Origin of the sequence: Pseudomonas asplenii, from assembly GCF_001293465.1 — a bacterium.
GTDB lineage: Bacteria > Pseudomonadota > Gammaproteobacteria > Pseudomonadales > Pseudomonadaceae > Aquipseudomonas > Aquipseudomonas fuscovaginae_B.
In genome coordinates this window covers 392632-450302 of record NZ_JSYZ01000003.1, presented here as the reverse complement: position 1 = coordinate 450302, position 57671 = coordinate 392632, and the positions used below count along the sequence as shown (strand labels likewise).

Below are 57671 nucleotides of genomic sequence, written 5' to 3'. Positions count from 1 at the left end.
GAGCGGCAGATCAGCGACGATCCGCTGATTCGCCAGCGTGCCCGTATCCGCCCGATCGCCAGCCCCGAAGGTGCCTGCTGCGTCGAGCGACTGATGGAGCCCTATCCATCGATGCTGGAACGCCAGCTGGCCCGGATGCACGAGAGCAGCGGCAAGTAATCGCCACCCACAAAAAAGCCCGCAACGAGTGCGGGCTTTTTGTTATCCGGCGTGGCCTCAGAAACGGAACACTTCCATATCCGTGCGGATCGGCGTGGCCATCGGGATCTTCGGCTTCTGCGGTTCGGCCTGCTTGGTCGGGGCCGGTGCGGCTGGCGGCTTGCTCCTCACTTCGGCAACCGGCGGCTGGTTGGCCAGTGGCTTGAGGGCCACGCTCAACTGCTCGGCCAGACGCTGCAGCAACTCCCCCTGGGCCTGGACCTGTGCCGCCGAGGAACCGGCATGCTGCTGCTCCAGGTGCACGATACGGTTGTCCCGCACCTGGCCACGCCGATCCAGCAGGCGCCATTGGGCATCGAGGATCGCCGGCTGCTTGGTGCCGGAGTCCAGGCGGGTGATCGACAGCAGCACCTGCACATCCGGTGTCGCGCCAGCCGTCGCCGGCGACAGCACGACCCGCTGGCTGTCCAGCCGCCAGGCCAGTTGCCGGACCAGCAACTGGTTGATGTCCGAAGACAGGCTACCCGCCCAGCGGCCGTCGGTTGCCGCCGTCAGGCTGCCGTCGGGCTGACGTTGCAGCAGGGTTTCGCGTTGCAGGTAGTCGGCCAGGGTGACAGGGCCCAGTACCACGAACATGCCCGCGCTTTGTTGAGGTTGGCCCGGCGTGCCACTGTCCAGCTGATATAAGGAAACCGGCTTGTTAACGCTGCAGCCGGCCAAACCGAGCACGCCGGTGAGCAGCAACATTAAAGGAAGGCGCAGAACAGTCATCATCCCATCCAGGTGGCCACCGTGAGGCACGCCACAGTCTGATCCAGAAAATTCGTCCGGGCGCTCCGCCATGCGGCCGCCCAAGAGGCGCATATCATCCGTGAATATGCGCCGTTACTCCAGTGTTGCGGCGTCTATCCTGCGCTAAAAAAACAGGACAGACGCACTGGACCGGACTAATTGCCAGTCTCTACCAACAACGCATCGACGCGCTGGAAGCCACGCGGCAACTTGTTGCCCCGACGACCGCGCTCGCCCTTGTAATGCTCCAGGTCATCAGCCTTGAGCGACAAGGTGCGTTTGCCGGCCTGCAGCACCAGCGTCGCGCCTTCCGGCAGCACCGCCAGGTCACTGACGTACTCCTCGCGGCTGGCCACCCGCTCACCGGGAACGCCGATGATCTTGTTGCCCTTGCCCTTGCCCAGTTGCGGCAGGTCGCTGATCTTGAAGATCAGCAGGCGGCCTTCGGTGGTCACCGCCGCCAGCCAGTTCTGCTCGCGATCGGTCACCGGCCGCGGAGCCATCACCTTCGAACCGTTGGGCAGGCTCAACAGCGTCTTGCCCGCCTTGTTCTTGGCCTGCAGGTCCTCACCCTTGACCACGAAACCGTAGCCCGCGTCAGACGCAATGACATACAGCGCTTCGTCCTCCGGCAGCAGCACGCACTCGAAGCTCGCGCCCGGCGGTGGCGTCAGACGACCGGTCAGCGGTTCGCCCTGACCACGCGCCGATGGCAGCGTGTGAGCCGCCACCGAGTAGCTGCGGCCGGTGGAGTCGATGAACACCGCAAACTGGTTGGAACGTCCGGCCGCCGCAGTCTTGAAGCCATCGCCAGCCTTATAGGACAAGCCGGTGGCGTCAATATCATGACCTTTTGCACAGCGAACCCAACCTTTTTCCGACAGAACGACCGTTACCGGCTCAGTGGGCATCAGTTCGTTTTCCGACAAAGCCTTGGCTTCGGCACGCGCAACGATCGGCGAACGGCGGTCATCGCCGTAGGTCTGCGCATCGGCAAGCAGCTCGCTGCGCACCAGTTTCTTCAGCTTGGCTTCGCTGGCCAGCAGCGCCAGCAGCTTGGCCTGCTCCTTGAGCAGTTCGTCCTGCTCGCCGCGCAACTTCATCTCTTCCAGGCGCGCCAGCTGACGCAGACGGGTGTCGAGAATGTAGTCGGCCTGGATATCGTCGAGGGTGAACCGCTCGATCAGCTTGGCGCGGGGATGCTCCTCGGTACGGATGATGTGGATCACTTCATCCAGGTTGAGGTAGGCGATCAACAAGCCGTCCAACAGGTGCAGGCGCTTCTCGACCTTGTCCAGACGGAACTTCAGGCGACGACGAACGGTGTTGATCCGGAACTCCAGCCACTCCACCAGCAGCGAACGCAGGTTCTTCAACTGCGGCTTGCCGTCCAGGCCGATGATATTGACGTTGACCCGGTAGCTGGACTCCAGGTCGGTGGTGGCGAACAGATGCTGCATCAGCTCTTCGGGATCGACCCGATTGGAGCGCGGGATGATCACGATACGGCACGGATGCTCGTGATCGGACTCATCACGCAGGTCGGCGACCATCGGCAGCTTCTTGGCCTGCATCTGCGCGGCGATCTGCTCCAGCACCTTGGCCCCGGAGACCTGGTGCGGCAAGGCATGCACCACGATGTCGCCATCCTCGACGCGGTAGACCGCCCGCATGCGCACCGAGCCACGTCCGGTTTCGTAGATTTTCAGCAGATCGGCCTGGGGCGTGATGATTTCCGCTTCGGTCGGATAGTCAGGCCCGGGGACGAACTTGCACAGATCCTCCACCGTGGCCTTGGGCTCATCGAGCAGGTGCACGCAGGCATTGGCGACTTCCCGCAGGTTGTGCGGCGGTACGTCGGTGGCCATGCCCACGGCGATACCGGTGGTGCCATTGAGCAGGATGTTCGGCAAACGTGCCGGCAATACAGCAGGCTCTTCCAGGGTGCCATCGAAGTTCGGCACCCAGTCCGCGGTGCCCTGGCCCAATTCGCTGAGCAGCACTTCGGAGTAGCGCGACAGCCGCGACTCGGTGTAGCGCATGGCGGCGAAGGACTTCGGATCATCCGGCGCCCCCCAGTTGCCCTGGCCGTCCACCAGCGTGTAACGGTAGCTGAACGGCTGCGCCATCAGCACCATCGCTTCATAGCAGGCCGAGTCGCCGTGGGGGTGGAACTTGCCGAGCACGTCACCGACGGTCCTGGCGGACTTCTTGTGCTTGGCATCGGCGTCCAGCCCCAGCTCACTCATGGCGTAGACGATCCGCCGTTGCACCGGCTTGAGGCCGTCGCCGATATGCGGCAGTGCACGGTCCATGATCACGTACATGGAGTAGTTGAGGTAGGCCTGTTCGGTGAAGTCAGCCAATGACCGGCGTTCCACGCCATCCAGGCTGAGATCAAGGGATTCGCTCATGCGGGCCTCATCAGTTCGTAGTCTGGCGCAGCAGCAAGGTGCCACCACGCTGGGTGAATTCAAGTTGTTTCAAAGCGCTCATGGCCGGCTCCAGCCGCCTGCCGGCGCGGCAAAGCGCCAGACGATCGGCCGGGCCTCGCCATCGGCGCGGGCCCCGTCGTTGTTGTCCAGGCCGATCCAGGCCCCGTCGGCGTCGACCACCAGGGCTTCGGCCAGACCGTAGTTCTGTGGATAACGCCGTGGCTCGGTCAGCGCCTCGGCGGCAAACGACCAGCAACGCTCGACCTCGCCAGTTTGCGCATCACGGCGACAGATCCGATAGGCGTTGCGCTCCAGGGTAAACAGCTTGCCCTTGAACAGCGACAGGTCGGCGAAGTCGCGGGTCACCGCCCTGGCGTTCGGGAACTGCGCTGGCTGCATCTGGTTGCCATCTTCGCTCATCAGCACGCAGGAGCCCTTGCAGTCCCATTGTGTCGATTGCCGCTCGAGCAGCAACAGGCCACGCCGCTCGCGTTCGGCCGCCAGCCACAGGCGATCGCCCCGCGGGCTGACAGCCAGGCCTTCGAACAGGGCATTGAAGTGCAGCAACATCCCATTGTCCCGTGCCTCGCTGACGAGCTTCGGGGCAATCGCCAGCCACTGCGGTGCCCCACTCGGCGGCACCTTCAGCACCGCCGCATGAGCCTCGCTGACGATATAGCGGTTACCCGCGTCGTCGCAGCTCAGCCCTTCGAAATCCAGCTCGCCACCGCGAATGAACGACGCCGCCCAGGTCTTCAGCCGCAGCCCCCAGGGCAGACCGCTGTCGGGTACCGACGGTACCTCCAGGTGCGTGCCCTCGGCCTTCCAGACCCGGCTCGAGGTGTCCAGCCGATACAGCAGGTCATCGTCGCGATCCGAAATCGTCCACAATTCCCTGCCACACAGCGCCAACCCGGAGAGGTTGCCACCACGCATGCCCTCGACCGGATGCTCGGACAACAGCTTGAGCTCCGGTACCGAGTCGGCGAGCGCCGGCCATGCGACCAGCAGCAACAGCGCCGCGAGGGCTCTGCGCATCAGACCAGCACCTCCGCCAGGTCGCCCTTGGACTCCAGCCAGGTCTTGCGATCGCCGGCGCGTTTTTTCGCCAGCAGCATGTCCATGATTTCCGCGGTCGCGGCGAAATCGTCCAGGGTCAGTTGCACCAGGCGCCGGGTGTTGGGGTCCATGGTGGTTTCGCGCAGTTGCGGCGGGTTCATTTCACCCAGCCCCTTGAATCGGGTGACCTGCGGCTTGCCACGTTTCTTCTCGGCCACCAGGCGGTCGAGAATGCCGTCGCGCTCGGCTTCATCCAGCGCGTAGAAGATCTCCTTGCCGAGGTCGATCCGGTACAGCGGCGGCATCGCCACGTAGACGTGACCGGCATCCACCAGCGGGCGGAAATGCTGGACGAACAGCGCGCACAGCAGCGTGGCGATGTGCAGGCCGTCGGAGTCGGCGTCGGCAAGGATGCAGATCTTGCCGTAGCGCAGTTGGCTCATGTCCTCGGCGCCCGGATCGACGCCGATGGCCACGGCGATGTTGTGCACTTCCTGGCTGGCGAGCACTTCACCGCCGTCGACTTCCCAAGTGTTGAGGATCTTCCCGCGCAGCGGCAGGATCGCCTGGAACTCCTTGTCCCGCGCCTGCTTGGCCGAACCGCCGGCGGAATCACCCTCGACCAGGAACAGTTCGGAACGCAGCGGGTCCTGCCCGACGCAATCGGCCAGCTTGCCCGGCAGCGCCGGTCCCTGGGTGATGCGCTTGCGCTCGACCTTCTTGCTCGCCTTCAGGCGGCGCCCGGCGTTGCTGATAGCCAGTTCGGCCAGTTGCATGCCCAGCTCGGGGTTGGCGTTGAGCCACAGGCTGAAGGCATCCTTGACCACTCCGGAAACGAACGCGGCGGCCTCGCGGGACGACAGGCGTTCCTTGGTCTGCCCGGAGAACTGCGGTTCCTGCATCTTCATCGAAAGCACGAAGGCAATCCGCTCCCAGACGTCTTCCGGCGCCAGCTTGACGCCACGCGGCAGCAGGCTGCGGAACTCGCAGAACTCGCGCATGGCATCGAGCAGGCCCTGGCGCAGGCCGTTGACATGGGTACCGCCCTGGGCGGTCGGAATCAGGTTGACGTAGCTTTCCTGGAGGCTGTCGCCGCCTTCGGGCAACCACAGCAGGGCCCAGTCGACCGCCTCCTTGTTACCGGCCAGGCTGCCGCAGAACGGCTCGTCCGGCAGGCGTTCGAAACCGCTGACCGAATCCACCAGGTAGGAGCGCAGGCCGTCCTCGTAATGCCATTCGACCTTCTCGCCGGTGCCCTTGTCCTCGAAGCTGACCAGCAGCCCCGGGCACAGCACCGCCTTGGCCTTGAGCACATGCTTGAGGCGGCTGACGGAGAACTTCGGCGAGTCGAAGTACTTGGGGTCCGGCGAGAAATACACGCTGGTGCCGGTATTGCGCTTGCCGACACTGCCGACCACTTCCAGCTCGCTGGCCTTGAAGCCATCGGCGAAGGTCATCTGGTATTCGTTGCCGTCGCGCTTGACCTTGACCCGGACCTGGGTCGACAGCGCGTTGACCACGGAGATCCCCACGCCGTGCAGGCCGCCGGAGAACTGGTAGTTCTTGTTGGAGAACTTGCCGCCGGCATGCAGCTTGGTGAGGATCAGTTCGACACCGGATACGCCCTCTTCCGGGTGGATGTCCACCGGCATGCCGCGACCGTCGTCGCAGACCTCCAGGGAGTGGTCGGCATGCAGGATGACCTGCACCGACTTGGCATGCCCGGCCAGGGCCTCGTCGACACTGTTGTCGATGACTTCCTGGGCGAGGTGGTTCGGCCGACTGGTGTCGGTGTACATGCCCGGACGTTTACGCACCGGGTCGAGGCCCGAGAGGACTTCGATGGCGTCTGCGTTATAGGAGCTAGCGCTGGGAGTGGCCATGGGGTCTCTTCATCAGTCGTCTATGAATAGGGGTCATTCTCAAAGTGCAGAGAAATCGATCGCTTGGTACTTATCGGCAGCGATGCCGGCAAAACTGAGCAACGCCGGCAATTGTCGGGCAAAGCCCTGGAAACCGTGGTCGCCGCCGGCCTGGATACGCAAGGCGCACGCCCGGTAATACTGTTGCGCGGCGCGATAATCAAGGGTTTCGTCGGCCGTTTGCAACCATACCTGAAACCGTTGCGGGTCCTGCGGCGCTGGCACTTCCAGGGCGGCCAGGGCCGTCACGTGGTCAAGGGTCAGCTCCCAGGTTTCACCGCTGTAGAGGTTCTGCTGCGGGCCGAGAAAGCCGTCGAACAGCCGGTGCGGGCTGACCGCCGGGTTGACCAGCAGGGCCTTCAGGCCATGGCGCTCGGCCAGGTGAGTCGCATAGTAGCCGCCGAGCGAGCTGCCGACCAGCAGCGGACGTCCGAGTTCGGCGATCGCCGCCTCGAGCTGGGCCATCGCCTGGCGTGGATGATGGTGCAGGGCCGGGACCCGCAATTGTGCGCCAAGCCCCAGAATCGCCATCACGTCTGTCAGTTGGGTGGCCTTCTTCGACTCGGGCGAACTGTTGAAGCCGTGGATATACAGGATCGAACCGGACATGTCATCGCTCGCTGGCGGGCAAAGACGCGCAGTTTAGCCTGAGTCCGGGGCCATGACTCGCCCTGAGATACTTCCTACCTATATTGGGGAAGTTCAGTAACCCGTACCGCCGTGATCGACGGTGAACTCGAAGTCCTGAACACGCGATACCCCGGTCTCCAGTTGGCCATCCGGATGCAGGCGCAGCCAACGGTAGCCGGGAGCCTTGTCGTCGAGCTTGAAATCTTCGCTGCCCGGCGCGAACTGGATACAGGTCGAGGGCGAGGCCAGCAGGCGCAGGCCCTGGTGCTCGCGGTCGAACTCCTGGTGGATATGCCCCCAGAGCAGGGCCCGCGCCTGGGGAAAGCGCTCCAGCACGGCGAACAGCGCCTGCGGATTGCGCAAGCCGATCGGCTCCATCCAGGCGCACTGGATCGATACCGGATGGTGGTGGAAACAGATCAGGTGATGACGCTCCGGCGCCTCACCGAGCGCGCGCTCCAGCAACTGCAACTGTTCATCCTGCAGAAACCCCGGCACCGAGCCCGGCACGGCGGAATCCAGCAGTGTCACGCGCCAGTTGCCGATATCCACCACCGGTTCCAGCAGGTCGCTGCCGGCGGCGGCCGCGGTCATTTCGCGCAGTTCGTCGTGGTTGCCGGGAAACCAGCGGGCCGGAGCCGGAATACGTCCGCTCATCCGGCGAAAGCACTGGTAGGACTCCAGCGTGCCGTCCTGGGACAGGTCGCCGCTGGCCAGCAGCAGGTCGATCCGCGGCTGTTCGGCCAGGACGCAATCGATCACCCGCTGCAGGCTGTCGCGGGTATTCATGCCCAGCAGCGTACCGTCCGCCTCGGCAAACAGATGGCTGTCGGACAGCTGGACCAACAGCACCGAGTCCGTGGTGGTCGATTGAGTGGCTACGCTCGACAAGGCGCTCTCTCCCGCAATTGCTGGCTGGACAGGTTTCAACCGATTCGTTCAAAACCGCATTGCGCGCAATTATGGTCAGGGAACCTGCAAAGAGGAAATGGCTGAAAACGGGCACAGTTCACATTTAGCCGGATACAACCCGATTAACGTACCGCTTCGAATTCATGACCACAGGCCAGGCAGTGGCTCAACCACTCGCCGAGGAAGATGTTGAGCTGGGCCTTCTCATCCGGCTGGTGCATGGCCGCGTTCGGATAGGGGTAGATACTGCGAAAGCGTCGTGCATGCTCGGCGCTGATGACCTCGGCCATGCGCGCATCGTGGTAGACCTGTACCTGCAACTGCGGCACCGGCAACCATGGCAGGCTGTGTTCCTGACGCACCAGCAGGGTGGTGGTGTAGGGACAGTCCTGCAGCACCTCCAGGGCCAGCACGCCAAGCATCTGGTCGCCCTGGGTCACGGCAATCCGGCGGGCGCGTTGCTGGTCGCGCATCTCGGGCAGCAGGCGCATGAGGCGGGCATAGTTCGCCTCGCAGGCTGCCTGCAGCCCGATCAGATCGACCCGATAACGCTCGCGCAGCAGACTTACGACCATAAGCCCCTCACTTCGGCACGATTCAACGCCAGCCACTGCAAGGCAATGATCGACGCCGCATTGATGATCCGCCCATCGCGCACGGCCTGCAGGGCATCATCGAAGGCCCAGACCGTCGCCCGGATGTCCTCGCTCTCCTCCACCAGCCCATACAGGCCGCCGGCCCCCTCGGTCTGGCAACGCCCCAGGTACAGATGAACGAACTCATTGCTGCCGCCAGGCGACGGGAAGTAGCGGGTGATCGGCCACAGCGCCTGCAGCGCCAGATCAGCTTCCTCCTGCGCCTCGCGATGGGCAACCTCTTCCGGCTGCTCGTCCTTGTCAATCAGGCCGGCCACCAGCTCGACCATCCACGGGTTGTCGGTCTTGTCCATGGCGCCGACCCGGAACTGCTCCAGCAATACCACTTCATCGCGCCGGGCATCGTAGGGCAGCACACACACCGCATCATGGCGCACGAACACCTCGCGATTGATCTCCTTGCCCATGCCACCGGCGAACAGCTCATGGCGCAGGTGCAGGCGATCAAGCCGGTAGAAGCCCTTGAAGCAGTTCTCCCGGCGAATGATCTCGACTTTCGTCGGACTGGACTTGCTGATGTCGGTCATGCTGATCCTCTTTGCTGTAGCGGCGAGGCTCCCCCTCGACTTCGCGCCATCCTAACGCGCCGACACCTGCTGATGCAGCCACTTTCCCATTGTCGGGATAGACGGCTGCCACCGAAACCTACTCTAATTAGCGTAGTGGCGAACCGAGTCCGCCGCTGACAGTCAAAGCACGCTCTCCCTGACCTATCTTTCGCCGACGAAGGACGTACATGTCGTTTCTAAAAATCGCCTCGCTGACCTGCATCGCCCTGACCCTCGGTGCGTGCCAGAGTCTGTTCCAACCCGCCACGCAGAAGCCGCTGGAGTTCAAGCGCGACGCCTGGGAACAGGTCAAGCCGGGCTGCAACGATCCGGACTGCCCGCTGGTGAACATCGACACGGTGCACTTTCCGAGCGAACCGCAACTGGACAGCCTGATCGAGCGCCGCCTGCTGCAGATGACCCAAGCCACGCCGTTGCCGACGTCGCTCAAGGCCTACCAGGATCAGTTCCTCGCCACCTCCGCCAGCAGCCAGGGCAGCTATCTGCAAGCCAAGGTACTCGAACAGCATGACGGCCTGGTGATCATCGAGCTGATCAGCTACCTGGACAACGGTACCCCCCAGGGCACGCCGAGTCGCAGCTTCATCAACTGGTCACGCGAGGAACACAAGGCCCTGACCCTGCAGGACATACTGCTGCCGGGCCAGGAAGAAGCCTTCTGGAAGTTGGTCAAGGTCGCCCACAACAGCTGGCAGATCAACAATCGCGTAGACCAGGACTTCGTTCGTACCTGGCCCTTCCAGACCACCCCGAACGTTGCCCTGACCAGCGACGGGGTACTGCTCAAGTACAACGTGACGACCATCGCGCCCTACGCCATGGGCCTGATCGACCTGAAGGTCGACTACTCGCGCCTCAACGGCATCCTCAAGCCCGAGCGGTTTCCCGCCCGGCAGTGAAGACCTTGCCCAACAGCAGTTGCAGCAGCCCTGCCAGCAGCAGCGACGGCAGGGTCGCACCGAGTTCCGGATGGAAACTGGCCAGCAGGTGGTAGGTGCCGATACCCCCCAGCCAGGCCAGCAGCGCCGACCAGCGCAAGGCTGGCGACACCACGACGCAACCACGCCGGCGCAGGATGAAGTGGTCGACCAGCACCACGCCGAACAGCGGCGCGAACACCGAGCCGATCAGCAGGAGGAAGTTCTGGTACTGCGCCAGGGGTGCCAGGCAGGCGATCAAGGTGCAGAGCACGCCGATGGCAAGGGCCAGTTGCTCGACCTTCAATGGCAGCAGGGTCCCGCTGGAGACCGCCGCCGAATGGATGTCGGCGAAAGCGTTTTCCGATTCGTCGAGCAGGATCAGCAGCAGCGGGATCCCCATCCCGGCACCCGCCAGGGCCAGCAGCAGGGCATTGACCTCGCCGCTCGGCGCAAAGGCCAGGGTGTAGGCCACGCCCAGGCTCATCAGCCACAGGTTGCCGATGAAGAAACCCAGCGCGGTGCCGCCGAACACACCTTGCGCACGCTTGCCGAACCGGGAGTAGTCGGCGATCAGCGGCAGCCAGGACAGCGGCATGGCAATCGCGATGTCGAAACCCACGGCGAACGCCATCGAACCATCGCCGGCCTGGGCCCACAGCGCCACCAGGTCGGCCTTGGCGAACAGGTTCCAGGTCAGCCACAGGCACGCCGCCAGCAACAGCCAGATACCCCACTTGCGCAGGATCTTGCGCACGAACGTCAGCGGACCGCTGACCGCCAGCAAGGTGGCCAGCGCGCCGAACAGCAGGGTCCAGAGCAACGGATTGGCAAGCAGGCTGCCTTCGCCGAAGGCCCGGCCACCGAGCAGGCTGGCGGCATCACGCATGACGATGATTTCGAACGCGCCCCACCCCACCAGTTGCAGCAGGTTGAGGATCGCCGGCAGGCTCGCGCCATACTGGCCGAGGCTGAGTTTCAAAGCAGCCATGGAAGCCAGTCCGGTATCGCTGCCGATCACACCGACGGCCGCCAGCAGCAGTACGCCGACCGCCGTACCAACCAGGATCGCCAGCAACGAGCTGGCCAGCCCCAACCCCGGCGCCAGCAGGGCACCGGTCTGCAGCACCATCAGGCCGATGCCGAGGGAGAACCACAGGGAAAACAGGTCGCGCGCGCCGAACACGCGCTTGTCGAGCGGGACGGCGAGATCGGGGGAATAGGTGCTGACAGGTGTGTTCACGGCTGATCTCGAAAATAGGTGTATGGATTGCAAGGGCGATGGCGCGCTTGAGGGGCTATTCGCGGGCAAGCCACGCTCCTACAGTGCAGCGTCGTACGTGGGACCTGCATACGACATGGCACTGTAGGAGCGTGGCTTGCCCGCGAAGGCGCCCTCACGGACGCCCCGATAGCTGCCCGGTCAGACCTTCCGGTACAACTGGCTGCCCTCGCGCTTGAAGCGCTCGGCCTGCTCGGCCATACCCTGCACCGCATCCGCATCGACCGCCTCGATCCGCTGGTTGGCCGCATAGTCGCGGACTTCCTGGGTGATCTTCATCGAGCAGAACTTCGGCCCGCACATGGAACAGAAATGCGCGACCTTGGCCGAATCCTTGGGCAGCGTCTCGTCGTGGAACGCACGGGCGGTGTCCGGGTCCAGACCGAGGTTGAACTGATCTTCCCAGCGGAATTCGAAGCGCGCCTTGCTCAGCGCATTGTCGCGGATCTGCGCCCCCGGATGCCCCTTGGCGAGGTCGGCGGCGTGGGCGGCGATCTTGTAGGTGATGATCCCGGTCTTCACGTCATCCTTGTTCGGCAGGCCCAGGTGCTCCTTGGGCGTGACGTAGCAGAGCATGGCGCAGCCGAACCAGCCGATCATCGCCGCACCGATGCCGGAGGTGATGTGGTCGTAGCCCGGTGCGATGTCGGTGGTCAGCGGGCCGAGGGTGTAGAACGGTGCCTCGTCGCAGCACTCCAGCTGCTTGTCCATGTTCTCCTTGATCAACTGCATCGGCACGTGGCCAGGGCCTTCGATCATGCACTGCACATCATGCTTCCAGGCGATCTTGGTCAGCTCGCCGAGGGTTTCCAGCTCGCCGAACTGCGCTTCGTCGTTGGCATCGGCAATCGAGCCCGGACGCAGGCCATCGCCCAGCGAGAAGCTGACGTCGTAGGCCTTCATGATTTCGCAGATTTCCTCGAAATGGGTGTAGAGGAAGTTTTCCTTGTGGTGCGCCAGGCACCACTTGGCCATGATCGAACCGCCACGGGAGACGATCCCGGTGACCCGCTTGGCGGTCAGCGGCACATAGCGCAGCAACACGCCGGCGTGAATGGTGAAATAGTCGACGCCCTGCTCGGCCTGTTCGATCAGGGTGTCGCGGAACAGCTCCCAGGTCAGGTCTTCGGCCACGCCGTTGACCTTCTCCAGGGCCTGGTAGATCGGCACGGTGCCGATCGGCACCGGCGAGTTGCGGATGATCCACTCGCGGGTTTCATGGATGTGCTTGCCGGTGGACAGGTCCATGACCGTGTCCGAGCCCCAGCGGATCCCCCAGGTCAGCTTGGCCACTTCTTCCTCGATGGAAGAGCCCAGGGCGCTGTTGCCGATGTTGCCGTTGATCTTCACCAGGAAGTTGCGGCCGATGATCATCGGCTCCAGCTCCACGTGGTTGATGTTCGCCGGGATGATCGCCCGGCCGCGGGCGATTTCCTCGCGGACGAACTCGGGCGTGATCTCTTTCGGGATGCTCGCGCCAAAGCTGTGGCCGGCGTGCTGCTGGTCGAGCAGGCCGGCGGCGCGGGCTTCCTGCAGCTTGAGGTTCTCGCGGATGGCGACGTATTCCATCTCGGCGGTAATGATGCCCTGGCGGGCGTAGTGCATCTGGGTGACGTTGGCCCCGGCCTTGGCCCGGCGCGGGTTGTTGACGTGGGCGAAGCGCAGCTTGGTCAGTTCCGGATCGGCCAGGCGCTGCTGGCCGAAATTAGAGCTCAGCCCCGCCAGGCGCTCGGTGTCGCCACGGCTGTCGATCCACGGCGAGCGGACATCGGCCAGGCCCTTGCGCACGTCGATGGTCACGTTCGGGTCGGTGTACGGGCCGGAAGTATCGTAGACCAGCACCGGCGCATTGATCTCGCCGCCGAAATCGGTCGGGGTCACATCGAGGCTGATTTCGCGCATCGGCACGCGGATATCCGGGCGCGAACCCTGGACGTAGATTTTTTGCGAGCGGGGAAAGGGTTGAACCGACTGCTCGTCGACCTTGGCCGAATCGCTGAGGTTCGCGGCGTCTTTTAATCTTGTACTCATCACGGGCTCTCCAGACTGCATCCAGGTGGATTGTCGGGACGAACCTGAAATGCACGGACGCACCATGACTGGCGCTGTGCCTTGCCCGGACCTGCGCTGTTCGATTGTCGAACAACATCCCGGGCGCGGCACAAGAGGACTCGCCGGGAGACGAGCAATCTTGTTCCCTACGCAGGCGCTAACCTGATCAGGTTCAACGGGATCCGGAATTATCCGATCTCAGCCTCACAGCAAGGCACCCCGACAAGAACGCGGCGAGTGTAGACCAAGACCGCGACATAACGCCACCACCCTCGTATCCGTCTGGATAAATGGCCGATATGCAGGATTGTTGCGAGCCCCGACGACAACTACACTCGCCTACGGCTTGACGCTACGCCCGGCGCACATTAGCCTCGGCCCCGAATTACAACCGTAATATTTACTCCAAGGATCGCCTCATGCTGCGCAAACTATCACTGGCCCTGGCCGTGTCTTGTGCGACCAACGGACTGGTCTGGGCAGCTGAAGCGCCCTTGTCGACCAAGACCGACCTGGTCAGCGTCTACCAGGAAGCCCTGGACAACAACGCCGACCTGGCCGCCGCCCGCGCCGATTACGACGCGCGCAAGGAAGTCGTGCCCCAGGCCCGGGCCGGATTGCTGCCGAACCTGTCGGCCGGCGCCAGCAGCAATAACGTGCACACCTCGATCGACCGGCCCTCGGTGACCACCAACCGCAGCGCCAATGTCTACCAGGCCACCCTGAGCCAGCCGATCTTCCGCGCCGACCGCTGGTTCCAGCTCCAGGCGGCCAAGGACGTCAACGAACAGGCCGCGCTGCAACTCTCGGCCACCGAACAGAACCTGATCCTGCAGAGCGCCGAACGCTATTTCGCGGTGCTGCGCGCCCAGGACACCCTGGCCTCGACCAAGGCCGAGGAAGCGGCGTTCAAGCGCCAGCTGGACCAGTCCAACGAACGCTTCGACGTCGGCCTGTCGGACAAGACCGACGTCCTGCAGTCCCAGGCCAGCTACGACACCTCGCGAGCCAACCGCATCGTCGCCCAGCGCCAGGTCGAGGATGCGTTCGAAGCCCTGATCACCCTGACCAACCGTCAGTACAACTCGATCCAGGGGATTGTCCATACCCTGCCGGTGCTGGCCCCGACTCCGAACGACGCCAAGGCCTGGGTCGATACCGCGGCCAAACAGAACCTGAACCTGCTGGCGAGCAACTACGCGGTCAGCGCAGCGGAGGAAACCCTCAAGCAGCGCAAGGCCGGCCACGCCCCGACCCTCGATGCCGTCGCCCAGTATCAGGCCGGCGACAACGACGGTTTCGGCCTGACCAACCCCAATACCCTGGGCCAGAACTATGGCGGGCCGGTGAAGCAGACCACCGTCGGCCTGCAACTGAACATCCCGCTGTACAGCGGCGGCCTGACCAGTTCCCAGGTGCGCGAGTCCTATTCGCGCCTGAGCCAGACCGAACAGCAGCGTGAAGCCCTGCGCCGCCAGGTGGTGGAGAACACCCGCAACCTGCATCGTGCGGTCAACACCGACGTGGAGCAGGTACAGGCCCGCAAGCAGTCGATCATCTCCAACCAGAGTGCACTGGAAGCGACCGAGATCGGCTACCAGGTGGGTACGCGCAATATCGTCGACGTGCTCGATGCCCAGCGCCAGCTGTACACCTCGGTGCGCGACTACAACAACACCCGCTACGACTACATTCTCGACAACCTGCGCCTGAAGCAGGCGGCGGGCACCTTGAGCCCGGACGACCTGAGTGCCCTGTCGCGCTACCTGAAGGCCGACTACAACCCGGACAAGGACTTCCTGCCGCCGGACCTGGCGAAAGCCGCATCGGCCAACCTCAAGGCGCCATCGCAACGCTGACGCAGCCGGATTTATCCGCGAAGCCTTGGGCGGCCTTAAAAGGATTACTCGCGGATGGATCCTGCTCCCGCAAGCAGGCGCGCAAGCCCATCCAGCAGGCGCTGCAACGCGCCCTGGTTGGCCTGCATCACCTTCAGCCCCGCCTCGCCCATCCGGCGGGCGTCCTGTGGCAGCTCGAACAGACTCCGCACGGCCACTGCCAACCCCTCGGCATCATCGACTTCCTGCAGCGCACCCGCCTCGCGCATCAACGCGGCGATCTCGAGGAAGTTGAACAGGTGCGGCCCGCTCAGGACCGGCTTGCACAGGGCCGCCGGCTCCAGCAGGTTGTGGCCGCCATTGGGCACCAGGCTGCCGCCGACGAAGGCACTGTCGGCCAGGGCATAGAGAAACAGCAGTTCGCCCATGGTGTCACCGAGCAGCACCGAATCCTGCGCCCCCACCGGTTCCGCGGTTGAACGCCGGACCGTCGTGAAACCCTGCTGGCGACAGAGTTCAAAGACGCTGTGGAAACGCTCGGGGTGGCGCGGCACCAGAATCAGCAAGGCATCCGGGTAACTGCCCAGCAATTGCCGATGTGCCGCCAGGATCACCTCGTCCTCGCCTTCGTGAGTGCTCGCGGCAATCCACACCGGACGCTGTTGCGCCTGCCACTGCTCGCGCAACTCGGCGGCCCGCACCAGCAGTTGCGGATCGACGCTCAGGTCGAATTTGATCGAACCGGTGACCTCGACGGACTCGGCCCGCGCCCCCAACTGCCGGAAACGCTCGGCCTCGGCTTTGGTCTGCACCGCGATCAGACTCATTTCCTCGAGCATCGGCCGGGTCAACCGGGCAAAGCGGGCATAGCCCCTGGCCGAGCGCGCCGACAGCCGCGCATTGGCCAGGGCCACCGGAATCCCGCGCCGGGCGCATTGGTGGATGTGATTGGGCCACAGCTCGGTTTCCATGATCACCGCCAGCCGGGGGCGTACCATGTCGAGGAAACGCGCCGCCGCCCAGGGCAAGTCGTAGGGCAGGTAGCAATGCTGGATACGCGGCTCATTGGCGAACAGCGCCTGGATTCGCTCCGAGCCGGTAGGCGTCATGCAGGTCACGGTGATCGGCAAATCCGGGTAGCGTGCCAGCAGCGCCCGGATCATCGGTGCGGCGGCAATGCTCTCGCCCACCGAGACCGCATGCACCCAGATCCCGCCCGGGCGCATCGGCGGCAGCCCCCGGGCGAAACGTTCGCAGATCCGTCGGGCATAGGCCGGCGCCTTGCGCGCCCGCAGCCACAGACGCACGGCCACCAGCGGCAGCCCCAGATGAAACAGCAAGGTGTAGAGAGTTCTATTCATGGCCACGGAGTTTACTGTGTTTTCAGCCGATCGCCTGCAAGTGTTCGGCAAAACGCTCGGCCAACCAGCGTCCTGCCGGCCCCAGGGGCTCGTCGCGACGCCAGACCAGTTCGACGACCAGCGCCGGCGGCGTCCACTCGCTGGCCAGCTCGACCATCTGCCCCTGGTACGTCGGATACTGCACCACGTGACGCGGCAGCCAGGCCCAGCCCAGGCCGCGGATCAACCATTCAGCCATCACGTAGAAACTGTCGGCCCGCCAGACCTGTGGGCTGGCCGCCTCGCTGCCGGGGTAGACACTCGACTGCGTCGACATCAGCAACTGCCGGTGCTGGGCCAGTTGCTGACAATTGACCCGTGCCAACTCCGCCATCGGGTGGCCGACGCCGCATACCGTGACCATCTCGATACTGCCCAGCACCCGTCGCTCCAGGGCTTCGGGAATCTGGTCGTGGTAGAACAGCAGGCCCAGGTCGGCACGTCGCTCCACCAGCTTGCGCGCCACATCGCCCTGGGCCGCGCTGGTCAATTGCACCTCGAGATTGGGAAAGCGGTTGGCCAGGGCTTCCAGGCTGTCGACCACCGACTGGTAGGGCATCGCCTCATCCTGTGCCAGACGCAGACAGGCTTCCTGACCCCGCATCAGCGACAGGGCCCGCCCATTGAGGCGCTCGCACTGACGCAGCACTTCGCGCGCTTCCTCCAGCAGCGACTCCCCCGCCGCCGTCAGCCGCGGCTGGCGGCCGCTGCTGCGCTCGAACAGCAGCACACCGAGGTCATCCTCAAGCAGGGCAATCGCCGAACTGACAGCCGATTGGGCCTTGCGCTGATGACGGGCCACTGCAGAAAAAGAACGCCGCTCGGCGACCTCGACGAACAGCCGCATCTGCTCCAGATTCCATTGCATGGGTGGACCAACCTATCTTCTATACAGATAGGTAATGACTTTACCCCATCTGGGCGACCGCTAAAATGCCGACCTCATCAGCAGGCCCAAAAGATAGGGGAGATCACTTCATGAATGCCTACTACTACCTCGCCATCGCCATTTGCGCCGAAGTCATCGCCACTGTCTCCATGAAAGCGGTCAAGGGCCTGAGCACACCACTGCCCCTGGCCCTGATCATCGTCGGCTATGCCACCGCCTTCTGGATGCTCACCCTGGTGGTGCGCACGGTGCCGGTAGGTGTGGCCTACGCGGTCTGGGCCGGCATGGGCATCGTGATGGTCAGCGTCGCCGCGCTGTTCCTCTACGGCCAGAAGCTGGATGTGCCGGCCATGCTCGGCATGGCGCTGATCGTGCTCGGCGTGGTGGTGATCCAGCTGTTCTCGAAAACCGCCGGGCATTGATGGCAGGCCGTCGACGCCTCTTGCGAACCTGTATACTGCGGCCTTAGTCAGAACAACCGAGGTCGCTGCATGCCATCCGCTATATCCACCGATGTCCTGATTGTCGGCGCCGGCGTCGCCGGCCTCTGGCTGAATGCGCGCCTGCGCCGCCAGGGCTTTTCGACGGTGCTGGTGGAAAGCGCCAGCCTGGGCGGTGGCCAGAGCGTGAAGTCCCAGGGCATCATCCATGGCGGCGCCAAGTACGCGCTGCATGGCGCACTGACCGGCGCTTCGGAAGCCATCGCCGACATGCCGCGCCGCTGGCGCGAGGCCCTGGCCGGCAGCGGTGAACTCGACCTCACCGGCGTACGCCTGCTGTCGGACGCCCATTACCTCTGGTCCCCCGGCACCCTGGCCGGCAACCTCACCAGCTTCTTCGCCAGCAAGGCCGTGCGCGGCCGGGTCGACCAGGTCAAGGGCGACCAGTTGCCACCGGCCCTGCAGAACCCGCGCTTCAAGGGCAAGGTCTATCGCCTGGCCGAACTGGTGGTCGACGTCCCCAGCCTGATTGCACGCCTGGCCGAACTGGCGGGCGATGGCCTGCTCGCCGGGCAGAAAATCGAACCGCTGCGCGAAGACGGGCAACTGGTCGGCCTGCGCGTCGATGACCGCGAAATCCGCGCCCAGCGCATCGTGCTCAGTGCCGGGGCCGGCAACGCCGAGCTGCTGGGCGCGCTGGGCCTGAGCCAGCCGGCGATGCAGAAACGCCCGCTGCACATGGTGCTGGTCAAGGGCCCGAGTCTCAAGCCGCTGTACGCCCATTGCCTGGGCGGCGGTCCCAAGCCAAGGATCACCGTGACCAGCCATCCGGCGGCCGATGGCCAATGGGTCTGGTACCTCGGCGGCGATATCGCCGAAGCCGACGGTGTGGCGCGCGACAGCGCCGAACAGATCGCCGCCGCGCGCAAGGAGCTCGACAACCTGTTGCCCTGGATCGACCAGAGCCAGAGCCGCTGGGCCACCCTGCGGGTCGACCGCGCCGAACCCCAGCAATCGGGCCTGACCCGCCCGGACAATGCCTTTCTCGCCGAAGACGGGCGCCTGCTGGTCGGTTGGCCGACGAAGCTGGCGCTGGCCCCGGACTTCGCCGACCGGGTCATCGCCAGCCTGCAGCGCGACGCTATCCAGCCGAGCCATCCGCCGGCACTGCCGCAGCTGCCACGCCCGCCCCTCACGCAAACCGCCTGGGAGCAACTGCTGCCATGAGCCAGCCAACCCTGCACGACCTGCACCGGCCCCTGGGCAGCACCGGCCTGAGCGTCTCGCCACTGGGCCTGGGCACCGTGAAACTGGGCCGCGACCAGGGCGTCAAATACCCTAGCGGCTTCCAGATCCCCGACGACCAGGACGCTCGCCAACTGCTCAAGCTGACCCGCGACCTGGGCATCAACCTGATCGACACCGCCCCGGCCTACGGCCGTAGCGAGGAACGCCTCGGCCCGCTGCTGCGTGGGCAGCGCCATGAATGGGTGATCGTCAGCAAGGTCGGCGAGGAATTCGAGGCTGGCCAGTCGCGCCACGACTTCAGCGCCGGGCATACCCGTCTTTCCGTGGAGCGCAGCCTGCAACGCCTGGAAACCGACTTCATCGACCTGGTGCTGGTCCACTCCGACGGCAACGACCTGGCAATCCTCGAACAGAGCGATGTCTACCAGACCCTGGCCGGCCTCAAGCGCGAAGGCAAGATCCGCGCCTTCGGCTTTTCCGGAAAAACCGTCGAGGGTGGCCTGAAATCTCTTGAGCAGGGCGATTGCGCGATGGTCACCTACAATCTGAACGAACAGGCCGAAAGAGCGGTCATTGACTATGCAGCTGCCCACGGCAAGGCGATTCTGGTAAAAAAGGCCCTGGCCAGCGGTCATGCCTGCCTGAGCCCAGGTGTCGATCCGGTACGCGCCAGCTTCGAGTTGCTGTTCGGGCATCCCGGTGTCGCCAGCGCTATCGTCGGTACCATCAATCCGCTGCACCTGGCCCATAATGTGGCAACCGTAGCCCGGGTCATTCGCCAGAACTGATGCCGCCCACGCGGCCGACCCCGACGCAAGAAGGAGCCGACATGCCGCGAACACTGATCAGAAAGAACCCCAGCAACTTCAAGACCCTGCCCCTGTTCGTCGAAGCGACTCCCGAAGGCCTGAGCTACCAGAGCGTCGGGATGCCGCTGAACTTTGCGCAGATCCTGCACAGGCGCAAGCCGGTGAACGTCGCCGATGCCGGACGTTTTGCCGTGGAACTGGCCAACCTCGGGGTTTCGGTGCGGCTCACCCTGCACTGGCAGAACCGCGACTACTGGGTACTGGTCCGCCAGCGCCGGCAGGACCGCGGCGACGTGGTACTCAAACTGATTTCCGGCTATGTCCCGGCCCAGGAACTGAACCTGCCGCTGCACACCGCCATCCAGGAGATCGCCGAGGAATGCCTGCTGGAAACACCGGAAGGCTGGCTCAGCGGGCGGTTCAATGACACCTGGCTGCCGACGCCCTATTCCGCCGCGCTGCACTACCGCGAGGCGCTGCCGTTTCGCCTGACGCCGCTGTCCGGCTCGGCCTTGCCGGTACGCTGTGGCGCCCAACAGCTGCTGGAGCGGCCGCGGGCCTATGTGCACCTGCCGACCGCATCGCTGCAGTTGATCTACGACCTGCGCCTGGACGTACCTCGGGAGGCCAAGCCCCTGAGCCTGTTCCATGTCGACGAGCGGTTGGAAAACGATGAACTGGTGGCGCGCCTGAACCGCTCCCGGCCCGACCTGTACCTGATGCCATTGAAGGACGGCCAGCCCTGTGCCGAGCTGTATACCCTGAAGAAGGATCAGTTGATTGCCGCCAGCACGCGCGGCCTGTATCTGGCGGAAAGCTTTGCCCGCCAGGATGGCTGGCTGGTGCGCGATGAGCGGGTGCGCTGGAAGGATTGGGTCCGCCAGCAGGGGCTGACGGAACCGGAAAAGGACTCGAGGTTCAGGCGCCTGACCGGCAAGGCCCGGCAGCTTCTGCGCAAGATGGTACCGGCCAAGGCCGGGCGCTGACAGCGGCGCAACCGCGCGGGTCGGGTAACGGACGGTGAATCCGTTATGCCGCTGTTCGCGGATAAACCCGGCTCCTGCAGGAGCCGGTCACCCTCAGTTGCTGCGGATCTTCTCGACGATCGCCGTGGTCGAGCTGTTTTCCACCAGCCCCAACACCTTCACCGTACCGCCGTAGGCCTTGACGATGTCGGCACCGACCACCTGATCGATACCGTAGTCCCCACCCTTGACCAGAACATCGGGCTTGATCTGGGCCAGCAGGTTTTCCGGAGTGCCTTCCGGGAAGCTGATCACCCAATCCACCGCACCCAGGCCGGCCAGGACCGCCATGCGCCGATCGACGCTGTTGATCGGCCGCCCCGGGCCTTTCAGACGACTGACCGAGGCATCGTCGTTGATCGCAACGATCAGCCGATCGCCCTGGGCCCGCGCCTGCTCCAGATAGGTCACATGGCCGGCGTGGAGGATGTCGAAACAACCGTTGGTGAACACGATCTTCTCGTTGTGCGCCCGCGCGTCATCCACTGCCAGCAGCAACTGTTCGAGCCCCAGCACACCGCGCTCGGAACCTTCCTCGCGCTGGATGGCACGACGCAGCTCCGGCGCACTGATGGCCGCCGTACCCAACTTGCCGACCACGATACCTGCCGCCAGGTTGGCCAGGGCCACGGCATGGGGCAGGTCCTCGCCAGCGGCGATCGCCGCTGCCAGGGTGGAAATCACCGTATCGCCGGCACCGGTCACATCGAACACCTCACGTGCCCGGGCCGGCAGGTGCAGGGCCGGATGATCGGGGCGCAACAGGGTCATCCCGTGCTCGCCACGGGTGACCAGCAGGGCTCCCAGATCGAGGTCCTGCATGAGCTGCGCGCCCTTGGAAACCAGGTCGTGCTCATCGGCACAACCGCCGACGATGGTTTCGAATTCGCTGAGATTCGGCGTGATCAGGCTGGCTCCGCGATAGATCGAGAAGTCCTTGCCCTTGGGATCGGCCAGCACGGGAATACCCCGCGACCGCGCAGCCTGGATCAGCGCCTGATGGTTTTTCAGCGCGCCCTTGCCGTAGTCGGACAGCACCAATACCTTGATGCCTTCGAGCAGGCCATCCACTTCTGCACCCAACGCCAGGGCATCGGTGGCGAACGGTTCTTCGAAATCGATCCGCAACAGCTGCTGATGACGACTCATGACCCGCAGCTTGACGATGGTCGGCTGGTGCGCAATACGCTGGAAAAGCGCGCGCACGCCCGCGCCCTTGAGGCTGTTGCTCAGGCTGTCGGCGGCCTCGTCGTCACCGGTGACACCCACCAGGGACGCCGGCGCACCCAGCGCGGCAATGTTCAGGGCAACGTTGGCAGCACCGCCCGGACGATCCTCGATCTGCTCGACCTTGACCACCGGTACCGGCGCCTCAGGGGAAATCCGTGAGGTACCACCATGCCAGTAACGGTCGAGCATGACATCGCCGACCACCAAGACAGGGGCTTGATCGAATCGCGGCATGGACAACTTCATGGAGCAACCCACATACAAAATGAACAGGGGCGCGATATTAACACAGGGTGGCCCCAGGCTAGCCTATGGCTTCAAGTGAGTGGCTTCGCCATTGGAAATTGCACCTTTATTGATCAGAAAATCCAGCAGGCGCCGGGTCGAGGCTTCCAGCGTCAGCGAGGTCGTGTCGATTTCGCAATCGGCATCGAGGGGCACCTCGTAAGGGCTGTCGAGCCCGGTGAAGTCCTTGATCCGCCCGGCCAGGGCCGCCTTGTAGAGCCCCTTGGGGTCGCGCCGGGAACAGACGTCGAAGGGTGTGCTGACATAGACGCAGGAGAACGCCTGCGGCGCGAACAGCGAGCGGGCCTGATCACGCTCGGCACGAAACGGTGAAATCGCCGAGACGATCACGATCAACCCGGCATCGACCATCAGCCGTGCCACCTCGGACACCCGCCGGATGTTTTCCTTGCGAGCCTTCGCAGACATGCCAAGGTCGCTGCACAGGCCGTTGCGCACGTTGTCGCCATCGAGCAGGAAGGTATGCAGGCCGCGCTGATTGAGTTGCACTTCGAGGGCATTGGCCAGGGTCGACTTGCCCGCTCCCGACAAGCCGGTCAGCCAGATGCAGCAGGGCCGCTGGTGCTTGATCGCCGCCCGCTGCGCCGTGGAAAGCGCCAGGGTGTAGGGGCGGATCTGCGGTCTTTCCAGGGGGATCGTTGCCAGTCTATTCATAGCCCAGTAACTCATAGTCTCGTTGGTAGACGCGACGAACCAGTCGGCGGGTTCTCACCGAACAGAACTCCTTCACCGGCTCCACGCGTCGTTGGCGTGAGTGATTGAGGTGAGGCAGGGTCGAGGCGATGCCAATCCGCTCGCAGACGGAGCGGAAATCCTGCTCCAGATGCTCCTGGCGACCGATGAAGTCCAGCTCCAGATGACCGAGCGAGCCGACCAGAAAGTCCGTCTGGGGGGCGAAATGCAATTGCTTCCTGACATTCTCGGGATGCAGCCAGCGATAGACGAAATCGTCGAAGTCGCGGTATGAACTCACCAGGTTGTGCGCAGACATATCCCGCCGGCATGGCTCGTTGCCCCTGAGAAAGGCGAAAGCCGAATAGGCCCGCTCCAACGGCTCACGCACGAAAGCGAACTTGAAGCTCCTGGCGTACTGCTCGGGGAACTGATGCTCATACCAGTGCAAAGGCAGATGCCCGGGGTGCCAACCGCCGAACAAGGCACCACACACACTGCTGCCGGCGCACTTGGGAACATGGATGAACAGACAGGCACGCTCGGTGAACGGCTGGGGAAACTGCACATTGCCGGACATGACCTTGTTGATGACCTGCCGGTCGACAACCGGGAGACGCCCCAGCAGAAATTCTCGCTGAGCCTTGGGCATCAGCTTCCATAGGTAGCGCTGCAACATTCCAGTACCTGCGCGGAAGGGATAGCCCCTCCGTTGATATCGATGATTCGTTGCCGAACCATAACAATGTCAGGTAGCAGAAAATATTTAGCGATGGTCAAGCTGGGTAAGTATCCGGATACAAACTCGCGGCGCATTGCGCACCGCAACTGCCCGGAAGCGACACTGCGCTCCCGGGCTATTGACTCACGCGGTCCCGGCGGGGGCCGACTCATCCAGCCCCATGGCATGCAGCCGTGCGTAATAGCCATTTTTTTCCAGCAACTGGGCATGAGTACCACGCTCGACTATACGCCCCTGATCCATCACCAGGATCAGGTCGGCCTTCTCGATGGTCGACAGCCGGTGGGCGATCACCAGGGTGGTACGACCCTTCATGACCTTGTCCAGAGCAGCCTGGATATGCCGCTCGGACTCGGTATCGAGTGCCGAGGTGGCCTCATCGAGAATCAGCAGTGGCGCGTTCTTGAGCAACGCCCGGGCAATCGCCAAACGCTGGCGCTGGCCGCCGGAGAGCAGGACGCCGTTCTCGCCGACCTGGGTATCGAGGCCCTTGGGCAACTGATCGATGAAGTCCTTGGCGTAGGCGTCGCGCACAGCCTGCTCGACGTCTTCGCGAGGGGCACCCGCCAGATCGCCATAGGCGATGTTGTTGGTGACCGTATCGCTGAACAGCGTGACATGCTGGGTCACCTGGGCGATATGCCGGCGCAGGTTCAGCAACCGATAGTCTTCGACCTCGATGCCGTCGAGCAGGATCTCGCCCTGTTCATGGTGATAGAACCGCGGAATCAGGCTGGCCAAGGTCGATTTGCCACTGCCGGAGCGCCCCACCAACGCCACCATCTGGCCCGGTTCGACACTGAACGAAATGTCGTCCAGCACCAGACGGTCGGTGCCCGGATAGGTAAAGCTCAGGTTACGCACATCCAGGCGGCCCTCGACCTTGTCCCGCTCGAGGGTGCCATGGTCCACTTCCGGTGCGACGTCCAGTTGCTCGAATATGCTCTCGGCACCCGCCACGCCTTTCTGGATGGTCGAACTGACCTCCGACAACTGACGAATCGGCTTTGGCAACAGACCCGCCAGGGTGATGTAGGCCACCATGTCGCCCGCCGACGCATCGCCGCGCAAGTAGAGCACCAGGAACATCAGCACCGCCATGGCAATGTAGATTACCAACTGCAGCATCGGCGTATAGATCGCACCGGTGCGAGTCATGCGCAGTTGCTTGTCGGTGTTGCTCTGGCTGGCCTTCAGGAAGCGTTTCTGCTCATAGGTTTCGCCACCGAAGCTGCGCACGACACGGTAGCCCTGGATGGTCTCGGACGCCACATGGGTCACATCGCCCATCGCCACCTGGATCTTCTTGCTCTGCTTGCGAAACTTCTTGCTCGCCGTGCGTACCATCAGCGCGATCAGCGGCAGGATGGCGACCATGACCAGAGTCAGACGCCAGTTCATGAAGAGCAGGGAAACGAACAGGAAAATCACCGTCATGCCTTCACGAACCACGACCTTGATCGCGTCGGTGGCGGCCCCGGTCACCATGGTGACGTTGAAGGTGATACGTGAAATCAGATGGCCGGAGTTGTGCTGGTCGAAGTAGCGGTTCGGCAGGGTCAGCAGGTTGTTGAACAGCTGGACCCGCAGGTCGTGAACCAGTCCGAGAGAGACCTTGGCCAGCAGGTAGTTCCCCAGGTACGAACCCAGCCCCTGCCAGGCGGCGATCAGGATGATCAGCAGCGGCACGGCCTGCAGCAACTGCAGGTCGCGCAGATAGGGCACGTTGGGAAACAGCGCGGCTTCGGGATTGGACAGGCCATCGACAAAATACTTGAGGATGTAACCCAGCATTGGCTGCGTCGAAGCGAAAATCAGGAAACCGACGATGCTGAGCATGAACAGTCCTATGTAGGGACGTACATAGCTCAGCAGACGGAAGTAGACTTTCAAGCTCGACGGGCTTGCGGAGAGACTGGAGTCGGTCATGTCACGCGGCGGTAATTGAAAAAGGAGGCTGACTTTAGCACAGCTTCTCTGTTGTACTGACTGCCACTTGGCTCAAGCCCACCGCCCACCTGGCGGACGACATTAAATAGCCAGTGCGTTAGTATGGCCTTTCATCTTTCGGAATGACTTTTCAGCATGCAATTCAGTGGCTTGAATAACGCCTCCAACCGAGTTTTCGATTTCATCTGTCTCTGGCTGCTGCCCCTGGGCTACCTGCTGCTGTTGAGCGACATGTTCTTTCTCCCGGGCCGTAGCGCGCATCACAAGATCTACTACGCCCTGTTCAGTGCACCCGCCCTGATCGCCCTGCTGCTGCGCCCACGGGAACTCAAGGAACTGGTCCGCGAGCCGCTGTTCATCGCCATCGTGACCTTCGCCCTGTGGACCATCCTCAGCCTGCTGTGGAGCCCACCCGTACCGGATGCCCTGAGCGACACAAAGCCGCCACTGCACACCCTGATGCTCTTCATAGGCTGCAGCCTGCTGGTGCGCTACCGCCCGGACAGTCTGCAACCGCTGATCTTCAGCGCCGCCATCATCGGCCTGTGCGCTACCCTGTACAACCTCTACATATTCTGGCGGACCCATACACCGGACCTGCGCATGGTGGGCGCCGGGGCCTTCGACAACCCACTGCTCAGCTCCCATGTCTTCGGCTTCTTCTGCGTCTACTGGATGAGCCTGAGCATGCTCTGCAAACGCCCGCAGACACTGCTGCTGAGCCTGCCGGCACTGCTGATCATGTTCTGCGCCGTGCTCGCCACCGGTTCGCGAACTCCCCTGGTCGCACTGACCCTGGCAGCCCTGTGGCTGAGCTTCATCTGCTGGAACCGGCGCTCGCTGATGGTGCTGGGAGCGATGCTGGCCAGTGCCATCGTGGTCTTCACCTTCTTCTCCGGGATGCTTTTCGAACGTGGCAACTCGTTCCGCTTCGAACTGTGGCGCATGACCCTGGAGCAGATCGCCTTCCATCCCTGGGTCGGACATGGCTACAACGCCGAACTGAGTATCGATCCCGGGGTCGGTTACAATCTGAGCGAGCCTCACAACTTCGCCCTCGGCGTACTCTTCTATGCCGGGATCATCGGTTTCCTGCCCTGGATTTTCATGCTTGGCTGGGGCCTGCTGAGCAGTTGGCGGCAACGTGTCCAACCACTGTTCATCCTGGCCTCCAGCTGGCTGGTATTCGGCATCGGCGCCGGACTCACCGAAGGTGGCGGCACACTGTCCCGCCCCAAGGAGCACTGGTACCTGCTCTGGGTCCCCCTGGCCCTGATCCTCGCCCTGACCGTCGCGCGGCGCACCCGACGCCTGCTGGACAGGCCAGTACGGTACCTGGATGCAAACTCCTTCGCCGGACTGGCCCGGGATGCCCGGGTCATTGAGGAGGACGGACTGGGTCCCAAGGTGCTGTGCCTGCAGAACGGAGACTACCTGAAGCTCTTCCGCTCCCGCCGTTTCTACAGTTCCGGCGGTTTCAATCCACAGTCGGAACGTTTTGCGATAAACAGCGACCGTCTGCGTGCCATGGGTATCCAGACCCCGGAGATCATCGGTCTTTATCACCTCAAGAATGGCAGCACGGCGGTGCATTACCGGCCATTGCCAGGCCAGACGCTCCGCCAGGTTCTGCAGTCGATGGGCTCGGCGGCGGTGCGCGAAGCACTGGTCGAGCGCTTCGGCAGGTTCCTGGGGCAATTGCATGAGCGCGGTGTCTATTTCCGCTCACTGCACCTGGGCAACGTGCTGCTGCTGGAAGATGGCGAGTTCGGCCTGATCGACCTGGCGGACATGCGGGTCTACCCCTCGCCTCTCCGACAAGCCCTACGCCAGCGCAACCTGCGCCATATGCAGCGCTATCGGGAAGACCGTGGCTGGCTTTTCGAAGAGCAGTTGCCGGCACTGCTCAAGGGCTATGCCTCGACGGCTTCCGACAGGTCGGTCACCTCGCTGCGCAAGGAAGCACAACTGCTGAACCAGACCGCCAAGGCCTGAGAAGTGTCGGTCGCCGACCCGTAAAGGTGCCGCGACCGATTGCAGGAGGTCAGCCCCGGCGCTGCCGGGCGTACTCCAGGAAGCTCTCGATGTCATCGCTGCACAGCTTGTCCGCCAGACCGTGCAGCTCCTCTTCCGGCCAATCCCACCAGGCACTGGCCAGCAGGGCATGACGTTGTTCCTCGGGAAAACGCCAGCGCAGGAAACGAGCCGGATTCCCGCCCACTACCGCGTAAGGCTCGACATCCCGGGTCACCAGGGCACCCGCCGCGACAATCGCCCCGGTTCCTACCGTAATCCCTGACAACAGCGTGCAGTTGGAGCACAACCATACATCGTTGCCAATCGTCACGTCGCCATGCGTCCCACTGTACCCGCTGATATGTGCGGCCTGCGAAACCATGGCGGGGAATGGAAAGGTGGTCACCCAGTCGGCCCGGTGATGACCACCCAGGAATATCTGTACCCCTTCGGCAATCGAGCAGTAGGCGCCGATGTTCAGGGTCGAGCCTTCCTGCCAGTCATGGACCTGTGGCAGACCATAACTTCCCCGGCCAAAACCATAATCGGGATAACGCTGCCTGAAACGCGCGGCGCCACGCTCTATCTTTGGGAGCTTGCGGATGGCCCGCTTAGCCCTTTTTTCGAGAAACCGCTGAATCCAGCCCATGCCTCAAGCTCCGTTCAACTCTTTTCCAGCGGCGAAAAGTACAACCGCGCCAGAGCCTTCCAGGTTTTACCCGTCCAGGCCTTGAACGGAATCTGCGCCAACAGTTCGCGAGCCAGCTTGCGATCACGATTGGAGGTTTTCAGGAACATCGAGTTGAGGAACTTGTAACGCACCTGATCGTACAAGGGGTGATCGCTGAACAGCGCATAGGTGCGCAGGATGCTGTCGATCATGAACCGGTGGTTCTTGTAGGAGTTGGTGGCGTGCTTGCGATAACGGGCCATCAGCACACCCAGGCCATCGATGAAGTAGCCGGCGCGGGTGATCTTCAACTCGATCAGCAGGTCCTCGAGACGGATCTGCGGATCGAACCCGCCAACCTTTTCCAGCGCCTCGCGACGGATGAGCAAGGTGGGAGCCGGCGGATAGGGCTTGCGCTCGAGGAACATGTCATCGAAATCCAGACGCCGGAACGGTACGTCACGGCGCTGGCGCTTCTCTGGAAACAGGTTGCCCTCGGAGTCGATCAGCTCGATATTGCCTGCGCAGATTCCCACCTCAGGCTTGCCGTCCATATGGGCGACCTGCACGGCGATACGCTCGGGCAGCATGATGTCATCGGAACCGAACGGCGCAATCAGGCTGCCATGGGAGCGTGCGATGGCACCGTTGAGCGTATTGGTCAGGCCCTGGTTCTGCTGGACCTGGAAATCGAAACCATGCTCTGCCTGCAGGCGGCGAATACGCTCGACACTGTCATCGGTGGAGCCGTCATCGACCACCAGCAACTCGATGTTCGGGTAGGTCTGGTTGAGCACGCTGAGAATGCTCTGCTCAATGTAGGGACCGTGGTTGTACGAAGCGATGATCACCGTCACCAGAGGCTGGGCGTCTGTCATGGATGTTCCTTACCAGCCTGAGCCAGGCCTGATTCAATCAACTCCAGGTATTGCCGACGGAATACCTCGATATCGTGTTGGTCCTGCAGATAGCGGTAGCTCTGCTCACCCTTGGCGCGCAACGCCTCGTCCGACAGACCAAGGTAGCTGTCCAGGGCCGCCGTCAGGGCCGGCACATTCGCCGGTTCCACCGCCAGGCCACCCGCCCCCTGGATCAGCGGCAGCATGGCCGGTACGCTGGATGCGATGACCGGCAGGTGCCCGCTCATGCCCTCCAGCAGCGCCAGGCCCAGCCCTTCGGCGAGGGAAGGCATGGTCCAGATATCGAACGCTCGGACGTACTGCAAGGCGTTCTCGCGGAAACCGAGCAAGTGGGCACGACCATCCAGGCCGAGGCGCTCGATCTCCTGGCGCAGGCGAGCCTCCTCGCGTCCGGCACCGATAATCACCAGCTGAGCTTCGGCATACTTGTCCTTGAGCGCGGCAAAGGCCTGGAGCAGATAGGTATGCCCCTTGACCGGCACCAGCCGTCCCAGCGCACCGACCAGGCGTGCCGAGGGCGACAGTCCCAGCAGTTCCCGGGCCCGCTCACGGGAATGCTGCAGACCCTCGGCCTGCTGGATATCGATCGCATTGGTGATCGCGTAGGTATTGGCATCGGTGAAACCGCAACGGCAGTCCAGCAGATACTGCTTCACCGCAGGCGAGACGCCTACGAAGCGCCAGCTCCGGTCGATCAGGCCCTGGGTCTGCCGCCGCCGATAGAAACGGTCGTACTCGCCAAAACCGTGGGAAATGCCGATACACAAGGGAATCTTCAGCCAACGATTGAGTTGCAGCAGCATGTTCACCGGCTTGAAGCGGTTGCACACCACGACATCGAATTTCTCCCTGCGGCAGAACTTGTACAGCTGCCACATCGCCCTGAGACGCATGCCCTTGAGGGCGCTGTCGGAGAATTCGAAATACACCGAGCGATCAGCCCGGCTGACAGGCTCGCCCGGCCCGGGACGCCCACGCAGGAATGCCGCCGTGACCTCGAAACGCTCGACAGGCAGGGCCTTGACGATCTGCTCGGCCAGGTCGGCGAAATCGTGCGACTTGACGTTGTAGTCCGGCTGCAGTTGCAGGACCTTGAAACGTTGACTCATAAATCTCCCCGCTGAAACCCTGTCGCATCGATGGTCCACGCCGGTTCCCGGGCCAGCAGCCGGAGTTGCCCGGGGTCGGCTTCAGGTAGCCTGGACCACTCATTACGCTTCCAGCACACAAAGTGAAAATATGGAAAAGAGCGCTCGCCATCGCGATCATTGGTCAGGCGCCCGTTGCGCCAGTACCAGCGGCTCGGAAAGTTACAGGTTCCATCATGCCACTTGATCACGCCGCCCGGCGTGCTGAAACATTCGGTGAATTCACTACGCCGCCGCCAGGGGTTGAACTTGCCCACCAGATCGAACAACGGTTTCGGGAAGTTCTTGCGCCACAGGAAAATGCGACTGAATGCCCCCTCATCCAGTGCATGATGCTCATGGTCGGTAAAGCGTTCGCGCCAGTTCCTGATCTGCATGAACACCTCGCGTTTGCGCGCGGTGTTGCGCATCAGGCACAAATGGCCGGCTACCCGGCGCTCATGAGTGGAGAACAGATCGTAACCGGCCAGGCGCTCGGCGGTGAAATACTCGCGCAGGTTGCCATACACCAGGTCGATATCACCGAATGCCCAGAAGTCATAGCCTTCCAGACGATCGGCATGGATATATCCCAGGGCCGGTTTGATATCACAGAGTTTGTAGGCGGCCTTCGGGGCAAAATCGATCTCCAGTCGGCGGGAGACCAACTGGCAGTAATTGTCGAAACTCATGCTCTCGATAGTGACATTGGGCGGCGTATCCTCCGGCACCCCACAATCGCTGAACAGCAGCCAGTCAATATCCGGGTTGTATCGGCAGCTTTCCAGAAAGAACGGCATCCAGAACGGCCAGCGCCCGAAATAGGGAATGATGAACAGAATACGCGGGTCTGGACGGGTCATTGGCAACTCACTGCAGGCTTCTGGAACTCAAGGGAACACTCTGTCCCAAGGGGCATTACCGACGCTCGAGCAACCAGAGCAATTCATGCCTTCTGACCGCCTTTCGAAAGAACTCGTTCTCGCCGTAGGGGGATTGTACCCTACTAGCCAGAAGCCACTGTATCGAACGTCGCAGTCGCCGCTTGAACGGAGCACGTGGTTGCAGATCATGCATCATGCCCAATGCCATGGCCTTGTCGCGCTGCTGCTCCAGCGACAGCGACAGACTATAGGGTTGCAGCACCAGCGCCGGATCGAAGACCGGCGGCAAGGCGACTCCCGCGCCTGAATCGCCCATGGGCCAGCGATCATTGTCATGCAGGTGGTTGGCATAGCCCAGCAGCGTGGTCGGCTGCCACTCCAATCCCTGCAACGCTTGCATCACCGCCGCCTGGGCGCAGATGTGATCCGGATGCGGATCAAGTGAAAAATGCGGTAACACAATTACCTGCGGCCGGGCCCGGCTCAGCAGCTCGCGCAGGTCGGCCAGCAGGTTGTTCCAACTGGGCACACCATCGCGATCACCGGGGAGGGTGAACGGATTGAGCTGGCGGAACAGGCGGATATCGTCGAGCTCGGCTTCGCGGGACGCCACCGGCTGGTCCGGTGCGGCCTGCATGGCCGGCAGTTGCAGGCAGAAATAGCCGAGCTGCACGCAATGCTCCTGCGGTACACCGGCCCAACGCGGCACCGCGATACTGTCCCAGGCCCGCAGCCGCCCCTTCAGGCGAGCCGCCTCGGCACGGGGCAAGCCCATCGCCTGGTAATGCTCGGCTTCGATTTCGCCCGCGGTCAGGGTCACGATCCAGGTTTCATCAGCCTGGCTGTACAGACCGTAGGCCGCCAACTCGGCATCGTCGGCATGGGGAGCGATCACCATGACCCGCTGCCGCCGCAGGTCCGGCTGGCGGAAAACCCACAGCACCGGCTCACCGAGCAAACGACAGAAACGCCCGCGCAAACGCAACGAGCCCCTGGTCAGCGCCGGGGCAAAGCCACCCAGGTTGAGATAGCGCAAACCATTGACGCCGCGCTCGAATGCCTGGCGATCGGAGGATTGCGCGCTCTCGATTTCGACTGCCGGATCGAGGAAGCGCCCCAGCCAGCGGCTCTTGAGCCTGACCGCCAGGATCAGGGTTTCCTCGCCGTCCAGTGCAAGGGCATCGTCCAGTTTCAACAGCCCACCGTCGAGACGGCCAGCGACCTGCTCACTGCCCTCGGGAAAGGCATATTGATAATCGTCGCCCGGGGAATAGAACAGGTGATCGGCAAACCAGGCTTCATGGGCAACCCAGGCCAGCAGTGCCAGGACCAGCGGCAGCCACCAGGCCACCAGCAGGCCGACCGCGACCAACAGCACCAGGCCGATCAACAGCGTCAGTCGCTTGTTACGGCGATGACGCTTGAGCAACTGCTGTTTACGGCTCATATCCTGAACACCGGCACGGGGTTGCACCAGCGATCCTTGTACTCACGGTCCGCACGCCCGAACGAAAAGCGCAGCGCCTTGCCCAGCGCGCGGGCATCTTCCCAGGCACTCTGGGTGTTGAGGAAGCTCAGCACGCTGCCCGGGCTGAATGCCCGGGTCTCGGGATCGACGCCGCCGTTGATGTACTCGACACTGATCCACTCGGGCGCCTCGACGCGGTAGATCAGTTGCACCGCGATCGGCGCATCGTTGAGAAAGATCACCGAACCGATCAGCAGTTCGCGCAGCAACTCGATGACCTCGGCCATGCGTGCCGCGCCGGTCGCCGCGAAACCCCAGCGCCGCTGGAACAGGTCGCAATAGATCGCCGCCAGTTCGGCACTGGAAAACTCGCCGACCGGGCGCACCACGCCGCCCGCCTCTTCGAGCAGGCGCAGTTCACGACGCTGGTTGTAGCGAAACTTCTTCGACAGGTCCTCCGGCGTGCGGGCCATCGCCAACTGTTCGGTCTGCGCCTGCAGGCCGCTGAACCGGTCGGCATTCAACTCGGACAGATAACGGCCACGGTGCCGCAACGGCGCCAGCGCACCGGCAGCCGCCGGCAGGATCAGTTCGGCGTTGCCGAGATCGAACAGGCCCTTCTTGCCCTGGCGCTTGAGCACGTCCTTGGACAACGCCAGGTCACGACCCCAGGTCGCAATCGCCGCCTTCAGCTCGCCACCCTGCTCGAAAGCCAGGTAACGCACCGGAATCCCGGCCAGATGCGCCAGGCGGTCGACCACCAGCGGGTGCGTCGCGACGCTGCCACCAAAACGCTGCCAGGCGGCACTGTAGGTCGCGGCATCCACCACCGACCAGCCGCGCTCGCGCCAACCCTGGAATAGGTTGAGCATCAGGCCTCCGCCGTCAGGTCGGTGACTTGCGGCAGGTGCCAGAAAGCCTCACGGACCGCCTGGTCCGAGAACCTCTCGTGCAACCGCGCCAGCATCCGTTCGGCACAGGCCTGGCGCTGCTCGTCATCCAGCGCAGCCAGGTGCTGCAGCCCCTGGGCCAGGTGCTCGGCATCGCCGAGGGGGAAAAGAATCCCGACACCTTCGACCACTTCCCTGGCCCCCCCACAGGCAGTGGCCAGCAGGGGCACACCGGCAGCCATGGCTTCCAGCAGGACCATGCCGAACGGCTCGTGATCGGAACTCAGGGCGAAAACGTCAAACCCACGAAAGTAACGGCGAGCCTGCGGGACCTGGCCGAGAAACAGCACACGCTCGGCGACCCCGAGCTCGGCGGCCAACGCCTTCAGTTTCTGCTCCAGGCGTCCGGTACCGAGTATCGCCAGCCGACTGTTGACCGGCAGACGCTCCAGAGCCTGGGCGAACCCGCGAATCAGCGTCGCCTGATCCTTGTCCGGATGCAGCCGGCCGACATTGCCGACGACCCAGGCGTCAGCCGGCAGCCCCAGGGCGGCACGCGCCTCGGCAGCCGGAAGCTGCGAAGCCTGCAATGCCTCGATGTCGATACGGTTGTAAAGCGTACGAATCCGCCCGGTCGGCCACTTCGGCAGGCACTGGCGCATATCGTCGCGTACGGCATCGGAAACGCCGAGCAGGCTCAGGCGCTTGCGAAACAGGTGGGCAAACAGCTTGCGGCTGCCCCGCACATAGTCACCGAACGCATGGTGTACGCCGATAACCGGCAACGCCGTGCCAAGCAGGGCGATGTAGATCGGCTTGAAGCGATGGGCGATGCAGAAGCTGAAGTCGCGCGAGGCGGCGATCTTGCGCAGGTCGCCGATAGCGCCGAGCTTGAGTCCCCGGATGGCCTTGGAGCTGTACTCCATGAACAGCACTTCGTCCGACGCACAGTCCGCGGCCACCTCGGCATCGGCGACACCGGTGAGAAACACCGTGGTCACCCGATAGCCGGTCCCGCTGAACAGGCTGGCGTACTGACGGGCGCAATCGAGGAACGGCCCGTCATATCCGTGGCAGAACTGCAGCACATGGCGCTCAGCCGAGCGAGTCATAAGCATCCGCGCCGTCTTTGACCACCAGGATGTCTTCCATGATCAGGTACTGCAGGTCGGAACCGAAGAACATGTTCAGGGCATCGGTCGGCGAGCAGATCATCGGTTCGCCACGACGGTTCAGCGAGGTGTTCAGCGACACGCCGTTGCCGGTCAGCACTTCCAGGGCCTTCATCATGTCGTAGTAGCGCGGGTTGTACTCGCGCTTGAGCACCTGGGCCCGAGAAGTACCGTCCTCGTGGACCACTTCCGGCACGCGGGTCTTCCACTCCTCGGCCACTTCGAAGGTGAAGGTCATGAACGGCGCCGGGTGATCGATCTTGATCATCTGTGGCGCAACGGTGTCGAGCATCGACGGGCAGAAAGGCCTCCAGCGCTCGCGGAACTTGATCTGGTGGTTGATCCGGTCGGCCACGCCGGCGACGCTCGGGCAACCGATGATCGAGCGGCCGCCCAGGGCACGCGGACCGAATTCCATGCGGCCCTGGAACCAGGCCACCGGGTTGCCGTCGACCATGATTTTGGCGATCTGCTCCGGCATGTTGTCCAGCTTGCGCCACTTCGGCGCATTCGGGTGACGGGCGCAGGCCGCGATCACGTCTTCGTTGCTGTAGGACGGGCCGAGGTAGACGTGCTCCATCTTCTCCACCGGCACACCGCGGGCGTGAGAAACGTAAGCGGCCGCCCCGACGGCGGTACCGGCGTCGCCGGAAGCCGGCTGGACGAACAGTTCCTTGATGTCATCGCGGGCGATGATCCGCTGGTTCAGCTTGACGTTCAGCGCACAGCCGCCAGCGAAGGCCAGCTTGCCGGTTTCCTTGAGAACGTCGCCCAGGTAGTGGTCGATCATCTGCAGCGCCAGCTTCTCGAACAGTGCCTGCATGCTGGCCGCGTAATGGATGTAGGGCTCGTCGGCAATGTCGCCTTCGCGCTTGGGCCCCAGCCACTCGATCAGCTTCGGCGAGAAGTAGAAGCCCTTGCCCTTTTCCTTGTAACGACGCAGGCCGATGACGTTGGCGTACTCGGTGTTGATCACCAGCTCGCCATTCTCGAAAGAGGCCAAGCGCGAGAAGTCGTACTTGCTGGCATCGCCGTAAGGGGCCATGCCCATCACCTTGAATTCGCCATCGAGCATTTCGAAGCCGAGGAATTCGGTGATCGCGCCATACAGGCCGCCCAGGGAGTCCGGATCGAAGAACTCCTTGATCTTGTGGATCCTGCCGTTTTCACCGTAGCCGAAGAAGGTGGTGGCGTACTCGCCCTTGCCGTCGATCCCGAGGATCGCGGTCTTCTCCTTGAAGCCGGAGCAGTGATAGGCGCTGGAAGCGTGGGCCAGGTGGTGCTCGACCGGTTCGATCCTGATCTTCTTCGGATCGAAGCCCAACTGCTCCAGGCACCAGACGATCTTCTTGCGATAGCGCTTGTAGCGACGGTTACCCATCAGGATCGCATCGAGGGCGCGATCCGGGGCGTACCAGTAACGCTTGGCGTAATGCCAGCGCGCCTTGCCGAACAGGCTGATCGGGGCGAATGGAATCGCGACCACGTCTACGTCCGAGGGCTTGATGCCGGCCTGCTCCAGGCAGAATTTCGCCGATTCGTAGGGCATGCGGTTCTTTGCATGTTTGTCGCGTACGAAGCGTTCTTCCTCGGCGGCCGCGATCAGCTTGCCGTCGATGTACAAGGCTGCGGAAGGATCATGGCTAAGGGCGCCGGACAGGCCAAGAATCGTCAATGCCACAGGGGTCTAGCCTCTTTAAGTCTGCATGCAGGCGGCGATGCGCCTGGAGAAAATGTGTCCTCGCAAGGGGCGAGAAACAGCTAAAGGGCGGGATTATAGCGTAAAAGCGGCGACAAGCCTCTAGGGGCAAGCCGTGAGCGGCAGATCGCCGCGGCGCAAGGGGCCGCGGCGATCACCCGGTCAACTGACCGGCTCGATGGTTTTCGGCAGCCGGGCATCGATGATCTGATACAAGGCACTGCTCTCGGGCCAGTTGCGCATGAACCGCGCCCGGTCGCGGGCATAGGCCGGGGCAAAGCGGCTGGCCGAAGAATGCTGGTGCACCGCATCCAGGTCGATCAGGGTCCAGCGCCCCTCGTGCCAGAACAGATTGTGCCCCTTGAAGTCGCCATGGCTGATGCGCTCGCGGATCAGGTCGGCAAACAGCTGCTCCAACGCCTGCAACTCGGCCTCGGGCACCGCACCGCTTTCAACATGGGGTGCAAAGCGCTGGATGATATCCGGCCCCGGCAGATACTCGGTCACCAGATAGGCCTGGCGACGCAACCAGAGAAAGCGTTTTTCCAGTACGGCCAGCGGCCTGGGCGTGGCGATGCCAAGAAACGCCAGGCGATTGCCCTCGCGCCACGAATGCCAGGCGCGGCTGGGGCGCCAGAAACGCTTGAGCCAGTGGGCAAAACCCTTGATGTTGTAGCGCTTGAGCAACAACGTGCGGCCATCGGCTTCGATTCGGCCGACGCTGGCCGCTCCGCCGGTCTTGTACAGGTGCCCCTGGTCGAGCAGATGATCGGCCTGGGCCAGCACCGGCAGCATGGCCGATTCTTCCTCGCGCCGAAGGGCGCGCAAGGCGAACGGCCCGCGCTGCACGCTGAACAGCGTGCACTCACGCCCGACCTTGCCGATGAAGTCCTTCAGGCGCCAGCCGCGGATTCGGTCGACCTGCTTGAGCAGGGCCTCCAACGGCAAGGCGTGCTCGGCATTGCTCAGCAGATAATGCACCAGCAATTCTTCGATGAACGGCTCGAAATGCCTGGGCAACTGGGCGAAAAACACCCCGAGGTTTTCCAGCACCTTCTGCCGCGACAGCGGCTTGCCCGCCTCTTCGGCACAAATCCCGGCACCATCGATCAGGTGCAACTTGCCGCCATGGCGCAACAGGTTGTCCAGGTGCAGGTCTTCCTGCCACAAGCCCTTGGCATGCATCTGCGCGATTGCCGCCAGGGCCTCGCCCAGCACCCGTTGCTGCTCATCAGCCAGGACCGGCAGCCTCTCCACCTGTTTCCAGGCGTCGGCCAGGCTTTCGGCCCCCTCCAGGAACTCGAAAAGCAGCCAGCCGCCCTCGCCTTCCTTCAGACCGTCGGCCAGCAACAGTGGCGTAGTCAGCCCCTGCTCGGCGAGCAGGCGCACACCCTGCAGTTCGCGCTGGAAGTGTCGAGCGGCCTTGCCGCCCACCAGCAACTTGGCCAGCACCGCACGACCGCGCCAGACCCCGGCACCGACATAACGCTGGCCAGGCAGCACCCGCAGCAGACTGAGCAGTTGCAACTGCCCCGGACCGGCAGCATCGGCCAGTTCGATGCTCAAGGGCAGAACCGGCGTACGCCCGGCGGATTTCAGTTCGGACAGGCGCATCAGCGACCCCCCTTCCTGCTGCGCCGTGCCCCCAGGCGCTGAAGCCAGGCATCCACCCGCGAAGCATCCACCGGCTGATCGAGGTAGGCCGCCAGCAGCGTCCGCACATCGGCTTCGCTCCAGACCGGCGCCCGACGCAGCAAGGGTTCCAGATCCTTGACCCGGTCACGCCGGCCGAACAGCAGCGGTCGGGTTTTCTCCAGGTCGATCAACCGCGCCTGGTAACCACCTGCCGTCTCCTGCAGGAAAATATGCTTGGGATAGAAACAACCGTGGATCTGCCGCACCCCGTGCAGTTGCCGGGCCAGCAGCCCACAGCATCGCAGGATCGCCTGGCGCTGCGTCGGCGCCAGTTGCGACCACTGCTCCAGCAGCGAGTCCAGGTCGCTCCAGCCATCCAGCGCCCGGGTCAACAATACGGCCCGGCGCTCGCCCTTCACCGCACGCTCGCCAAAGAACGCCGCCTGCAGGGCCGGGATACCCAAGCGCTGATAACGGCTGATATTGCGGAACTCACGGGCAAAGGTCGGTTCGCCCAGTGGGCTGTGCAGGGTGCGCGTCAGGTAATTGCTCTGGCGCTTGAGGTAATAGCCCTGGCCTTCCAGCTCCAGCCGATACACGCTGCTCCAGCCACCGCCACTGGTGTTGGGCTCATCCACCGCGTCCAGCGCCTTGTTCCACAGCGCATCGAAGTTGCCGAGTCCGTTGCGTTCCAGCAACGCGCGGTCGACAGCCGCCAGGAAGTCGGTCATTCCCGTCCCTCGAAAAATCTCAACACATGCCGAATGCGCTTCTTGTCCGCCGCATTCAGCCGACTACGTTGGCGGTACTGCAGGTAGAACCGCAGCCGCTGGGTGGCCGACAAGTGATACTTGGCGACCTTGTCCAGGCAGGCCAGGTCCTTGGTGATCCGATAGCGCAGCCAGAAGCCGCGCCAGAACTCGCCGTTGGGACAATCGATCAGGAACAGCCGGTGCTGGTCATCGACCAGCAGGTTGCGCCACTTCAGATCGTTATGAGTGAAGCGCTGGTCATGCATGATCCGCGTGTAGCGGGCCAACTGCCGACTGATGCCATCGACCCAGGCGCGATCGCGCAACAGCGGATCGTTGCGATTGGCCAGCGCCGAAAGGTCCTCGGTCCTGGGCAGTTCGCGAGTGATCATGGCCCCCCGATGATAGGCCGCGCCACGGCGCTCCAGGCCCCAGGCGATGACTTCGGCGGTCGGAATGCCCCACTTGGCGAAACGCTTGAGATTCTGCCATTCGGAACGGACCCGGGGCCGGCCGAAATACTGCCGCAACCCCTTGCCCGCGCCGGAGTAACGCTTGACGTAATAGTTCACACCGTCGCGGTTGACCCGGATGACCTCGGACAACGGGTCACGGGTCAGGTGCTCGCCCTCGAGGGCGAATACCGCTTCCAGGCTGCCAAAGTCATCCGCCAGCGCCGCGTATTCAGGCTCCAGTTTCCAACCCGACATCAGAGCGCATCCCCGTAGCGCTGCTTGCGCTTGTAGAGTTTGTCGGCCTTGCGTTCCAACCACGCCAGCAGCGCAGCCTCGTCACGCAGGACCTCACGCAGCGGCCGGCGGAAATAGCCCTGCAGAAAACGCAACTTGTCGCGCCGGGTGAGGCCGATATCCAGCACCGAGAAATACAGGCCCGCCAGGTCCTTGTTGCGCCAGCGGCGCGGAATGCTCGGGCGAACCTGCGCACGATGCAGGTCGATGACCGAAAGCTTGAGGTCATCGGCCGTCACCGGCTTGTCGGTATGCAGCAGGAAATGGGCGATATAACAGTCGCGATGGTTGAGCCCGGCCCGATGCATGCCACCGGTCATGCGCGCCACTTCGGCAATCAGCGCACGCTTGAGCCGGGGCTGCGGCGGCTGCACGGGCCATTGCAGGGTGTAATCCTCGAGGCTGACGGTCGGCGCCAGCTCCTCGGTGACGATAAACGAATCCTGGCCGGCCGGATTGCTGCCACGCTCGCCATAGGCCACGCCGGTCATGGTGGGCACACCGGCCTTGTGCAGGCACTCGATAGCACGCCACTCCTGGCCGGCACCCAGCACCGGCATTTTCGCGGTCAACAGGTTCTTGAAGATTTCGCGCCAGCCAATGCCATGATGGATCTTCACGAAGTAGCCACGCCCGGCGACTTCCGTGCGCAACGTCCGACGAGCCTCCAGCTCGCGATAAACCTTGCCCTGCAAGCGCTCGACCTCGGCGAACGCATCGCGTCCGGCCCACAGGCTCTTGAAGGGTTCGGCAAGGATCAACTTCATCAATGCTGCTCCGCCAGAATCACATCCGCAGCGTGCTGCGGCATGCTGTAGAGGTCGGCCGTCTCGGCGAAGGCCAGACCGTTGCGGCTCCATGCCGTGCGTGCCGCCCCATCGGACAGCATCCGGTTCAGGTATTGATTGAGCTGGTTCTGCTCGAAGGGCTCGTCCAGCACCAGGCCGCCATCGGCCTCGGCAATGTAATGGGCATAACCGCAGACCGCACTGACCAGCACCGGCAAGCCGGACACCAGCGCCTCCAGCAGCACGGTACCGGTGTTCTCGTTGTAGGCCGGGTGAATCAGCAGGTCGGCGCCCAGCAGGAAACGCGGGATATCGCTGCGCCCCTTGAGAAACTGCACATGCTCGCCCAGCCCCAGTGCCGCGCTCTGCACCTGGAAGACCTTGGGATCGTCCTGACCGATTACAAACAACCGGGTGCGCTTCCTAAGCTCCGCCGGCAATGCCGCCAGGGCCTTGAGACTGCGATCGACGCCCTTGGTCTTGAAGCCGGAGCCGATCTGCACCAACAGGCAGTCGTCGTCCGCCAGCTTGAATTCACGGCGGAACTCGGCGCGGATTTCAGCGGCATTGGCCGGCGCCCGGCGGTCCTGGGCAATCCCCGGCGGCAACAGATGAAAGCGCTCCAGCGGCGTGTCGTAATGCTTGATGAACAGCGGCTGCTGGACTTCGGAGATCATCAGGATCTCGGTCTTCGCGTCGCGGGCGAACACCGCCCGCTCGTACTCGGCGAAGTGCTTGTAGCGCCCCCAGAAACGGTACAGCGAATGACGCAGGTTCTGCGCCTTGTCCTCGAAGCAGCCATCGGCGGCGTAGTACACATCCAGTCCCGGCATCTTGTTGAAACCGATCAGCCGGTCGACCGGACGCCTGGCCAGGTCGGCTTCCATCCAGGCACTGAGCTTCTCGTTACGCCGATGATTGGAAAACGCCTTGATCGGCACCACCAGCACCTCGAAGCCTGGCGGAATATCGCCTTCCCAGATCAGCGTGTAGACGCGGATCTGGTGCCCGCGCCGCTGGCATTCCAGGGCGATGCGCATGAAATCGCGCTGCAGGCCACCAAAGGGAAAGTACTTGTACAGGACAAAAGCCAGTTGCATCAGTGCCGCTCCTCGGCCAGTAACAACGCGGTCAGCCGGCTGGCAACACGTTCGGGATTGAGCCGCGTGAAGCACAGCGGCAACTCGCGCCTGAGATCGAAGCGCTTCTGGTCTTCGGGGGTGGGCACGTAGGTGCATTTCTTCTGCAGGCAGGGCGCACAGGGGAAGTCGCTCGCCAGGTGGACCTGCGACTTGCCATAGGCCCCGGTCAGCCCCGGATTGGTCGGGCCGAACAGCGACAGGGTCGGCACATCCAGCGCCGCGGCCAGGTGACCGAGACCGGTATCCACGGCAACGCAGGCGCTGGCATCGGCCAGAACCTTGCCCACACCGGCCAGATTCAGCTTCGGCAACACCACCGCATGCCTCAGCCCCCGGGCGATACGCTCGGCACGCGCCTTCTCGACAGCGTTGCCCCAAGGCAACTTCACCTCGACGCCCAGGTGCCCCATCCGCTCGGCCAGCTCACGCCAGTAGGCTTCGGGCCAATGCTTGGTGTCCCAGGTGGTGCCATGAAGGAACAGCACGAACGGCGTCTTGCTGCGTGGCAACACCACCAGCTTCTCGACATCCAGGCCGTAATCGCCCAGCCCGCCGGGCAAGTCATAGCCCAGCGCCACAGCGAACAACTGCCGCACCCGCTCGACCGCATGCTGCCCCCGCGCCACAGCCAGGCGCCGGGAATAGAAACGACTGGCCAGCGGCTCACGGGCCGACTGTTTGTCCAGCCCGGCAACCGGGGCCTTCACATAGCGGGTCAGGAACGCACTTTTCACCAGCCCCTGGGCATCGATCACCAGGTCGTATTTCGTCGCCCGCACATTCTGCTTGAAGCGCTTCCATTCGCCACTTTTGAACGTCTGCCAGAGGTTCTTGCGCCAGCGGCGGATCGCCACCGGAATCACCTTGTCCACCGCCGGATGCCAGCTCGGAATCTCGGCAAAACCTTCCTCGACCACCCAGTCGAAGCGGATGCCGGGAATGGCCCGGGCCGCATCGGTCAGCGCCGGCAGGGCATGAATCACGTCCCCCAGGGAGGACGTCTTGACCAGCAATACGCGCAAGTTACCGCACCTCGACGGGGGAGCCCTGCAGACGCTGCAGGGCCTCATTCACCGGCGCAGGCAACAGCTGGCGCAGGCAATTGTAGTGCCCGAAGCGGCAGGTACGCTCGAAGCAGGGGCTGCACTCCAGGCCCAGGCGGACGATTTCCACCTGATCCGCCAACGGCGGCGTGAAGCCTGGCGAGGTCGAGCCGTACACCGCCACCAGCGGACGATTCAGCGCAGCCGCCACGTGCATCAGGCCCGAGTCGTTGGAGACCACCGAGTCGGCACAGGACAGCAGGTCGATCGCCTCGGCCAGCGATGTGGCGCCACTGAGATTCACCGCCTCTTCGCGCAAACCGGGAATCAGCCGCTGGCGAATATCCTCGCCGACCGCATGGTCGTTCTTCGAACCGAACAGCCAGACCTGCCAGCCTTCACGGATCTTCGTCTCGGCGACTTTCGCATAGTGCTCCGAGGGCCAGCGCTTGGACTCGCCGAACTCGGCGCCCGGGCACAGGGCCAGTACCGGCCGGTCGAGCACCAGCTCGAACTTGCCCAGCGCCGCCGCGCGGCTGGCCGGATCGATCTGCAGCAAAGGGCGTGGATAAGGCGTCGGCAATTCGGCGCCCGGCTCGTAGGCCAGGGCCATGAACCGCTCGATCATCAGCGGATAGCGCTCCTTGTCCAGCTTGCGCACATCATTGAGCAGGCCATAGCGGAATTCTCCACGCCAGCCGGTGCGCTTCGGGATACCGGCAAAAAACGGCACCAGCGCCGACTTCAACGAGTTGGGCAGGAGAATGGCCTGATCGTACTGGCCCGCCAGGGACTTGCCGATCTTGCGCCGGGTGGCCAGGTCGAGCACACCGTGGCCGAGCGGAAAGCTCAAGGCCGCACGAACTTCGGGCATGCGTTCGAGGATCGGGCGACTCCACTCGGGAGCCAGCACATCGATCTCGCACTGCGGGTGGCGTTGCTTCAGGCACTGGAACAGTGTCTGAGCCATCACCATGTCACCGACCCAGCTGGGCCCAACGATGAGAATTTTCATAAATATTCCGGAAACGATCAGGGAGGCCTGTAGCCTCCCCGGTCTTTGCCCATGGCCGTCCCAGGCCGTGTACGAAACCGCCTGCGCGACGAGTTCCATGCAGGCCCTAGCTTAGTCCCAGTTCAGCCCAGATCCGCATCACATCGCGCCGTTCGACCGTGAACTGGTCGCCGCCGATGACGCCGGCCTCCTTCTGCAGGGCCTGGCGGTGGGCGGCGGAACGGTAGGCCTTGTAGGCCTCGCGCAGCAGGGCGGCATCGGCGGCGGGGATCAACCCGGCCTGCTCCAGCCCTTCCAGAATGCGGATGTTATCCGTGTAACGCAGTAATGCCGGGTGCTCTTTCGACCAGGCCAAAGTCGCGTATTGCACCATAAATTCGATATCGACGATACCTCCGGCGTCCTGCTTGAGGTCGAACGGCGCCGTCGCCTCGAAGGCATTGGCCGCGGTGCCGGCCGCGGTCGCCTTGCTGCCGAGGTTGTCGCGCATCTTGGCGCGCATCTCGCTGACCTCCTGGCGCAGGGTCGGCAGGTCCCGCTCACGCCCCAGCACCGCCGCGCGGACTTTCTCGAAGGCCGCCCCGACGCCCGGGCAACCCACCAGCACCCGGGCACGGATCAACGCCTGGTGTTCCCAGGTCCAGGCCTCGTTCTGCTGATAGCGCTCGAACGCCCCGAGGGAACTGACCAGCAGCCCGGAAGCCCCCGACGGACGCAGGCGCATGTCCACCTCATAGAGCTGGCCGGAGTTGGTCTGGGTGGTCAACAGGTGAATGATCCGCTGCCCCAGGCGGGTGAAGAACTGTGCCGTATCGATCGGCTTGGCGCCGTCGGTCTCGGCATTCGGATCGCCATCATGGATGAACACCAGGTCCAGGTCGGAACCGTGCCCAAGCTCGATCCCGCCCACCTTGCCATAGCCGACAATGATGAAGCCGGGATCGCACAGGCTGCCATCGGCACGCCGCGGCGAACCGTACTTGCTCACGGTCTGCCGCCAGGCCAGGGCCAGCACCTGCTCCAGGATCGCCTCGGCCAGCCAGGTCAGGTAGTCGCTGACCTTCATCAGCGGCAGGCTGCCGGAGATTTCCGAAGCGGCGACCCGCAGCCGATGCGCCAGCTTGAAGTGGCGCAGGGCCTCCATCTGCTGTTCGAGGTCATCCTCGGGAATCCGTGTCAGGCGCTCACGCAGCTCGGCCGCCAGCTCCGGTGCCAGCGGCGGCTTGAACAGCCGCCCCTCGTTGAGCAACTCGTCAAGCAGCATCGGGAACCGGGTGATCTGCTCGGCAATCCACGGGCTGGCGGCACACAGAGTCAGCAACTGGCGCAAGGCCCCGGGGTTTTCCGTGAGCAGCACAAGGTAGGCAGAACGCCGGGCGACCGCCTCGACCAGCGGCAACACCCGCTCCAGCACCAGGTCCGGGTCGGCATGTTCGACCGCCTGGGCCAGCAACCGTGGGATAAAGGCATCCAGGCGCTCGCGACCGAGACGCTGCATGGCCCGCAACTGCGCACTGGCACGCAATGATGCAAGCTGCCTCAACGCCTTGGGCGCATCCTTGAAACCGGCTTCCTGCAACTGACGGCTGGCAGCCTCTTCATCCTGGGCCTCTTCCCACAAGGGCAACCATTCGCCACCGACGGCCACCTGGCATTCTTCGCTCTCATCTTCGTCCGGGTCGGCGATGACCTGGCGAAAATGCCAGTCGATCCGGCCACGCCAGTGCATCAACTGCTCATGAAAGGCCGACCAACTGTCGAAACCGAGCATGAAGGCGATACGTGCCCGATCCTTTTCGTCATCGGGCAGCATCTGGGTCTGACGGTCGGCAATCGCCTGGATCGCATGCTCGGTATAACGCAGGAACTCATAGCCGGCGCGCAGTTCGGCGACCACCGCCGACGGCAGGTAGCCCTGGCCCTCGAGGGTGCCCAGGACCTTCAGCAAGGGCCGCTGCTGCAGGCTCAGGTCACGCCCGCCGTGAATCAGCTGGAACGCCTGGGCGATGAACTCGACCTCGCGAATGCCGCCTGAGCCCAGCTTGATGTTCTCGGCCATGCCCTTGCGGCGCACTTCCTGCTGAATCAGCTGTTTCATGGTGCGCAGCGCTTCGATCGCCGAGAAGTCCAGGTAGCGCCGATAGACGAACGGACGGAGCATTTCCAGCAGGTGCGCGCCCGCCGCCTGGTCGCCGGCCACCACCCGCGCCTTGATCATCGCGTAGCGTTCCCAGTCGCGCCCCTGGTCCTGGTAATACTGCTCCAGGGCGTTGAAGCTCAGCACCAGCGCCCCGGCCGAGCCATAGGGACGCAGGCGCATGTCGACGCGGAAGACGAAACCGTCGACGGTGATCGGGTCCAGCGCCTTGATCAGCCGCTGGCCCAGGCGGATGAAAAACTCCTGGTTGTCCAGCGGGCGTTTGACCCCGACGGTCTCGCCGCCTTCCGGGTAGGCGAAGATCAGGTCGATGTCGGAGGACAGGTTCAATTCCACGGCACCGAGCTTGCCCATGCCGAGGATGACCATCTGCTGCGGCTCGCCGCTGCGCCGACCGGTCGGCGTACCGAACTGCTGGCAATGGCGCAGGTACAGCCATTGATAGGCCTGATCGATACAGGCGTCGGCCATGTCCGAAAGGTCGCGACAGGTCTGCACCAGGTCGGCCTGGCGCGTCAGATCGCGCCAGATGATCCGCACCTGCTGGCGATTGCGCTGACGACGCAGGACCCGCCCCAGCTCATCCTCGGTTTCGGCCTGCTGGACGGCGGCGGCGATCTGACCGCACAGTTCGCCGGGAGCGAAGACCCGGTCCAGGTCGCCGAACTGCACCAGCTCCAGCAACATCAAAGGGTCACGAACCACCTGTTCAATAAAGAAGTCGCTGGCGGCACTGACCCGGGCGAAATCGGCCCAGCGCCCGGGCGGCCATCCGGCCAGGCCGTGATCGTCGCCCAGTGCGGAGACGGCCGCACGGAAGGACTGTTCGGCCCGACTGACAAAAGGCTGGAGAACGGCCGGCAAAACGGCCAGTGCAGGTAGGCTCATGGTCTATCCTTGATCGGCGAACAAGCAGCCGCGAACGGTGAGGGCGAGAAGCATGCCCCGGAAAGTAGTGTCGAACAAAAGTTGGAAATAGCTGATAATCGTTTTTTTTTGGCAGCCAACATCAAGCAAACACCTGACAAGGTTTATTTTCAACCAACAATATCGATTATTCTCACAACGCAGCAGGAAGTTTTCGTACGTTGATCTGTAGTTTTACTACTCGTCTATACATTCGAAAGGCTGAAATGGTTGGCGATTTGTAGTAAAACTACAGAACCCCGGATCAACCTCCGGATAATCCAAGAATTTATGTCGTCTGCCCACAAGGCCAGTCGCAAACTCAGGCAACCGATTCTGGAAGCCTTTCCGCCCTGGAGCAAGCCATGCAAGACCTCGATCCCGTCGAAACCCAGGAATGGCTGGACGCCCTGGAATCGGTTCTCGACAAAGAAGGCGAAGACCGTGCTCACTATCTGATGACCCGTATGGGTGAACTCGCGACCCGCAGCGGTTCGCAACTGCCCTACGCCATCACTACGCCGTACCGCAACACGATTCCCGTCACCCACGAAGCACGCATGCCTGGCGACCTGTTCATGGAACGCCGCATTCGCTCGCTGGTACGCTGGAACGCGTTGGCCATGGTCATGCGCACGAACCTGAAAGATTCGGACCTGGGCGGTCACATCTCCAGCTTCGCCTCCAGTGCCACCCTGTACGACATCGGTTTCAACTATTTCTTCCAGGCCCCGACCGACGAGCACGGCGGCGACCTGATCTACTTCCAGGGCCACGCCTCGCCAGGCGTCTACGCGCGCGCCTTCATGGAAGGCCGCATCAGCGAAGACCAGATGAACAACTTCCGCCAGGAAGTCGATGGCAACGGTCTGTCGTCCTACCCGCACCCATGGCTGATGCCTGACTTCTGGCAGTTCCCGACCGTATCCATGGGTCTGGGGCCGATCCAGGCGATCTACCAGGCACGTTTCATGAAGTACCTGGAAGCCCGCGGCTTCATCCAGCCAGGCAAGCAGAAGGTCTGGTGCTTCATGGGCGACGGCGAGTGCGACGAGCCGGAATCCCTGGGCGCCATCGCCCTGGCCGGCCGCGAGAAGCTGGACAACCTGATCTTCGTCATCAACTGCAACCTGCAGCGCCTCGACGGCCCGGTTCGCGGCAACGGCAAGATCATCCAGGAACTCGAAGGCGTGTTCCGTGGTGCCCAGTGGAACGTCAACAAGGTCATCTGGGGCCGTTTCTGGGACCCACTGCTGGCCAAGGACACCGACGGTATCCTGCAGCGCCGCATGGACGAAGTCATCGACGGCGAATACCAGAACTACAAGGCCAAGGACGGTGCGTTCGTCCGTGAGCACTTCTTCAACTCGCCTGAACTCAAGGCGATGGTTGCCGACCTGTCCGACGACGAGATCTGGAAACTCAACCGTGGCGGCCACGACCCTTACAAGGTCTATGCAGCCTACCACCAGGCGGTCAACCACAAGGAACAGCCTACCGTCATCCTGGCCAAGACCATCAAGGGTTACGGCACCGGTGCGGGCGAAGCGAAAAACACCGCCCACAACACCAAGAAGGTCGACGTCGACAGCCTGCGTTCGTTCCGCGATCGTTTCGACATCCCGGTCAAGGACGAGGAGCTGGAAAACCTGCCGTTCTTCAAGCCGGAAGAAGGCAGCGCCGAAGCCCGCTACCTGAGCGAGCGTCGTGCCGCCCTGGGTGGTTTCGTACCCCAGCGTCGCGCCAAGAGCTTCAGCGTTCCGACTCCGCCACTGGATACCCTCAAGGCGATCCTGGACGGCTCGGGCGACCGTGAAATTTCCACCACCATGGCCTTCGTGCGGATCCTCGCGCAACTGGTCAAGGACAAGGAAATCGGTTCGCGCATCGTACCGATCATCCCGGACGAGGCCCGTACCTTCGGTATGGAAGGCATGTTCCGCCAACTGGGCATCTACTCGTCCGTCGGCCAGCTCTACGAGCCCGTCGACAAGGACCAGGTGATGTTCTACCGCGAGGACAAGAAGGGCCAGATCCTCGAGGAAGGCATCAACGAAGCGGGCGCCATGAGCTCCTTCATCGCGGCCGGTACTTCGTACTCCAGCCACAACCAGCCGATGCTGCCGTTCTACATCTTCTATTCGATGTTCGGCTTCCAGCGTATCGGCGACCTGGCCTGGGCGGCCGGCGACAGCCGTACCCGTGGCTTCCTGATCGGCGGTACCGCCGGCCGGACCACACTGAACGGCGAAGGCCTGCAGCACGAAGATGGTCACAGCCACATGCTGGCCGGCACCATCCCGAACTGCCGCACCTATGATCCGACCTACGGCTACGAGCTGGCGGTGATCATCCAGGACGGCATGAAGAAGATGACCGAAGAGCAGCAGGACGTCTTCTACTACATCACCGTGATGAACGAGTCCTACCAGCAGCCAGCCATTCCGGCCGGTGTCGAGGAAGGCATCATCAAGGGCATGTACCTGCTCGAGGAAGATACCAAGGAAGCCGCCCACCACGTGCAACTGATGGGCTCCGGCACCATCCTGCGCGAAGTGCGTGAAGCCGCGAAGATCCTGCGCGAGCAGTTCAACATCGGTGCCGATGTGTGGAGCGTCACCAGCTTCAACGAACTGCGCCGCGACGGCCTGGCCGTGGAACGCAGCAACCGCCTGCACCCTGGCCAGAAGCCGAAGAAGAGCTATGTCGAGGAATGCCTCTCCGGTCGCAAGGGCCCGGTGATCGCGTCCACCGACTACATGAAGCTGTTTGCTGAACAGATCCGCCAGTGGGTCCCATCCAAGGAATTCAAAGTCCTGGGTACCGACGGCTTCGGCCGCAGTGACAGCCGCAAGAAGCTGCGTCACTTCTTCGAGGTCGACCGTCATTTCGTGGTGTTGGCAGCCCTGGAAGCCTTGGCTGACCGTGGCGACATCGAACCGAAAGTGGTGGCCGAGGCCATCGCCAAGTTCGGTATCGATCCGGAAAAACGCAACCCACTGGACTGCTGAGGAGACCCCCTGTGAGCGAACTCATTCGCGTACCTGACATCGGCAGCGGTGAAGGTGAAGTAATCGAACTGTTTGTGAAGGTCGGCGACCGTATCGAAGCCGACCAGAGCATCCTGACCCTGGAGTCGGACAAGGCGAGCATGGAAGTGCCCGCACCGAAAGCCGGTGTCATCAAGAGCCTGAAGGTGAAGTTGGGCGACCGCCTGAAAGAAGGCGACGAGCTGCTGGAACTGGAAGTCGAGGGCGCCGCTGCCGCGGCCCCAGCGGCTGCTCCGGCACCTGCCGCAGCCCCGGCCGCACCGGCTGCCGCACCTGCACCGGCGGCCGCGCCGAGCGCCGCCCCCGCTGCCGCTTCGGCGCAGCAGGTGCATGTGCCGGACATCGGTTCGTCGGGCAAGGCCCAGATCATCGAGATCTCGGTCAAGGTCGGCGACACCATCGAGGCCGATCAGTCGCTGATCACCCTCGAGTCCGACAAGGCCAGCATGGAAATCCCGTCGCCGGCTGCCGGCGTGGTGGAAAGCATCAACGTCAAGCTGAACGACGAAGTCGGTACCGGCGACCTGATCCTGGTCCTGAAGGTCGCAGGCGCTGCGCCTGCCGCTGCCCCGGCACCGGCTCAAGCCGCCGCGCCGGCTGCCGCTCCAGCGCCAGCAGCGGCCCCGGCCGCTCCGGTGGCCGACAGCGTGCAGGACATCCACGTGCCGGACATCGGCTCGTCGGGCAAGGCCAAGATCATCGAAGTCTCGGTCAAGGCCGGTGACACCGTCGAAGTCGACCAGTCGCTGATCACCCTGGAATCCGACAAGGCCAGCATGGAAATCCCATCGCCAGCCGCCGGCGTGGTGGAAAGCGTTTCCATCAAGCTGGACGACGAAGTCGGCACCGGCGACCTGATCCTGAAACTCAAGGTCAAGGGCGCTGCACCTGCCGCGGCTGCGGCACCCGCTGCCGCTCCTGCCGCACCGACCCAGGCCGCTGCTCCGGCTGCAGCCGCACCGGCACCGGTCGCTGCCCCGGCAGCCGCTCCAGCCGCCGCTGGCGCCAAGGTCCATGCCGGCCCGGCGGTACGCCAACTGGCCCGTGAATTCGGCGTCGACCTGAGCGCGGTCAGCCCGAGCGGTCCGCACGGTCGCATCCTCAAGGAAGACGTGCAGGTCTACGTCAAGGCCATGATGCAGAAGGCCAAGGAAGCTCCGGCCGCTGCCGCTGGTGCAACCGGTGGCGCTGGCATCCCGCCGATCCCGGCCGTGGACTTCAGCCGCTTCGGCGAAATCGAAGAAGTGCCGATGACCCGCCTGATGCAGGCCGGCGCCGCCAACCTGCACCGCAGCTGGCTGAACGTGCCGCACGTGACCCAATTCGACTCGGCGGATATCACCGAGCTGGAAGCGTTCCGCGTCGCCCAGAAAGCCGTGGCCGAGAAGGCTGGCGTCAAGCTGACCATCCTGCCGCTGCTGCTCAAGAGCTGCGCGCACCTGCTCAAGGAACTGCCGGACTTCAACAGTTCGCTGGCCCCGAGCGGCAAGGCCGTCATCCGCAAGAAGTACGTGCACATCGGCTTCGCCGTCGACACCCCGGATGGCCTGCTGGTCCCGGTGATCAAGAACGTCGACCAGAAGAGCCTGCTGCAACTCGCCGCCGAAGCGGCTTCCCTGGCTGAAAAGGCCCGGACCAAGAAGCTCTCCGCCGACGACATGCAGGGCGCCTGCTTCACCATCTCCAGCCTCGGCCACATTGGCGGCACCGGCTTCACGCCGATCGTCAACGCACCGGAAGTGGCGATCCTCGGCGTTTCCAAGGCAACCATCCAGCCGGTCTGGGATGGCAAGGCCTTCCAGCCGAAGCTGATGCTGCCACTGTCGCTGTCCTACGATCACCGCGTGATCAACGGTGCCGCGGCAGCGCGCTTCACCAAGCGCCTGAGCGACCTGCTGGCGGATATCCGCACCATCCTGCTGTAACCGGCTATCCGGCCTCCTGCATCAAGGAGGCCGGATGCGCCGTAGCGTTTTCCGAGCGCCACGCTCGTACCTCAACCCCGCCAGATGGCGGGGCTTTTTTTGCGCCTGTGAAAACACCCGCCCGATACGCGCCAAACCGCGACACAGAGCGGTTATCGTCGCCCATCCAGCGCCCTCGATTGAAGATTTCCCAGCTTCGGCCGATACATTGAAGGCACAGAGCCACTGTTCTGCTTGTCAGCCCGACCCGCTTAATGCAACCTTGCCCAACTCGCCAGGAAAAGGCCTCCTCCCCTGTGCGTGATCAGTACTCTTGAAGCGAGCTCTCCATGAAAAGCCAACCCGATGCCGCCAATAGATTGGCGGCCGAGGTAGTGACTCAGTTACCGGTGCCGTCGCGGCTCGGTATGCTGCGTTTCGAACGGCTGAATGAAGCAAGCTGGGCCCTGCTGTTTCTCGACCCCAACTGCGAACGCCAGTTCGGCCTGCCGGCCATCGAGCTGTGCGCCCTGGTCGGCTCGCCCTATGCCAGCCTGATGGAGCCCGAAGCCCGTTATCGCCTGCATGACGCGATTCAGCTGCAACTGGCCGAGAACACGCACTATCTGGTGCGCTACACCCTGCATACCACCCAGGGCCCGCTGACTCTGCTGGAGATGGGGGAAGCCTACAGGCAGCACAACCGCCATCTGCTGCGCGGCTACCTGCTGGTGGTCGAAGGCCTGTTCGGGCTGGAGCCGCAACTGCCGCTCACCGACCTCGCCACCCAGAACAGCCGCCTGCAGATCGCCCTGGAACTCAACCAGCGCGCCCAGCAGGAGCAACTGCAGCACCTCGACCGGGTGCGCGCCCAGCAGGACCTGATCCTGCGCCTGGCCCGACAGCGCTACAGCGTCAACAATTCGCTGCAGGAAGCCGCCGAGTTGATCACCCGCTGCGCCTGCGACATCTACGAAATCGACTGCGCCAGTATCTGGAACCTCGAAGGCCAGCGCCTGATCCCGATCTCCGCCTACCACCGCCACAACCAGGAATACCTCCTGCCGGACGAGATCGACGCGAGCCAGTTCCCCGATTACCTCGAAGCGCTGCACACCAGCCGCGCCATCGACGCCCATAACGCCACCCGCGACCCTCGTACCCGCGAGATGGCCGAAACCCTGCGCCCGCGTGACGTCAACGCCATGCTCGATGCCAGCATTCGCATCGATGGCCAGGTGGTGGGAGTGCTCTGCCTGGAACAGACCGGCCAGACCCGCGCCTGGCAATCGGATGAAATCGCCTTTGCCGGCGAGCTGGCGGACCAGTTCGCCCAGGTCATCAGCAACCACAACCGGCGCACCGCCACCAGTGCCCTGCACCTGTTCCAGCGGGCGGTCGAACAGAGCGCCAACGCCTTCCTGCTGGTCAACTGCGACGGTGTGGTGGAATACGTCAACCCGAGCTTCACCGCCATCACCCAGTACAGCGCCGAGGAAGTCCACGGCCAGAAGCTCTCCGAACTGCCAGCCCTGGAGAATATCAGCGAACTGCTGTTCGACGCGCAGTCGAGCCTGGCCCAGAGCAACAGCTGGCAGGGCGAATTCAAGAGCCGCCGCAAGAACCTCGAACCCTACTGGGGGCAGTTGTCGATCTCCAAGGTCTATGGCGACAACCGCGAACTGACCCACTACATCGGCATCTACGAAGACATCACCCAGACCAAGCTCGCGCAGCAGCGCATCGAACGCCTGGCCTACACCGACAACCTGACCAACCTGGGCAACCGCCCGGCGTTCATCCGCAACCTCGACGAACGCTTCGCCCGCGACAGCGACTCGCCGATCAGCCTGCTGCTGGTGGACATCGACAACTTCAAGCGGATCAACGACAGCCTCGGCCACCAGACGGGCGACAAGCTGCTGATCAGCCTGGCTCGCCGCCTGCGCAACAGCCTGAGCCCGAGCGGCAGCCTGGCGCGCTTTGCCAGTAACGAATTCGCGGTCCTGCTCGACGATACCGACCTGGAAACCGGCCAGCAGATCGCCACCCAACTGCTGACGACCCTCGACAAACCGATGTTCGTCGACAACCAACTGATCAGCGTCACCGGCTCCGTCGGCCTGGCCAGCGCGCCGCTGCACGGGCGCGACCCGCAAACCCTGATGCGCAACGCCGGCCTGGCCCTGCACAAGGCCAAGGCCAACGGCAAGCACCAGGTCCAGGTGTTCACCGAGGCGCTGAACGCCGAGGCCAGCTACAAGCTGTTCGTCGAGAACAATCTGCGCCGCGCCCTGACCCAGAACGAGCTGGACGTGTTCTACCAGCCCAAGCTGTGCCTGCGCAGCGGCCGCCTGCTGGGGATGGAGGCGCTGTTGCGCTGGAACCATCCGGAAAAGGGCATGATCCGCCCGGACCAGTTCATCAGCGTTGCCGAGGAAACCGGCCTGATCATCCCGATCGGCAAATGGATCGCGCGCCAGGCCTGCCGCATGAGCAAGGCCCTGACCGCTTGCGGCCTGGGCAACCTGCAGGTGGCGATCAACCTGTCGCCCAAGCAGTTCTCCGACCCGGACCTGGTCGCCTCCCTGGCCAGTATCCTCAAGGAGGAACAACTGCCGCCGTCGCTGCTGGAGCTGGAGTTGACCGAAGGCCTGCTGCTGGAAGCCACCGACGACACCCGCCAGCAGCTCGACCAGTTGAAGAAAATCGGCCTGACCCTGGCCATGGACGACTTCGGCACCGGCTATTCGTCGCTGAGCTACCTGAAGAAATTCCCGATCGACATCATCAAGATCGACCGCAGCTTCATCCATGAGATCCCGGACAACCAGGACGACATGGAAATCACCTCCGCGGTCATCGCCATGGCCCACAACCTGAAACTCAAGGTGGTGGCCGAAGGCATCGAAACGTCCGAGCAACTGACCTTCCTGCGCCGCCATCGCTGCGACGTCGGCCAGGGCTACCTGTTCGACCGGCCGATCCCGGGAGCCGAGCTGATCCAGCAGCTCAGGCGCTACCCGCGCGGACCTTTGGCCTGACAGCGCAGCAACACTCGGGCACACTGTCGGTCTACTTCAATAGCTACAGCTCATTTCAACCTGACTGAGAGGACTGCGACATGGTCTTGCGCTCGGAAATACTGGTGAACAAAAACGTGCTCCCAACCAAAGAACAAGCTCTTCCTGGCCGTGAAACCCCGATGGCCGTTCCGGACAAGCATTTCGTCAACGGCCACCCGCTGCTGGGGCCATTCCCCGGCAACGTCGAATTCGCGATCTTCGGCCTGGGCTGCTTCTGGGGCGCGGAGCGGCGTTTCTGGCAGCGTGAGGGCGTGTACAGCACGTCGGTCGGCTATGCCGGCGGCTTCACCCCCAACCCGACCTACGAGGAAGTCTGCTCCGGCCTGACCGGCCACAGCGAAGTGGTGCTGGTGGTCTACGAGCCGGAAATCGTCAGCTACGAACAGTTGCTGGCGCAGTTCTGGGAACTGCACGACCCGACCCAGGGCATGCGCCAGGGCAACGACATCGGCACCCAGTACCGCTCGGTGATCTATGCCACCAAGCCGGAGCAACTGGAGGCGGCCCGCAAAAGCGCCCAGGTGTTCCAGGCGGAACTGACCAAGGCCGGGCTGGGCACCATCACCACCGAAATTGCCGAGGCGCCGACCTACTACTACGCCGAGGCCTATCACCAGCAATACCTGGCGAAGAACCCGGAAGGCTACTGCGGCATTCGTGGCACCGGCGTCAGTTGCCCGATCTGAGCACGCCGGCCCTTGTAGGATGCAGGCTTGCCCGCGAAAGCGTTGGCAAGATCGCCAAACGCTTCGCGGGCAAGCCCGGCTCCTACAGCTATCACGGCCACCTACTCACTCGGCAATCAGCCAGTCCATCCGCCAGTCGCCCTGGGTCTGCGCCAGTTTCTGCGCCAGCCACGGCAACAGCTCACGCAGCTCATCCTCCAGCCCCCACGGCGGGTTGGCAATCGCCAGCCCCGAGCCATTCAGGCTCGCCGGCGTATCCAGCGGATGCACCAGCAACTCCACCCGCAACAGCTTCGGCGCGCCGGTACCGGCCAGGTCCTGGTAGAAACGCTTCAGCGCCCGCTGATCCTTGATCGGATACCAGATCGCCGCCACCGTCTGGCGCATGCGCCCGATGGCTTCCTTGAGCGACGCGGCACAGCGCTGCATCTCGTCCAGTTGCTCGAATGGCGGGTCGATCAGCATCACTGCACGCTTTTCCGCCACCGGCAGCAGGGCCCGCGCCAGGTGCCAGCCCTCCCCCAGGTGCACCGCCACACGCCGGTCGCCCTTCATGTTGTCCTTGAGCAGCTTGCCGTCTTCCGGGTGCTTCTCGTTGAGCAGCACCCGGTCCTGGCCACGGGTGAGGCGCCGCGCCAATTCCGGCGACCCCGGGTAGTAGCGCAACCCGCCATCGGGGTTCATCTCGTGCAGCACCCGCAGGTAATCGGCGGTCATGGCCGGCAGGTCCTGCTGACCCCACAGGCGGGCGATCCCCTCCAGGTATTCGCCGGTACGGCTGGCCTGGTCGCCCTTGAGGTCATACAGGCCGATACCGGCGTGACTGTCGAGATAGGCGAACGGCTGTTCCTTGCGCGCCATCAGGGCGATCAGGCGGGTCAGGACCAGGTGTTTCAAGACGTCGGCATGGTTGCCGGCGTGGAAGGCGTGACGGTAATTCATGGCAACTCCTGCGCAGGAGGCGAAGTTTACCCTGTGCTCCAGCCGCCGTCAGGTCGCAACGTACAGGCGGCAGGGACCGCCGCCGACAGACTCGCCGGAGCGCCCATGGTAACGTCACACCCTCTCATTCGAAGGATTCGACCCGATGACCACCCGCTACGCCAAAATCGTCCTGAGCCTGGCACTCGCCGCCTTCGCCTTCATGGTCACCTTCAACAACGTCAGCGACTACGCCTCCAACTTCGCTTTCGTCAGCCACGTACTGAGCATGGACACCACCTTCCCTGACAACGCCGTGATGTACCGCGCAATCACCACGCCGATGCTGTGGCACGTCGCCTATTGGCTGATCATCCTCGGCGAAGGCTTGACCTGCGCGCTGCTGGCCTTTGGCGCACTGTCGCTGTGGCGAGCCCGCAAGGCCGACGCCGCCAGCTTCGCCCGGGCGAAGAAAGGCGTCATCGCCGGCACGACCCTGGGTTTTCTGGTGTGGTTCTTCGGCTTCATGGTGGTGGGCGGCGAATGGTTCCTGATGTGGCAATCGAAAATCTGGAACGGCCAGGAGGCAGCCTTCAGGTTCTACATGGCCTTGCTCGGTGTACTGATCTTCGTCAATCAGGCGGACAACGAGCCGGCTTAACCTGGATCACTTGCCGATCCGGCGCCAGTAGCGGACACTGGCGCACCGGTTTGCGGTCCGATTGCGGGCACCCACCCGAGATCCCTGGCGACTCAGACACACGAGACCATTAGGCCACCGCAACTGCCCGGCAGTGCTCAATTAATGGAATTTCACTGAGTCGAGACCTTATGAAAGACGCAACGATTGCGCTCCATCACGGATTCAAGTCGGACCCGACCACCAAGGCCGTGGCCGTACCCATCTACCAGAACGTCGCCTTCGAATTCGATAACGCCCAGCACGGCGCCGACCTGTTCAACCTCGATGTTCCGGGCAATATCTACACCCGGATCATGAATCCCACCAACGACGTGCTCGAACAGCGCCTGGCGGCACTGGAAGGGGGAATCGCC

48 protein-coding genes, 1 pseudogene and 1 riboswitch (2 of these 50 only partly in view) are annotated in these 57671 nt (G+C 63.5%); of the genes and pseudogenes, 15 read left to right on the top strand and 34 right to left on the bottom strand.

Translation table 11 applies throughout. From position 1 onward, the window contains the following. Positions 1-159: the end of an AhpA/YtjB family protein gene (locus tag PF66_RS05925; protein ID WP_054062131.1), read on the top strand. Its footprint begins 1368 nt before the window's first position; 159 of the gene's 1527 nt are visible here — the last part of the coding sequence; its start codon lies off the left edge, out of view; the stop codon is at positions 157-159. 57 nt (positions 160-216) lie between these two features. Here PF66_RS05925 and PF66_RS05920 read toward each other — a convergent pair whose 3' ends face one another. The 9 genes and pseudogenes from PF66_RS05920 to PF66_RS05885 form a co-directional block, all read right to left on the bottom strand. Next, complete coding sequence (locus PF66_RS05920; RefSeq protein WP_193394189.1) at positions 217-930, bottom strand: PqiC family protein; 714 nt, start codon at positions 928-930, stop codon at positions 217-219. A 176-nt stretch (positions 931-1106) separates the two neighbouring features. Continuing rightward, a complete protein-coding gene (gene parC, locus PF66_RS05915; protein WP_054059404.1) occupies positions 1107-3365 on the bottom strand; it encodes a DNA topoisomerase IV subunit A in 2259 nt (752 codons plus the stop codon). Positions 3366-3375: 10 nt separating this feature from the next. Beyond that, positions 3376-3450: pseudogene (locus tag PF66_RS33800) on the bottom strand (TIGR02281 family clan AA aspartic protease); the annotation flags it as partial. Further along, positions 3444-4424 carry an esterase-like activity of phytase family protein gene (locus tag PF66_RS05910; protein WP_054062129.1) on the bottom strand — a complete coding sequence of 327 codons (981 nt, stop codon included), beginning with the start codon at positions 4422-4424 and terminating at the stop codon, positions 3444-3446. The gene PF66_RS05910 and the pseudogene PF66_RS33800, both read right to left, overlap by 7 nt. After that, complete coding sequence (parE, locus tag PF66_RS05905) at positions 4424-6328, bottom strand: DNA topoisomerase IV subunit B (protein WP_054059403.1); 1905 nt, start codon at positions 6326-6328, stop codon at positions 4424-4426. Before parE ends, PF66_RS05910 begins: the two co-directional genes overlap by 1 nt. Before the next feature lie 39 nt (positions 6329-6367). Then, positions 6368-6976 carry a YqiA/YcfP family alpha/beta fold hydrolase gene (locus PF66_RS05900; protein ID WP_054059402.1) on the bottom strand — a complete coding sequence of 203 codons (609 nt, stop codon included), beginning with the start codon at positions 6974-6976 and terminating at the stop codon, positions 6368-6370. Positions 6977-7069: 93 nt separating this feature from the next. Further along, positions 7070-7888, bottom strand: a complete 819-nt coding sequence (cpdA, locus tag PF66_RS05895; protein ID WP_054059401.1) for a 3',5'-cyclic-AMP phosphodiesterase — start codon at positions 7886-7888, stop codon at positions 7070-7072. Between the two features lie 143 nt (positions 7889-8031). Continuing rightward, complete coding sequence (locus PF66_RS05890; protein WP_054059400.1) at positions 8032-8484, bottom strand: DUF1249 domain-containing protein; 453 nt, start codon at positions 8482-8484, stop codon at positions 8032-8034. Further along, positions 8475-9092 (bottom strand): NUDIX domain-containing protein, encoded by a 618-nt coding sequence (locus PF66_RS05885; protein WP_054059399.1) that lies wholly within the window; start codon positions 9090-9092, stop codon positions 8475-8477. The genes PF66_RS05890 and PF66_RS05885 overlap by 10 nt, the downstream gene beginning before the upstream one ends. Positions 9093-9301: 209 nt before the next feature. Here PF66_RS05885 and PF66_RS05880 point away from each other — a divergent pair, with 209 nt between their 5' ends. Continuing rightward, positions 9302-10033: an RsiV family protein gene (locus PF66_RS05880; protein ID WP_054062128.1), complete on the top strand. Its 732-nt coding sequence runs from the start codon at positions 9302-9304 to the stop codon at positions 10031-10033. Here PF66_RS05880 and cytX read toward each other — a convergent pair. Together cytX and thiC are read right to left on the bottom strand one after the other, a co-directional pair. Continuing rightward, the gene (gene cytX, locus PF66_RS05875; protein ID WP_054062127.1) at positions 10002-11294 is read right to left on the bottom strand and encodes a putative hydroxymethylpyrimidine transporter CytX; all 1293 of its coding nucleotides are present in this window, start codon (positions 11292-11294) and stop codon (positions 10002-10004) included. The two genes, PF66_RS05880 and cytX, sit on opposite strands and share 32 nt — an antisense overlap. A gap of 180 nt (positions 11295-11474) precedes the next feature. Beyond that, entirely contained in the window at positions 11475-13364 is a 1890-nt protein-coding gene (thiC, locus tag PF66_RS05870; protein ID WP_054062126.1) for a phosphomethylpyrimidine synthase ThiC, read from the bottom strand. A 147-nt stretch (positions 13365-13511) separates the two neighbouring features. Continuing rightward, a riboswitch (TPP riboswitch) is annotated at positions 13512-13617 on the bottom strand. 187 nt (positions 13618-13804) lie between these two features. Here thiC and PF66_RS05865 point away from each other — a divergent pair. Further along, positions 13805-15244: a TolC family outer membrane protein gene (locus PF66_RS05865; RefSeq protein WP_054062125.1), complete on the top strand. Its 1440-nt coding sequence runs from the start codon at positions 13805-13807 to the stop codon at positions 15242-15244. Positions 15245-15288: 44 nt separating this feature from the next. On the opposite strand, the gene waaA is transcribed toward PF66_RS05865, so the two are convergent. Together waaA and PF66_RS05855 are read right to left on the bottom strand one after the other, a co-directional pair. After that, positions 15289-16584, bottom strand: a complete 1296-nt coding sequence (waaA, locus tag PF66_RS05860; RefSeq protein WP_054062124.1) for a lipid IV(A) 3-deoxy-D-manno-octulosonic acid transferase — start codon at positions 16582-16584, stop codon at positions 15289-15291. Positions 16585-16606: 22 nt separating this feature from the next. Next, a complete protein-coding gene (locus tag PF66_RS05855; protein WP_054062123.1) occupies positions 16607-17491 on the bottom strand; it encodes a LysR family transcriptional regulator in 885 nt (294 codons plus the stop codon). 110 nt (positions 17492-17601) lie between these two features. On the opposite strand from PF66_RS05855, the gene PF66_RS05850 reads away from it, so the two are divergent. From PF66_RS05850 to PF66_RS05835, 4 genes are all read left to right on the top strand, one after another. Then, complete coding sequence (locus PF66_RS05850; RefSeq protein ID WP_054059392.1) at positions 17602-17934, top strand: DMT family transporter; 333 nt, start codon at positions 17602-17604, stop codon at positions 17932-17934. 69 nt (positions 17935-18003) lie between these two features. Continuing rightward, positions 18004-19179 (top strand): NAD(P)/FAD-dependent oxidoreductase, encoded by a 1176-nt coding sequence (locus PF66_RS05845; protein WP_054062122.1) that lies wholly within the window; start codon positions 18004-18006, stop codon positions 19177-19179. Further along, positions 19176-19988, top strand: a complete 813-nt coding sequence (locus PF66_RS05840) for an aldo/keto reductase (RefSeq protein WP_054062121.1) — start codon at positions 19176-19178, stop codon at positions 19986-19988. Before PF66_RS05845 ends, PF66_RS05840 begins: the two co-directional genes overlap by 4 nt. A gap of 41 nt (positions 19989-20029) precedes the next feature. Next, positions 20030-20995 carry a hypothetical protein gene (locus PF66_RS05835; RefSeq protein WP_054056548.1) on the top strand — a complete coding sequence of 322 codons (966 nt, stop codon included), beginning with the start codon at positions 20030-20032 and terminating at the stop codon, positions 20993-20995. Positions 20996-21088: 93 nt separating this feature from the next. Here the strand turns inward: PF66_RS05835 and hldE are convergent, their stop codons facing one another. From hldE to msbA, 4 genes are all read right to left on the bottom strand, one after another. Continuing rightward, positions 21089-22510: a bifunctional D-glycero-beta-D-manno-heptose-7-phosphate kinase/D-glycero-beta-D-manno-heptose 1-phosphate adenylyltransferase HldE gene (gene hldE / locus PF66_RS05830; RefSeq protein ID WP_054056547.1), complete on the bottom strand. Its 1422-nt coding sequence runs from the start codon at positions 22508-22510 to the stop codon at positions 21089-21091. Positions 22511-22573: 63 nt separating this feature from the next. Continuing rightward, complete coding sequence (cysC, locus tag PF66_RS05825) at positions 22574-23224, bottom strand: adenylyl-sulfate kinase (RefSeq protein ID WP_054056546.1); 651 nt, start codon at positions 23222-23224, stop codon at positions 22574-22576. Continuing rightward, positions 23217-23921 (bottom strand): sulfotransferase family 2 domain-containing protein, encoded by a 705-nt coding sequence (locus PF66_RS05820; RefSeq protein ID WP_054062120.1) that lies wholly within the window; start codon positions 23919-23921, stop codon positions 23217-23219. Before PF66_RS05820 ends, cysC begins: the two co-directional genes overlap by 8 nt. A 186-nt stretch (positions 23922-24107) precedes the next feature. Then, entirely contained in the window at positions 24108-25913 is a 1806-nt protein-coding gene (gene msbA, locus PF66_RS05815) for a lipid A export permease/ATP-binding protein MsbA (protein ID WP_054056544.1), read from the bottom strand. Positions 25914-26069: 156 nt separating this feature from the next. Between msbA and PF66_RS05810 the strand changes: the two genes are divergently transcribed. Beyond that, on the top strand, positions 26070-27929 hold the full coding sequence (locus PF66_RS05810) for a bifunctional O-antigen ligase/aminoglycoside phosphotransferase family protein (protein ID WP_054062119.1): 1860 nt from the start codon (positions 26070-26072) through the stop codon (positions 27927-27929). A gap of 49 nt (positions 27930-27978) precedes the next feature. Here PF66_RS05810 and PF66_RS05805 read toward each other — a convergent pair whose 3' ends face one another. From PF66_RS05805 to glnE, 16 genes are all read right to left on the bottom strand, one after another. Then, positions 27979-28599 carry a CatB-related O-acetyltransferase gene (locus PF66_RS05805; protein WP_054062118.1) on the bottom strand — a complete coding sequence of 207 codons (621 nt, stop codon included), beginning with the start codon at positions 28597-28599 and terminating at the stop codon, positions 27979-27981. 14 nt (positions 28600-28613) lie between these two features. Next, positions 28614-29498 (bottom strand): glycosyltransferase, encoded by an 885-nt coding sequence (locus PF66_RS05800; protein WP_054056541.1) that lies wholly within the window; start codon positions 29496-29498, stop codon positions 28614-28616. After that, complete coding sequence (locus tag PF66_RS05795) at positions 29495-30649, bottom strand: glycosyltransferase family 4 protein (protein ID WP_054056540.1); 1155 nt, start codon at positions 30647-30649, stop codon at positions 29495-29497. Before PF66_RS05795 ends, PF66_RS05800 begins: the two co-directional genes overlap by 4 nt. Continuing rightward, positions 30646-31530, bottom strand: coding sequence for a DUF6625 family protein (locus PF66_RS05790; protein ID WP_054062117.1), 885 nt, complete (start codon positions 31528-31530; stop codon positions 30646-30648). Before PF66_RS05790 ends, PF66_RS05795 begins: the two co-directional genes overlap by 4 nt. 55 nt (positions 31531-31585) lie before the next feature. Further along, positions 31586-32998, bottom strand: a complete 1413-nt coding sequence (locus PF66_RS05785; protein WP_054062116.1) for a PIG-L deacetylase family protein — start codon at positions 32996-32998, stop codon at positions 31586-31588. Continuing rightward, positions 32995-33891, bottom strand: a complete 897-nt coding sequence (locus PF66_RS05780) for a GNAT family N-acetyltransferase (protein ID WP_054062115.1) — start codon at positions 33889-33891, stop codon at positions 32995-32997. Before PF66_RS05780 ends, PF66_RS05785 begins: the two co-directional genes overlap by 4 nt. Continuing rightward, on the bottom strand, positions 33891-35021 hold the full coding sequence (locus PF66_RS05775; RefSeq protein WP_054062114.1) for a glycosyltransferase: 1131 nt from the start codon (positions 35019-35021) through the stop codon (positions 33891-33893). Before PF66_RS05775 ends, PF66_RS05780 begins: the two co-directional genes overlap by 1 nt. After that, positions 35005-36762 carry a carbamoyltransferase family protein gene (locus tag PF66_RS05770; RefSeq protein WP_054062113.1) on the bottom strand — a complete coding sequence of 586 codons (1758 nt, stop codon included), beginning with the start codon at positions 36760-36762 and terminating at the stop codon, positions 35005-35007. The genes PF66_RS05775 and PF66_RS05770 overlap by 17 nt, the downstream gene beginning before the upstream one ends. Before the next feature lie 180 nt (positions 36763-36942). Continuing rightward, positions 36943-38394 carry a lipopolysaccharide kinase InaA family protein gene (locus tag PF66_RS05765; protein ID WP_054056534.1) on the bottom strand — a complete coding sequence of 484 codons (1452 nt, stop codon included), beginning with the start codon at positions 38392-38394 and terminating at the stop codon, positions 36943-36945. Further along, positions 38394-39146 carry a lipopolysaccharide kinase InaA family protein gene (locus tag PF66_RS05760; RefSeq protein WP_054062112.1) on the bottom strand — a complete coding sequence of 251 codons (753 nt, stop codon included), beginning with the start codon at positions 39144-39146 and terminating at the stop codon, positions 38394-38396. The genes PF66_RS05765 and PF66_RS05760 overlap by 1 nt, the downstream gene beginning before the upstream one ends. Further along, positions 39143-39877 (bottom strand): lipopolysaccharide kinase InaA family protein, encoded by a 735-nt coding sequence (locus PF66_RS05755; RefSeq protein WP_054056532.1) that lies wholly within the window; start codon positions 39875-39877, stop codon positions 39143-39145. The genes PF66_RS05760 and PF66_RS05755 overlap by 4 nt, the downstream gene beginning before the upstream one ends. After that, positions 39877-40683 carry a lipopolysaccharide core heptose(I) kinase RfaP gene (gene rfaP, locus PF66_RS05750; protein ID WP_054056531.1) on the bottom strand — a complete coding sequence of 269 codons (807 nt, stop codon included), beginning with the start codon at positions 40681-40683 and terminating at the stop codon, positions 39877-39879. The genes PF66_RS05755 and rfaP overlap by 1 nt, the downstream gene beginning before the upstream one ends. Then, a complete protein-coding gene (locus tag PF66_RS05745) occupies positions 40683-41804 on the bottom strand; it encodes a glycosyltransferase family 4 protein (protein WP_054062111.1) in 1122 nt (373 codons plus the stop codon). The genes rfaP and PF66_RS05745 overlap by 1 nt, the downstream gene beginning before the upstream one ends. Further along, positions 41804-42868, bottom strand: a complete 1065-nt coding sequence (gene waaC, locus PF66_RS05740; RefSeq protein ID WP_054056529.1) for a lipopolysaccharide heptosyltransferase I — start codon at positions 42866-42868, stop codon at positions 41804-41806. Before waaC ends, PF66_RS05745 begins: the two co-directional genes overlap by 1 nt. Position 42869: 1 nt before the next feature. Beyond that, positions 42870-43904: a lipopolysaccharide heptosyltransferase II gene (gene waaF, locus PF66_RS05735; protein WP_054062110.1), complete on the bottom strand. Its 1035-nt coding sequence runs from the start codon at positions 43902-43904 to the stop codon at positions 42870-42872. A 106-nt stretch (positions 43905-44010) separates the two neighbouring features. Then, a complete protein-coding gene (gene glnE / locus PF66_RS05730; protein ID WP_054062109.1) occupies positions 44011-46950 on the bottom strand; it encodes a bifunctional [glutamate--ammonia ligase]-adenylyl-L-tyrosine phosphorylase/[glutamate--ammonia-ligase] adenylyltransferase in 2940 nt (979 codons plus the stop codon). A 9-nt stretch (positions 46951-46959) separates the two neighbouring features. Between glnE and PF66_RS32610 the strand changes: the two genes are divergently transcribed. The 5 genes from PF66_RS32610 to msrA all read left to right on the top strand — a co-directional run bounded on the left by PF66_RS32610 (position 46960) and on the right by msrA (position 55694). Then, positions 46960-47154, top strand: a complete 195-nt coding sequence (locus PF66_RS32610) for a hypothetical protein (RefSeq protein WP_152972970.1) — start codon at positions 46960-46962, stop codon at positions 47152-47154. 179 nt (positions 47155-47333) lie between these two features. Beyond that, the gene (gene aceE, locus PF66_RS05725) at positions 47334-49979 is read left to right on the top strand and encodes a pyruvate dehydrogenase (acetyl-transferring), homodimeric type (RefSeq protein ID WP_054056526.1); all 2646 of its coding nucleotides are present in this window, start codon (positions 47334-47336) and stop codon (positions 49977-49979) included. An 11-nt stretch (positions 49980-49990) separates the two neighbouring features. Further along, positions 49991-51943, top strand: coding sequence for a dihydrolipoyllysine-residue acetyltransferase (aceF, locus tag PF66_RS05720; RefSeq protein ID WP_054062108.1), 1953 nt, complete (start codon positions 49991-49993; stop codon positions 51941-51943). A gap of 329 nt (positions 51944-52272) precedes the next feature. Beyond that, complete coding sequence (locus tag PF66_RS05715; RefSeq protein ID WP_054060248.1) at positions 52273-54966, top strand: putative bifunctional diguanylate cyclase/phosphodiesterase; 2694 nt, start codon at positions 52273-52275, stop codon at positions 54964-54966. 80 nt (positions 54967-55046) lie between these two features. Beyond that, positions 55047-55694, top strand: coding sequence for a peptide-methionine (S)-S-oxide reductase MsrA (msrA, locus tag PF66_RS05710; RefSeq protein WP_054062107.1), 648 nt, complete (start codon positions 55047-55049; stop codon positions 55692-55694). A 105-nt stretch (positions 55695-55799) separates the two neighbouring features. Here the strand turns inward: msrA and PF66_RS05705 are convergent, their stop codons facing one another. Beyond that, complete coding sequence (locus tag PF66_RS05705; RefSeq protein WP_054062106.1) at positions 55800-56636, bottom strand: 23S rRNA (adenine(2030)-N(6))-methyltransferase RlmJ; 837 nt, start codon at positions 56634-56636, stop codon at positions 55800-55802. Between the two features lie 145 nt (positions 56637-56781). On the opposite strand from PF66_RS05705, the gene PF66_RS05700 reads away from it, so the two are divergent. Together PF66_RS05700 and PF66_RS05695 are read left to right on the top strand one after the other, a co-directional pair. After that, a complete protein-coding gene (locus PF66_RS05700) occupies positions 56782-57276 on the top strand; it encodes a DUF2165 family protein (RefSeq protein ID WP_054060245.1) in 495 nt (164 codons plus the stop codon). A gap of 170 nt (positions 57277-57446) precedes the next feature. Further along, positions 57447-57671: the beginning of an O-acetylhomoserine aminocarboxypropyltransferase/cysteine synthase family protein gene (locus PF66_RS05695; RefSeq protein ID WP_054062105.1), read on the top strand. It continues 1044 nt past the right edge of the window; the window shows 225 of its 1269 coding nt (coding positions 1-225); the start codon lies at positions 57447-57449; its stop codon lies off the right edge, out of view.

What these genes read in the sequence shown, in the direction of transcription:
- PF66_RS05920 (WP_193394189.1), bottom strand. Translation starts at nt 930, where the DNA reads ATGACTGTTCTGCGCCTTCCTTTAATGTTGCTGCTCACCGGCGTGCTC.
- parC (WP_054059404.1), bottom strand. Translation starts at nt 3,365, where the DNA reads ATGAGCGAATCCCTTGATCTCAGCCTGGATGGCGTGGAACGCCGGTCA.
- PF66_RS05910 (WP_054062129.1), bottom strand. Translation starts at nt 4,424, where the DNA reads ATGCGCAGAGCCCTCGCGGCGCTGTTGCTGCTGGTCGCATGGCCGGCG.
- parE (WP_054059403.1), bottom strand. Translation starts at nt 6,328, where the DNA reads ATGGCCACTCCCAGCGCTAGCTCCTATAACGCAGACGCCATCGAAGTC.
- PF66_RS05900 (WP_054059402.1), bottom strand. Translation starts at nt 6,976, where the DNA reads ATGTCCGGTTCGATCCTGTATATCCACGGCTTCAACAGTTCGCCCGAG.
- PF66_RS05890 (WP_054059400.1), bottom strand. Translation starts at nt 8,484, where the DNA reads ATGGTCGTAAGTCTGCTGCGCGAGCGTTATCGGGTCGATCTGATCGGG.
- PF66_RS05885 (WP_054059399.1), bottom strand. Translation starts at nt 9,092, where the DNA reads ATGACCGACATCAGCAAGTCCAGTCCGACGAAAGTCGAGATCATTCGC.
- PF66_RS05880 (WP_054062128.1), top strand. Translation starts at nt 9,302, where the DNA reads ATGTCGTTTCTAAAAATCGCCTCGCTGACCTGCATCGCCCTGACCCTC.
- thiC (WP_054062126.1), bottom strand. Translation starts at nt 13,364, where the DNA reads ATGAGTACAAGATTAAAAGACGCCGCGAACCTCAGCGATTCGGCCAAG.
- PF66_RS05865 (WP_054062125.1), top strand. Translation starts at nt 13,805, where the DNA reads ATGCTGCGCAAACTATCACTGGCCCTGGCCGTGTCTTGTGCGACCAAC.
- waaA (WP_054062124.1), bottom strand. Translation starts at nt 16,584, where the DNA reads ATGAATAGAACTCTCTACACCTTGCTGTTTCATCTGGGGCTGCCGCTG.
- PF66_RS05855 (WP_054062123.1), bottom strand. Translation starts at nt 17,491, where the DNA reads ATGCAATGGAATCTGGAGCAGATGCGGCTGTTCGTCGAGGTCGCCGAG.
- PF66_RS05850 (WP_054059392.1), top strand. Translation starts at nt 17,602, where the DNA reads ATGAATGCCTACTACTACCTCGCCATCGCCATTTGCGCCGAAGTCATC.
- PF66_RS05845 (WP_054062122.1), top strand. Translation starts at nt 18,004, where the DNA reads ATGCCATCCGCTATATCCACCGATGTCCTGATTGTCGGCGCCGGCGTC.
- PF66_RS05840 (WP_054062121.1), top strand. Translation starts at nt 19,176, where the DNA reads ATGAGCCAGCCAACCCTGCACGACCTGCACCGGCCCCTGGGCAGCACC.
- PF66_RS05835 (WP_054056548.1), top strand. Translation starts at nt 20,030, where the DNA reads ATGCCGCGAACACTGATCAGAAAGAACCCCAGCAACTTCAAGACCCTG.
- hldE (WP_054056547.1), bottom strand. Translation starts at nt 22,510, where the DNA reads ATGAAGTTGTCCATGCCGCGATTCGATCAAGCCCCTGTCTTGGTGGTC.
- cysC (WP_054056546.1), bottom strand. Translation starts at nt 23,224, where the DNA reads ATGAATAGACTGGCAACGATCCCCCTGGAAAGACCGCAGATCCGCCCC.
- PF66_RS05820 (WP_054062120.1), bottom strand. Translation starts at nt 23,921, where the DNA reads ATGTTGCAGCGCTACCTATGGAAGCTGATGCCCAAGGCTCAGCGAGAA.
- msbA (WP_054056544.1), bottom strand. Translation starts at nt 25,913, where the DNA reads ATGACCGACTCCAGTCTCTCCGCAAGCCCGTCGAGCTTGAAAGTCTAC.
- PF66_RS05810 (WP_054062119.1), top strand. Translation starts at nt 26,070, where the DNA reads ATGCAATTCAGTGGCTTGAATAACGCCTCCAACCGAGTTTTCGATTTC.
- PF66_RS05805 (WP_054062118.1), bottom strand. Translation starts at nt 28,599, where the DNA reads ATGGGCTGGATTCAGCGGTTTCTCGAAAAAAGGGCTAAGCGGGCCATC.
- PF66_RS05800 (WP_054056541.1), bottom strand. Translation starts at nt 29,498, where the DNA reads ATGACAGACGCCCAGCCTCTGGTGACGGTGATCATCGCTTCGTACAAC.
- PF66_RS05795 (WP_054056540.1), bottom strand. Translation starts at nt 30,649, where the DNA reads ATGAGTCAACGTTTCAAGGTCCTGCAACTGCAGCCGGACTACAACGTC.
- PF66_RS05790 (WP_054062117.1), bottom strand. Translation starts at nt 31,530, where the DNA reads ATGACCCGTCCAGACCCGCGTATTCTGTTCATCATTCCCTATTTCGGG.
- PF66_RS05785 (WP_054062116.1), bottom strand. Translation starts at nt 32,998, where the DNA reads ATGAGCCGTAAACAGCAGTTGCTCAAGCGTCATCGCCGTAACAAGCGA.
- PF66_RS05780 (WP_054062115.1), bottom strand. Translation starts at nt 33,891, where the DNA reads ATGCTCAACCTATTCCAGGGTTGGCGCGAGCGCGGCTGGTCGGTGGTG.
- PF66_RS05775 (WP_054062114.1), bottom strand. Translation starts at nt 35,021, where the DNA reads ATGACTCGCTCGGCTGAGCGCCATGTGCTGCAGTTCTGCCACGGATAT.
- PF66_RS05765 (WP_054056534.1), bottom strand. Translation starts at nt 38,394, where the DNA reads ATGCGCCTGTCCGAACTGAAATCCGCCGGGCGTACGCCGGTTCTGCCC.
- PF66_RS05760 (WP_054062112.1), bottom strand. Translation starts at nt 39,146, where the DNA reads ATGACCGACTTCCTGGCGGCTGTCGACCGCGCGTTGCTGGAACGCAAC.
- PF66_RS05755 (WP_054056532.1), bottom strand. Translation starts at nt 39,877, where the DNA reads ATGTCGGGTTGGAAACTGGAGCCTGAATACGCGGCGCTGGCGGATGAC.
- rfaP (WP_054056531.1), bottom strand. Translation starts at nt 40,683, where the DNA reads ATGAAGTTGATCCTTGCCGAACCCTTCAAGAGCCTGTGGGCCGGACGC.
- PF66_RS05745 (WP_054062111.1), bottom strand. Translation starts at nt 41,804, where the DNA reads ATGCAACTGGCTTTTGTCCTGTACAAGTACTTTCCCTTTGGTGGCCTG.
- waaF (WP_054062110.1), bottom strand. Translation starts at nt 43,904, where the DNA reads ATGAAAATTCTCATCGTTGGGCCCAGCTGGGTCGGTGACATGGTGATG.
- glnE (WP_054062109.1), bottom strand. Translation starts at nt 46,950, where the DNA reads ATGAGCCTACCTGCACTGGCCGTTTTGCCGGCCGTTCTCCAGCCTTTT.
- aceE (WP_054056526.1), top strand. Translation starts at nt 47,334, where the DNA reads ATGCAAGACCTCGATCCCGTCGAAACCCAGGAATGGCTGGACGCCCTG.
- PF66_RS05715 (WP_054060248.1), top strand. Translation starts at nt 52,273, where the DNA reads ATGAAAAGCCAACCCGATGCCGCCAATAGATTGGCGGCCGAGGTAGTG.
- msrA (WP_054062107.1), top strand. Translation starts at nt 55,047, where the DNA reads ATGGTCTTGCGCTCGGAAATACTGGTGAACAAAAACGTGCTCCCAACC.
- PF66_RS05705 (WP_054062106.1), bottom strand. Translation starts at nt 56,636, where the DNA reads ATGAATTACCGTCACGCCTTCCACGCCGGCAACCATGCCGACGTCTTG.
- PF66_RS05700 (WP_054060245.1), top strand. Translation starts at nt 56,782, where the DNA reads ATGACCACCCGCTACGCCAAAATCGTCCTGAGCCTGGCACTCGCCGCC.